This is a genomic window from Streptomyces sp. NPDC013455, assembly GCF_040632975.1.
Classification (GTDB): domain Bacteria; phylum Actinomycetota; class Actinomycetes; order Streptomycetales; family Streptomycetaceae; genus Streptomyces.
In genome coordinates this window covers 1-56,651 of the sequence record NZ_JBEYCX010000019.1, presented here as the reverse complement: position 1 = coordinate 56,651, position 56,651 = coordinate 1, and the positions used below count along the sequence as shown (strand labels likewise).

The window sequence follows — 56,651 nt, the reverse complement described above, 5'->3', positions numbered from 1 at the left end:
GGCCGTGGCCCAGGCAGGAGGTGCGGAACCTCCGCCCCCCGGGCCGTCGAGGCGAATCACTGCGTGGAAGTGGACGGCGCCCCGCTTCTGGTACTCGGCCACCTTCGCGAAGGAGATCCGAGCATGGTGCCGGAAGGCCCGCTGAGTGAGGCCGGCTCGCTTGGCGACCTCACGGCGGAGGTAGATCGAGAACCGCCGCCACAGCGCCCCCGCGTGGGCGTTCCACAGCACGGCCGCTTCGTAGTCGTAGGACTCCGGGTCGAGGGGTGTCCCCAGAACGGGGTCATCTTCCTCATGTCGGATGCCGCATCGGCGATTCCGACCGCCGGAGGGGCGGTTATGGACCGGGCCGAAGCTCGGGGCGGTAAAGGTGGCGAAGACGCGCGGGTGGGTGGCGACCCGTTCGGGCGTGCCCTTGCCGCCGCGGAGTCCGGCGGTGATCAGGTGGTAGGTGTCGCGACGGTAGGTCTCGGCGCAGGCCGCGCACCGGGTGGCGCGGCGGTTGTTGCAGCGGACGAGGAGCTGACCGGCAGGCAGGGTCGAGGAGTCCAGGTGGTGCAGGACGCGGCCGATCTCGCCGGTCGTCCGGTCCACGGCGCATTCGGTGCGGTGGCCGTCGAGGCGTACGGGGTGGGTGCAGCCGCCCAGGCCGGACAGTTGGTGGGCCAGCTCGGGCATGGTGCCGAGGGAGGCCAGCATGGAGAGTCCGCCAGCGGGGGCGGAGTCTGCCGGGTGATGATGGGAGTTCCTTTCGGCTGTTGCGACGGTCGGGAAGGACGGCCCCGGGGCGGCGGGATGCTTGGCGGCGTTTGCCGCCCCGGCGGCCGGTCAGCGCTTGTGCGCGCTGCTGAGGAGGGAGCGCAGGACCACGGCGGCGATGGCCACGGACACGGCTGAGACGGCGACCGCCGCCAGGAGCGCGGTGAGCACGATCCCGACGACGATCACGGCGGTGACCGCGCCGACACCGACGCCCACGTACGGGGCGACCGGGCGGCCGGCCGAGGAGGCCGGAGCCTGCGTGTGCTGAGGCGTGACGGTGGTCGTCGGCGGAGTCGGAATGTCGGGCAGTTTGGGGCGGAGCACGGTGGATCTCCTTGTCACTCGTGGGTGCCGTTGACGACGCCGACCCCGGAACGGGTGCCGGACTCGATGGCGGGGGCGAGGAAGGTGTGCGAGAGCCAGAAGCCGAACATCACTACGGCGACCCAGAGCCGGACGCCGAGGAACTTGATCGCGGCCCAGGCGATGACGCCCAGGACGAAGACGAGCGGCAGCGAAACGGTCACGGGATCCCCTCAGCGGACGGCGCAGCGGTGGGTACGGGCGGCCAGCTCGGCCGCGGCGCGGCTGTCGTAGTCCGTGGCGGAGCCGCAGCGCGGAGCCGTGCATGCGGCGGTGTGCTTCTCGCGGCCCCGGCCGTCGTAGTAGGTGGCGACCTGGACGGGGCCGATGCGGGCGACGTTGCGGAAGCGGCGGTTGGCGGTCATCAGCGGGGCTCCTTCGGGGCTTCGCCGGTGAAGTCGGTGACGTGGTCGGCCAGCCAGCGCAAGATCTCGTCGCCCTCGTACTCGTCGGCGGCGAGGATCACGGGCTCGGCGATGAGCACGGCTTCGGTGAGGCGGTTCTGTCGGGTCAGCTCGGCGGCGCGCTTCAGCGCGCGGAGCGTGGACGGGCGCACGGGGGAAAGTCCTCCGGGTCAGGTCAGGTGGGCGGAGATGGCTTCGGCCAGCGGCAGCGGGACGCCGAGCCGGGCGCGAAGGGTCGAGGTGTCGATGGGCGTTCCGGTGCGGGCGCGGTGTTCGTCGGCGACCTTGCGCGCGAGCGTGACGAGCGCCGGCGGGACCGGGGGCGTGGAGGGCGGAGCCAGTTCCGGCTCCGCAGCGGGCAACTCAGGTGCAGATGCGGGCGCTTCGGGCGCGCTGGGCTCCGGGGCCGACTCGCGTTCCCCCGTCGAGGCGTCCGCGGTTGCTCCGTGGGTGAGCAGCGTTCCGCCCAGGAAGGCGATTGCGGGCCATCCGGCGACGAGGATGCGCAGCCAGTCCGGCACGTCGTCGAGGTCGAGGAGTCCGGCCGTGGCGACGTTGGCGCCGAGCGATGCGGTCAGGGCGACGAGGAACCAGCACCACCCGGCCGTTTTCGCCTCACCGGAGCGCAGCCGCCGCCAGGCAGCGACCAACAGCAGGTCGACGGAGACCGGGTAGGCCCAGGCCTTCCAACCGTCCTGTCCAGCGGCCAGCGCCAGGTCGTGCAGGTGGGCGAAGGACAGCGCGGCAGCGATCAGCGCTTGGACGAGTACGGCGTCGATGCGGACGGACAGGGCACGCACGGCGCAGCTCCTTCCGGTTCCAGGCATGGAGGGGTAGGGACGTGGCACGGAACGGCCGTGCCGGCCATGGGTGGGTGCGCTTACTCGGTGACCGGGCGGGCCGTGGCTACGGGCCCGGACGCCTCCACCGGCATCGGCGGGACGTACGGCCGGAAGGGGTGGAGCGCCGGTACGTCGGGGGCGAGGTCCGCCGTGGCGCGGCAGGTGGCCGCGGCGTCGGCGAGGGAGAGGTAGGGGGTGCGGATGCGGGACCAGCCGCCGGAGGTGTCGCCGACGACGGCCAGGCCGGGCAGCTCGGGGGCGATGGCGCAGGCCGCGAAGACGGCCTCAGGGGCGATGTCGCCGAGTGCCATCTTGGCCGAGGCTTCGTCGTTCACGCGGTGGCAGACGCGGCCGGTGAGCTGAGCGCGGAGCATGGTCGCGCCCTTGCCCAGTTCGGAGCCGAAGCGCTGTCCGCAGACTTCGAGGTAGATACCGGCGGCCCGGCCGAGTTGGGCGAGCCGGATGAGCTGGGTGACCATCTCGTCCCGCCGCTCCTCCTCCTTCCGCGTGGCGACGAGGAAGAGTTCAGCCACCTCGTCGATGAACAGCACGATCGGGGCCGGGCGTTCGTCCTCCGGAAGTCCCCAGACGTCCGAGGTGATCAACTCTTCCGGAGTGCCGGGCGCGATGCCCTGCCGGGCCTTGATCAGGTCGTACCGGTCCTCCATTTCCTTCACGAGCGCGGGAAGCAGCTCGGCCGCCTGGTCCGGGTCGGTCGCCAGGGCGGAGAGCCGAGGTGCGAAAGGCGCCAGCTCGACCCCGCGCTTGCAGTCGATCCCGACCAGGGCCACCGGCTGAACAGCGAGCCCGGTCAGCAGGTTCCGCAGGTACATGGACTTACCCGAGAGCGTGGCGCCGAGCACCAGCTCATGCGGCACAGACTGGTAGTCCCGTACGAACGCGGTCGCGTCCTCCCGTAACGCCACCGGAACCCGAAGCGGACCTTCGTCCAGCCGCCGGGGCATCCGCACCTTCCGCAGCACGTCGAAGCCGACGAGCCGCAGCTCGACAACGCCCGGCTTGACGTCCCGCACGTGGACGGCATGGACGCCCCAGGCGTGCCGGAGGCGTTCGGCGGAGGCCGCCACGTCCGCCGGCTCCTGGCCCGGAGCCAGCCGCAGCCGCATGCGCAGGCCTGTCGTGGTCGGGCGGATGACGCCCCGGCGAGGAGGCACCGGCCGGACCTCACGGCGGGTGGTCGCCCGGACGGCCAGCACCCGCCATCGGGACGGCTCGACGGTCAGGCCGCAGGCGTCCATGGTCGAGGAGTACGAGGCCAACAGCCGGACCACCGAGAGCGGCAGCCCGACCGCGGACCAGTACGCCGCCGGGTGGGCGTGCCGGGCGTAGGCGGCGCCGCCTATCGCAGCGAGCGAACCGCCCAGCTCGGCCCACATCACCAGATCCGTCACGGCGGTCAGCCCGCCTGAGCCATCGAGAAGGCACCCGGAGCGACGGCGGTCGCCCGGTAGGCGATGCCGTGCCGCTCCCGGCCGTTGAAGACGCTCTGCCAAGGCCGTGCCACCAGTCCCGGAAGCGAGACCGGAGCACCGACCGTCAGGCCCTCGGTCACGCCGCTCTCCGGGACGGTGACCTGGATCAGCGACGACTCGCCCTCATCGATGTAGACGACGCCGACGGTCATCAGCGCCTCACCGGTCATCGCGTCCTTGGCGATCTCACCGGTCTGCCGGTCGCGCACCTTCGGCGCCGGAGCTTCGGTGAGCAGGATCGTGGCGGCCGAGGCGTCAACGCGGATTACACGCACAGGGATTGCTCCTTCTGAGAGTTGAACAACTCGTCGACCTGACAAGTTGACTTAGCAAGTTCGAAGCTAAAGATGCCAGGTTGACTTGTCAAGCTGCTATCGCGGGGTTTCACTCCCGGACGGGGCTCAGCTCAGGCGGTAGGTGTCTTCGAGTTCCTGCCGGTCAGCAGGCAGGAGCACGTCAGCGACCTGCAAGGACCGGCCGGAGGCGTCACAGGCGACGACCAGGACACTCAGCACGGGCATACCGTCCGGCAGATCCAGCAGTTCGGCTTCACTCGCTTCGGGCAGCCGGGCCGACACACGCTCGACCACGTGGTCGAAGCGGACCTTCTTCCGCGTTTCGAGGTGTTCGCGGACACTTCCGCTTAGAGGTTCGTCGGTCCCCAGCTCAGTGCCCTCGACCAGGCCGGCGGGGAAGTACGACGAGACCAGCTCGACAGCTTCACCGTCCTCCTCGACCAGGAAGCGACGCATGAGGACTTCGGTCTTCTTCGGCAGGCCGAGCGCCGAGGCGACCCGAGCCGGGACAGGTACCCGCCCGACTTCGATCAGCCGCCCCGCACCCTGCGTCTCATCGCGCTCCAGCGCCTCACGCCCCCGCCGGTCCTTCTGCTCGACGACTTCCGGTCGACCGCGGACGATCGTGCCGTACCCCTGCCGGGACTCGAGCCAGCCGTCCCGCTTCAGCAGCTCCAGCGCCCGGACGACGGTCGGGCGGGACATCCCGAATGCTTGCACCAGCTGGTTCTCACTCGGTACGCGGGTGCCGGGCGCGTACGTGCCGTCCTCGATGCGCTGCTGAAGCGTCTGCGCGAGGCGCACGTACTTCGGTGGCTCCACTTCATACGCCATGAACGCCGCCCGTCGGGATTGGCCAAGTCAACTGGTCAACCAGCCTAGCGACACTTTCACAGTGACAGTAGGAGAGGTGAGCTATCCCGTCACGCCGGCCAGGCATCAGCGACCACGAAGGAGACGACCGTTCCGCCGAGGTGGCTGGGCCCGGAGCGCCAGGAATCCGCGATGGAGTCGACCAGGAGCAGCCCCCGTCCGTGAGCGTCGTTCGCCTCCGGATGCCTCAGCCGCACGTTCGCCGGGAAACCCGGGTTGTGCACGTCGACGCGGAGCGAGGTTCCCTCGCGGTACCACTCGACCCGCACCAACCACGGGTCATCCGACTTCCCGTAGCAGATGGCGTTGGTCACCAGTTCCGAGATCATCAGCGTGCAGTCGTCGATCGAGCAGGCCGGGTTGTACGGGGCGATGAACTTCCGGAACCAGCGCCGGGCGCGAGGGACGGACTCGGGCTCCGGATGCAAGGTCATCGCTCCGAGCCGCGGCGAGTCCTCACAGGGGTGGCGGTCGATCGTGTAGGCCATGCGTGCTCACTCCTTGCCGCTGCCGTCGCAGTCGAGGCAGCGCCGCTTCGACGTGGCACGGTCGCGGTCGTTGGCCGTGGAGAGCGCCAGCGCCGTTCGGGAGCCGACGCGCTTCCATCCACGCCCCCGACACCCCCGGCAAGCTAACCGCGCGCCCTGTACCGGCCGCCGACTCGTCACGTCGTGCCCCCTTCTCCTCAAGTGGCCTTAGCCACTTCCTGGATAGTGGCATTAGCCACTTGAGAGGTGCAAGCGGTTCACCGGAACTGGCGAGTCGTCGTCAGGTGAGCGGGTAGCCCTGCTCGAACGCCCAGCGGTGCGGCGGGTAGGTGGCTTCGGCGAACTCCAGGGGACGGTCCTGGAGGTCAAAGACGACGTGATGGACGATGAGGACCGCGGACCCCGGCTCCAACCGCAGGTCGTCCGCCTCCTCATCCGTGGCAGCACGAGCGCACATCCGGTCTTCCGCGTAACTGCCTTGACGCCCCGTCATCCGCTCGACGTACATGAGCGTGCCTTCCTGGATCCGCTCGGGGTCCAGGAGCCTGGGTGCCCGCCGGCCGACATCCGCAGCGAACCACGAAGTGGACAGGTTGATCGGGCCGTCCTGGTTGTTCGTCACCCGCCGGCGGTGCACGGCTCGGCGATCCTTCACCAGCCCCAGCGCCTCGACGACGTAGTCCGGAGCCTCCAGCCACCCGGTCGAGGTGATCACCGCGTACTCTCCGGGCGTGTAGATCTTCCCGGTCTGCCGGGCGCGCCCGTACAACTCCCGTGCACGCCGGTTCACTTCGAGGCTGCGCACGTACGTCCCCGAGCCCTGACGCTTCTCGACCAGGCCCTGATGACTCAGCGCCTCCAACGACCGCGCGGCCGTGGGCCGGGACACCTTCCAGTCCGCGGCGAGCTGCCGTTCCGAGGGAACCTCGTCCCCCGGTCGCAGGTCACCCCGAAGGATCTGGTCACGGATGTAGTGGGCGATCTGGAGATACTTCGGCTGGGCCTCTTCGATCTGCGGCATCTCCCCTCCCTTCCTCGTCCAAGTGGCTATGGCCTTTGGCCACTATAGGGTGAGTGGCCAACCCGTGAACCCGTACTCTGAGCGCATGACGCGGTTGATCGTCGCAGCAGGAGGAGGGGGCGACGCAGTCGCCGCCGCCATGCTTCACGCCGCCCTCTACGGCGACGAGGACCGGGCGGTGATCCTCACGTACGCGTGGGACCGCCTCCTGATCGACCCCCTCCCGGGACCACGGGGAGCCGACAGCTTCACGGGACTCGAACCCGTCACTCAGTCCGTCTGGTCGGTGCCGGCCGAGGCCCAGCCGATCGCCCCGGCGGGCTCCACACTCCCCCGACTCGCGACGGAGCTCCCGCACACACTGGCTCTGCTCGACCCGCACCACGGCGCCGAGGGCATCACTCGCCAGCTCGAAGAGCTGGTGTCCCACCTGGCGCCGACATCGATCGATCTGCTCGATGTCGGCGGCGACATCCTCGCTCAGGGCGACGAACCCACCCTCAAGAGCCCACTCGCCGACGCCCTCACTCTCGCCGCCTGCTGCCAGGTCAACGCGCCGATCCGGCTCCTGGTCGCAGGCCCCGGACTGGACGGTGAGATCTCCCCCGACGACCTGCGCCCTCTGTTCGGCACTCCCGTCCACACCTTCACGGCCGAGGACGTGGAGACGATCGGCAGCATCCTGGAGTGGCACCCCTCAGAGGCCACCGCCATGCTGGCCGCAACAGCCCGAGGAGCCCGCGGCATCTGCGAGGTACGCGACGCCGGCCTTCCCGTCCCCCTCACCGACGAAGGACCCACGGTCCACGAAGTCGACCTGGACGACGCGGTCAGCCGCAACAGCCTGGCCCGCGCCATCATGACGACCGCCACCCTGGACGAGGCCGAGGCATACAGCCGCGAGATCTGCGGCTTCTCGGAGATCGACTACGAGCGCAACAAGGCAGCATGGCTCACTGAACGGCCACCGACGAAGCTGGACCCCGACGACGTACTGTCCCGACTCGACCAGTTCCAGAGTGAGACTCGAGCCCGCGGAGTCACCCACACGACGTTCCGCCACATCACCGAGGCCTTGAACCTCAGCGGCTCCCAGCGCGACGAGCTACGCCGGCTCCTCATCCACAGCCGACCGGGCCAGTACGACGCCCCACTGTGGAGTATCGGAGCATGAGCGCGTTCGCCAGCGACCTAGGCCTGGACGGCATCCGGGACGCAGCCGGCCACGACACAGAAGTCGACGTAGCCGTACACCTGCACGACGGCACCGTCAGGCTCTCGATCCTCTGGACACAGGAGATCCTGCTGAACGCCGACGACGCCGACCAGGTAGCCCAGGCACTTCAGCGCGCAGCAGGACAAGCACGCAGGATCACAGCAACCAGAGGACAGGACAGGTCAACCAGCACCTGAGTCCTACTGAGTTACAACCTTCTCCACGGGTTCAAGGCTCGCTTCGCTCGCTCGTCCGGCGACCGACAGCGCTCTTGGATCATCGCCAACCCGACCGCCGCATCCTCCGTCAAGCGCGTCAACGGCCGCTCCGGGCCCGCCTGCCACCGCCACCACGATCCGGCCTCAATAGGGGAAGGGCGCAACAGCAGCTCGACCCAACGCCCCGCGACGGGGCCACCGCGCACCCCTTTCCACCCGATTGCCTACTTCCGGTAGGTCGGATCAAGACCCGAGGGCCGCGCCAAGCGCGGCGGCGCCGGCCGGTCGCCGCCGCGCCGCCTCCATGTCTCCGCCACCGGCCGCACGTCGTCGCCCGTCCGTCGCCGCACGCAGCGGCCACATTCCAACACGGGCACGGGGACGAACGGTGATCCCCAACGGTGCAGGTCAAAGACGCTTTGTGTCACCGAAAGAGGCCGGATCGTGGTGGCAGCGGCATGCGGGCCGACGCTGCCAGATGCGCTGGCGTTCATACGGCCCGCTGATCCCGCACCAGGCCACCGGCCGGACGGCGGGCGCAGCCATGAGGGGGCGAAAACCTCTGTGGCTGGGGCGGTCGGCTCCGTGACTTGCCCAACCAAGTAGGAGCTGCCCGTGATCCCCAGCGTTGACATAGACGTCGACCCCTCGTTCCCCGCGGCTTTGGCCATGGGCTTGCCCGACGAGGAGAACGTAGACGAAGAGGGCTACGGCTACTTCCGCGGCGTCTGGACCATCGGGGAGGTGAGCCACGAGGAAGCGGTCAGCATGATCCAAGAAGAAAGGCGCCTGGTCACCCTGGTAGATCGGACAAGCCGGACTCAGGCCGAGTTCGAGGCTATGGCTAAGGCAGTGGAGGAGGGGGAACTCGACTACCTGCCAGCCGGCTACGCTGCACAGCACCCAGACAGCGAACTTGTTCGAGTCGTGGATGAGTATGCCGAGGACGGGTCACCCCTTGACGCTCTCGAACTCGGCGTGGCTGGGCTGTCGTACGCCCTGACATCGGTCGGCTGCTTCACCGCAGCGAGCTGCCGTAGCCACTACTCAGACCGCTCATGGTCAGACCGTCCGGTGATCTTCTTCGCTGCCGAGCGCCCTACCGTCCATTGGCTCACTCCCCTGCTACGCCAGAGCGGGTGCGGCTTCGCAGACGGCAGCGACCGAGCGGACAGACTGCTGATCGTTGAAGCGCCCTCGGTCACGAACTTCATGGACCTGGCCAGCCGCATTATTCAGCAGGCTGAGCGGCAGGGGCCTATCAAGCCGTCCGTTGCTGTCTGACATCGACGACTGACACCCCGAGGGACGCATGGAGCCGGACGGGGAGCGGCCCCCAGTGGGCATCGCAACATCGCGAGGCCGGGTCTTCGCCGACGACCAGGGATCTGTGATCGACCTGAGGAGGATGAGGCTGGGCCTCAAGGCCTTGCCCATCTGAGGGCGCCGGCCTCCGAGTCAGCCGGCGCTCCCACACACGACTCGGTCCTTGAGACACCACCCACGGTTGTCGCCAGCGCACCCCATCGAAGCTCGGGATGCGCCAACCCTGCCCATCCTTCGTCAACTTCCCTTAACCTCTCGAGTAGTACCGCGCCGAGGGGGGACCGGAACACCACATGCAGGGACGTGTACGTGCTGAAGAGCGTCTCGATCCGTACGCCGAAGATCTCATCGAGTCGCTGCGCGCCTTTGGCTACGACCTACCGACGGCATTGGCCGACCTGGTAGACAACAGCATCGCTGCGCGAGCCAAGAACGTACACATCTCATTCTGCTCAGACCCTGGGCAGACTTGGGTGGCCATCGTCGATGACGGCACCGGCATGAGCGAACCTGAGCTCCACGCGGCCATGAGGTTTGCACGCAACCCAAGGCACCAACGAGCCGACGGGGACCTTGGCCGGTTCGGCTTGGGGCTCAAGACAGCATCCCTTTCTCAAGCACGAATGCTCACCGTCCTGTCCCGAAACGCTGCCGGCTCACTTGCGGCGAGGACCTGGGACATTGACTACATAGCAGAGCGCAAGGAATGGCTCGTACTCACACAGCCTGATCCTGAAGTTCTCCGCATCGCTGATCAAATCAGCTTCACTGGGCAGGGTACGGCAATCATCTGGAGGAAGACGGACAAGCTCGGAGACGGCAGGACACTGTCCCGAAGGGTCTCGGAAGCTGGACGCGAACTCGCCCTCACTTTTCACCGCTTCCTAGCATCGGGGCGCCTCAATTTGCAAATAGGGCGCCAAGTGCTCGCCCCTTTGGATCCATACCTTAGACGCCACCCCGCTACACAGGATCGAGGGGTTGAAGAGCTTGCGACCTCCGGACACTCCATACGAGTTAACCCAGTTGTTTTGCCTCATCCGTCTAGGCTGACGAAGAAAGAGGCAACCCTGGTTTCTGGCCCCGGCGGCATGCTCGCACGCCAAGGATTCTACGTGTACAGAGGGGATCGGCTGGTCGTAGCCGGAAGCTGGTTGGGACTTGCTGGAATGCATAAGTCGGCGCCGACTCGACTCGCCCGCCTAGCCCTTGAAATTCCTCCAGGAGTCGACCTCGCCTGGGCAGTGGACGTGAGAAAGTCGACTGTACATCCTCCAGTTCAGCTTGAACCGAGGTTGATCGAGCTTGCCGAAGATGCACGAGCCAGATCCGAAAAGGTCTTCACCCACCGAGGTGCTCCCGCTCGTAATAACGGTAAGCGCAGTCGCGTCGAGCCCGTATGGCATCAGGTCCGCAGACTCGGTCAGTCCGAGTACTCCATCAATAGAGAACACCCACTCGTCGCGGCAGCATTTTCGAACCCCTCTGACAAAGCGATAGAAGGGGCACTTCGACTGATCGAAACCACGCTGCCTCGAGAGCTCATCGTCCAGGAAATAGCCAATCACGTTACTGAACAGACTCCGGAACGGGAACGGGTAGAACCTGACACGGAAGAAGTACTCGCCATGCTTCGATCGCTGCTGACAGGACTCCCCTCAGACCTAGCCGATAGAACCGCTCTGGCGGATGCCCTGCTGAAATCCGAACCGTTCTGCCGCCATCCCGGCCTTGTCAAAGACATCATCGAACAGGTTCCCTCCGAGGAGGCGTGAACAATGACGGATCTCACAGAATCCGCCCTGATCCTTGCACGGCAGAACGTCTTTAGCCTTGAGAAGCACGAACGCACACGCGAGCGTTTCAAAGAGCTCGCACAAGGGGCAGCTACCCTGCTCTCCGCGGCAGGGAGCGTTTCAGTAGACGAGGTTACTCGACGCCTGGAGGCAGAATTTGATGTCTGGGTCCCCCAGCCCATTATAGTGAGCGACCCCGGTGGCCACGTAGCATGGTTGAAGGATAAGCGCCAGGACATTGAGTTCGCGTATTGGAATCGGTACGCCGAATGGCTGAAGAAGGACTGGAAGCCGAGCACGGTGGAGGCTCTTGATGAGGCAACAGACCAGATCCTCGAACTTCTAGAGGATCCGGCACGCACCGGCGTTTGGAAGACCTATGGAATGGTATATGGGCAGGTTCAATCCGGCAAAACGGCTAGTTACACAGGCTTGATATGCAAGGCTGCGGATGCCGGGTACCAGGTCATTGTCGTCCTAACAAGCCAGCACGAGAGCCTCCGCCACCAAACCCAGGCGCGGCTCGACAAGGAATTCCTTGGCTTCAACAGCAAGCTGAGCCGAAACCCAGACGCCGACAGCTCTGTCATCATCGGAGTCGGAACCCTGGGGATGAAGAAGCCTACTATTTGCCAGCCTGTCACGACTCAGGTCAGCGACTTCACCGCAGCCCAGTTCCAAGGTACGCCGGTCAATATAAATGAGGTAAGCATCCTCGTAGTCGCCAAGAAGAACGCCCGCATCCTTGAGAACCTCAAGGATTGGCTCGGTAACTTCTGCACGGAAGGCGAGGATCCTCGAACCATCAAAAATATTCCACTCCTGCTTATCGATGACGAAGCCGACTATGCTTCCGTCGATACCAAGCGCCCGAAAAAAGGAAGCACCCAAAGCGATCCCGACCATGACCCGACCGCGATCAACAAGGCGATCCGCGGACTGCTGGATCTGTTCGACAAGCGAGCCTACGTAGCATACACGGCGACCCCCTTCGCTAATATATTCATCCCAGACAAGACCGATCATCCTACTCACGGCGAAGACCTGTTCCCGAAGAACTTCCTCGTGGCTCTGGAACCTCCCTCCAATTATTGCGGTCCGGAAGTTGTATTCGGTCTTGAGGATCCATCGGCCGCCGAGATCCGCGAACCCCTCCCGATAACGCGCCCGGTGGATGACCACGAATACTGGCTACCCGATAGCCACAAGAAGGGTTATCGCCCTGGTAAGCAGCTGCCGCCGTCACTCATCGAAGCGGTCGACGCTTTTGTGCTCGGGACTTCCGTGCGAAGGGTCCGAGCAAGGGACCATGACGTCGCCGGCGGGCACAACACCATGTTGGTCCACGTCACTCGTTGGACAGATGTGCAAGGAGAGGTTGCGCGTCAAATAGAAGATCACTTGCAGGGTATGTCTGCTGATTGGGGAGACTACGGAAAAGCAGGACGCGAACTACGCGAGCGGCTATTTAGGCTCTGGCAGCATGATTTCTCCCCCACCCATGAAGAGATCGTCGGCCGAGATGACGTGAGCGCACTCGCCGGACCTCCAACCACATGGGAAGACGTGGAAGAGTTCATCCCACTGGTCTTGGACGAGGCAGCTGCCAATGTGAAACGGATCAACGGCACGGCCACCGACGTGTTGGAATATCAGTCGACCACACCGGTTACCGTAGTGGCAGTGGGAGGAGACAAGCTTTCTCGCGGCCTAACATTGGAAGGGCTGACAGTCTCCTACTATTTGCGTGCCTCCAAAACCTACGACACTCTCCTGCAGATGGGGCGCTGGTTTGGATATAGGTCCGGATATCTCGATGTGACCCGCCTGTACACGACAACAGAGCTAGTCAATTACTACGTTCACATCACTCGGGCGAACCGTGAACTGATGGACCTCACTGCAGCCGTGTCGCGGGCACGTCAGACACCTAAGCATGTAGGACTTCGTGTACTCGATGGTCAGGGAAACCTTCAGGTCACCGCAGCTGCCAAAATGCGCTCATCGCAGGTGATGACTGTCAGTCTCTCCGCCAGCAGAGCTGAGACGCTGGTGATGCGAACAGACAAGGACGCGCAGGCCCAGAACTACGGACGTCTTGAACGACTAATCGAGGCGATTGAGCCAGCCAATCCCGTATCTCCGGACAAGCTGCAAGGGGCCGGTCGGGGCTTCTTCCGCCAAGACGTGCCGCCACAGGCGATCATAGACTTCCTCGAAGGTTTCCATGTGTCCCCGCGAGTGCTCACTGCCAACCCAGAAAATTTGGTCCCCTACATCAAGAACCAGATGGCCAAAGGCGAGCTTCTCCGCTGGACGGTAGCAATTACAGGCGGAGCCTCCACTATTCCCTTGAAAAAACTCGGCGTGCCGCTAGTAAAGCGGCGGACAATTACACACTCCAGGGTACTCGACGGCGAGTGCGAGGTCGGCGTGCTGGTTAGCCCCGCGCATGAAGCGATAGGCCTTACGCCAGACAAAGTGACCGAGGCATTCAACATGACGGTCCAGGATTTCCTTGAGAGCGGCAAAGGTCGAGAGCCGAAACGTGCGAGCGGGGAGTCACTGCGCAAGCTTCGCGACCCCGGCGAGGGTCTCCTGTTGATTTATCCCATCGATCCCGTCTCATCCGATATAGAAGTCTCGGATTCGAATGTTCCTATCGTAGGATACGCGGTCGTCTTCCCTCATTCCGATAAAGCGAAGAAGGTTCGATACCGCGTAAACCAGGTCTTCCTTGACGGCCTTCGGAAGGCTATCGAAGAGGATGCCGAGGGCGACGAGTGATGGCAGTCAGCACACCGGAGCAGCTTGAAGCGAGCTTCACAGCAATTGAGGTCGAGGGCAGCAACCTCCCGGGCGCAATCCGCCGGCGTCTCATGCCGGAATCCTCGATCGACGTCTTCACCGAAGTTCGGTTCCCGAGCCGCGAGTGGGCCTTGTTGGTCCGCAGTACCGAAGGCACCGAGGATCGAGACTTGATGCTTGCGTCCGGCCTGGTTTGCCGCATCAGGGGCGGGTCCGTCGAAGTTGTCGCCGACCCAGGAACCGACCGATTGCTGTTCTGCACACTCCTCGCTGATCTAGTCCGACAGCTTCAGATGCATGCAACCCATCCCACCCTCGCTCTGGTGCGTCGCCTGAATGCATGGCGCAAGATGCTGGATAGAGGCCTATCTACCGGTCTCACACCGGAAGCACGAATGGGGCTGTTCGGCGAACTCCTTATTCTGCGGGAGATCCTGCTCCCAGCTATTGGCACCGCGGCAATCGCTGCATGGGGAGGCCCATCGGGTGCTCCGAAGGATTTCACCCACTTCTCAACAGCGATCGAGGTTAAAACTGTGGGTCGAAAAAGTGCCAACCATTGTCAGATCAGTAGTGAAGGCCAACTGGACACTGAAGCGGCGACGAATCTCTTCCTCATACATCAAGTCCTCTCAGTTTCACAGAATGGTGTCTCGCTAGTGGACATCGTCGATGACCTTCGCATGGATCCTCTCGTACAGCCAGAACTGTCCCGCTTCGAAAACTGCTTGCTTGAAGCGGGATGGTTGGACAGCCATAGCCAGCAGTATGGGAACGACAGGTACGCGCTTAGTCGTCGCCAATGTTTTCATGTCGTAGACGAGTTCCCACGACTCACTTCCTCGAAATTGCCCTCAGGAGTATCCCGGGTAACGTACAACGTCGACTTGTCTGCGTGCGACGCATATAAAGTAGATGAGACTACCGTGGGAGCTTCAGTCGCACTAGCCGGAAAGACCAAGGAGTAGTCGATGGAGGAAATGCAAGAATTCTCCATCGCCCTGGAGCAGACGATTGAAGACTATCTTGGGCGGGAACCTGGGTGGCTAAGGCGAGACGCATTTGTCCGAGCAGCCGGCGACTACCTTGTAGAAGACGGAACACTCGAAGACTTGGAAGTTTGCTATTTCGCTCAACCCGCTGGACGCAGTCGCATGGAGGTCGCCGGCTACTCCGTCAGCGATGACGGGCGCGTATTGGACCTCATATCAGTGTATTACGGGGAACATGGTCAGACCATCTCACGCGACCAGGTTAGGCGACGTCTTAACTGGACGAAGCTGTTTGCCACCGCTTGCCGCGACGGACACCATCTAAATATGGAGGAGTCGAGCCCTCAATTCGACATGGTGCAGGATATCCATTCGAGATGGCACGATTTCGGCAAGATCAGAATCTTTCTTCTAACTGACGGGCGAAGCACCCTTCAGGACTTGCCTGCAGAGGAACTCAACGGCCTACCTATCGTCCACAACCTGTGGGACATTGAGCGTCTCAGGCGACTCGCCAGCTCGGGCCGACAAGAGGAGCCGATCTCAATCGACTTCGAAGAGTTCGGCGAACCCCTGCCATGCCTGCCAGCCCCTAGCTCGGAAGGGGCCTACCAATGTGTACTCACCTTGATGCCAGGCAAGTTGCTTGCAGACCTATACGAGCTCCACGGGTCCAAGCTGCTCCAGCGAAACGTCAGGGCGTTTCTGCAAGCACGAGGCAAGGTGAATAAGGGAATAAACGAAACCATCCGAGAAAGTCCCGACCGATTCCTTGCCTACAACAACGGCATATCGGCTACGGCCACAGGGGCAACTTTTGAACAGAGAGGGAGCGAGACCTACCTTCTTCACCTCAGCGACCTGCAGATCGTCAATGGCGGACAGACAACAGCCTCGCTCCACCATGCCGCTATCCGTGATGATGCCGACCTTAGTCAAATCCAGGTACCAACGAAAATAACTGTAGTGCAGCCTGAATTGCTAGATCAGCTGGTCCCGAATATCTCGCGCTACGCCAACTCTCAGAACTCGATCAACGAAGCGGATTTTGAGGCAAATAGCCCGTTCCATGTCGAGCTCGAACGCGTGTCCCGAAGTGTTTGGGCACCCGCTGTCGCGGGCTCCACCCGCCAAAGCCGGTGGTACTACGAGCGCGTGCGAGGGCAGTACAACGTAGATAGGGCCCGACGGCACACTGCTGCAAAACAGAGGTCGTTCGATGAAGAGTTCCCTCGCGGTCAGCGATTCTCTAAGACCGACGCGGCCAAATACGACCTTACCTTTCGGCAGCTACCTCATGTCGTGAGTTTGGGGGCTCAGAAGTGCTTTCAATGGTGGACGCTGAACATAATTGCAGAATCCACCACTGTTCCTGATGAAAAATACTTCCAAGCACTCGTGGCAAAGAGGATTCTGTTCGAGCATGGGCGTTCAGAAATCAGGAAGCTGAACCCCGGTGCCGGATACTTGGCCAACGTCACGACCTATACGCTGGCTCGGCTTGCCGCGGAAGTCGATTTGGACGATGTCCTAGCGACAGTGTGGAGGAGGCAAGGGCTTCCAGACAGCATCCGGCGAGCCGTGACTGAGCTGAGCAGGCCTGTCCGGCAAGTCCTCCTTGCGGCCCCCGGCTCAGGGAACGTCACCGAATGGTGTAAAAAGGAAGACTGCTGGAAGAGTGTGCTGGACATCTCTTGGGCCAGTCCGCTGGCCAAGGTTGCCACGCAGGCTGGGAAGTAGCCGATGTCCAGGCTCGCAGCTCACGTGTCCCGTGGCAGGGGCAGTGCTCAACGTCAGAGGCTGCATCGTCCAGCTAGGCACGCACCTCTTGAGAGGTGTCCGCTCCAACGAACAGCTGTGCACTTGGTGTTGAGCTGCGGCATCCTTCTGCTGTGTCACCTGCATGAAGGGCTTGTCTGGAGCAGCCGACTGTGTTGTCCTGGTGGTCGTCGTTGGAGCAATAATAGGAGGTCTGGGTGTCGTTCTACGGGGTGAAGCTGCATCGCAGCGACGTACTCCAGCTCGACGAGCATCCTGACGCTTGTACCGAGGAGACGTTCGCCACTTGGTGCAAAGATCGGGCCAGCTCCGGAGCCCGTCTGGCCGTTGACCTCTTCTCCGGTGCCGGCGGCCTGAGTCTTGGGCTCGAACATGCGGGATGGACTGTCGCTGCCTCAGTCGACTCGGACCGGCGAGCCCGGGAGACGCACCGGGCGAACTTCCCCGGGCTCGCTCTGGGAACGGACTTGGGTGACGCCGAACAGCGGAGCCGGCTCATCTCCTTGTTGCAACAGGCGCCTATCGATCTGATTGCAGGTGGCCCTCCTTGTCAGCCGTTCAGTCGCGCCGGCCGAAGCAAGATCAAGAGTCTGGTCGAGGCGGGCAAGCGTGACGAAAACGATCTACGCAAGGAGCTCTGGCGCGCCTACCTAGACGTCGTGCTCCAAGTTGGGCCTCGCGCGGTTCTCATGGAGAACGTCCCGGACATGGCACTCGGCGACGACTTCCAGGTTGTTCGAACCATCGTTGAGGCTTTGGAGGAAGACGGCTACTTCACCGAAGTCCGCTTGGTCGACGCCTGGCAGTATGGGGTCCCGCAGCATCGCAAGCGGTTGATCGTCCTGGCTCGTAACGACAGCGCTAACTTCACTTGGCCAGCTTCAACAGACCCGGTCCATCTCAGGCAAGCCATTGGTGATCTCCCCGCACTTGACGAAGAGAAGCCCATGGGCGATCGCGTGCTGCCATATCAGATTCCGTCTGATCCGTCTGACTTCCTGATGCTCATGAGGAAGGAGGTGGATAATCCGGGGATTATTTATGATCACATGACTCGGCCGGTGCGCGCCGACGACCTAGAGGTTTTCAAGCGCATGGACCACAAGACGCTGTACTCGGATATTCCCGAGCACCTTCGACGCTACAAGGCCGATACTTTCGACGATAAGTACAAGCGTCTTCACTGGGACGATTACAGTCGCTCCATCACTGCCCATATCGCGAAAGACGGATACTGGTACATCCACCCCGAAGAGCACCGGACTCTCACCGTACGTGAAGCTGCACGGATTCAGACCTTCCCGGACGACTTTCGATTTTCGGGAACACGGAGCGATGCCTTCCGGCAGATTGGAAACGCTGTGCCACCCCGCTTGGGGGAGGCGGCGGCCACTGCCTTGAAACCAGCTGATACCGAACGGCCCGGCGCGAATCAGTGGTTGGCGCTGCACCAGGCACTTGCGGCGTGGGGGCGCCGGCAGCGTAAGGGCAGGTCTTGGTTCCTCTATCCGGGGCCGCACGTCCGGCAAGCCGTCGCACTCGTCGTTTCTATGCTAGGTGCTGAGCGCATAGGTGCACGTAACCTCGAGTGGGCTGTCCAGCGTCTCAAGGACCGCCCCAAGCTGACTTCCAAAGAGCTTCAGCAGCTCTATGTAGCCATCGAAGACCCCAAAATGCTTCAGCGCATGGAGCGGATTGAGGAGTTGACTTCGAAGCGCAACATTTGGCAAGACACTGACGAGCTAGCTGTCCAGCTCAAATTGAAGCCCGCAGAAACAGCTATGTTCAGGCTACTTATGGGCGAGGATGTCATGCTGCCTCAGCAGGGCCCATTGCGTGTCGCTGCAAGGGTATTCGCGAGCAACTCGGACCGCACTAACAGGCTGACTGATGGTCGCATTGAATTGGCCCGGCTTATTGGTGGTGGGATCGATGCGCCGGTCCGTATGGCTGCCTTGAGGCAGTTGGCGAACACGAACTGCCTTCCCAACGAACCATATTGCGCCAGCTGCCCCCTGCAAGAGTGGTGCCGATCGGCTGAGGACCGCGGTGCCGACGATCGGCTCTGCTGAGGCTTTTCGATCTCCGGGGGCGGGCTGGCTGAAGCCAGCTCGTCAGACCGGAGCTAGCTCGTCGGGTGCTGCGGACTATTCGTGGACGGAACCTAGGCACGCGGTGCGCAGGGCTTCTCTGACCAGCAGAGATACTGCGCCTGCAAGCCCCCTCCGGAGCCGTGTGCGCAGGTTCGAATCCTGCCGGGGGCACTCGCATTGAAGAAGCGTGAGTGCCTGACAGACCCCGTCACCAGCGGAAACGACTGGTACGGGGTCTTCGCGTTTGTGTCGCGTGTGCGCCACCAGATGCAGCCCTCCGCAGCCGGATGACAGTGATCACGTTGTGCTGGCGTGATGATCTTGGGTGACTCTTCGCAGGTCAGTGACTGTCTTCCGGTGTTCGCCAGACGCCACGAAGTAGCAACGCGAAACGTTCGACGCTTGTCCCCCAGCATCACCCCGCCTCACGCGACGGCCCCGAGGGGCTGTGCTTGGGGATTGTCAAACGTTTCGCGCCTGTCTCCCGGAGTCAGTACACCCCGCACGACAGCCCCGAGCAGTCGCTCGGGGCTGCGCGAAACGTTTGACGCTCCTGCCTAGCCCTCCGCGAGCCCTCGCGTGATCCGGTCGTTCATCTCCTGCTCTTGGCCGTCGATGCACTTGGCGTAGATCTTCAGCAACACGTCCACCGAGTGACCGGCTCGGGCCGCGACCTCCGGGGCCGGCACTCCCGAGTTGAGCCACTGGGAGACGCCGGCGTGCCGGAGGTCGTACGGGCGGAAGGCCAGGACCGAGGTCACCTGATCGGGCACGAGCGCCAGTTCCCGAGCCTGCTTCCACGCTCGCGAGTACGACGAGGCCGCGATCACGTTGCCCCGCTCGCTGGATGACAGCCGGCCGTCCTCCGCCGTGCCGAACTCATCCAGGTGCTCGCGGAGCAGCCGCACCAGCGGAGGCGGAATCGGCACGATGCGCACCTCGCCCTGTACCCGCTGCTTCAGGCCGCGCCGGTCGTGCGCTTCCCCGGAGTCGGTCCACGTCTTGCCTGGCGTAGGGCGGGTCTCAGCCAGCCCGATACGGCCCCAACCGACGCCGGAAGCGTGCAGTCGGAACGGCGAAGACCGAGGGCCTCTCCCGGTCGCATGGCCGCGTAGTACAGACACCCGAAGAACGCCCGCAGCCGCCGGCCGCTCGCCCGGTCATAGCCGCCCACATACGTGAGCGCAGTCAGCAGTTCCCGCGCCTGCCGAGGGTTGACCACCACCCGGCGGTCAACCTCCTGTAGCGCCCACTTGCCCCGCTTACGCCGGACCCGACTCAACGGGTTGGACGGCAGGTACTCCACCTCCACGGCGTACTCAAGGCGGCTCGCTCCGCTCCCCGCGCGCGGCCCGGCCCCGGCCGGGCCTGCGCTCCTGTCTCCGCCCCGCTCCAGCCCGGCCGGCGCCCGTGCCGCGCGAGAGCAATCAGCCGCCCGATGCCCGAGAAGGGGGGCGTCAACCGGCCCCCTGTCAGAGCCCCACGGCGGTCGAGTGGATCGGATGCCGTCGGCTGCGTCTGCCCCGCCGGTGAGCGGGGGCCGTGGTCGGTGGGCCGGTTACCGGACTCGTTCGGTGGCGGTCTGGCCGGCGAGCAGTGTGTCCACCGTCATCGTTCCCGCCTTCGTGCCGATCAGCCACTGGGCGAGGGTGGTCCCCTGGGACCGGAGCTTCCCCTGGTGGTTGCACCACGTGGGGCCCGCGGGGTCGCGGAAGTCGGCCAGCGACCGGAGGGTGCAGCCCCAGTCGTAGATCAGCACCAGGCCGGCGGGGATGTGGCCGGAGGGGTCCGGGCCGTCCTGGTACAACTCGGCGATGTCCAGGAAGTGGCCTTGTGCGTGGCCCCCGCGCACGCCCAGGATGCCTTCGTCCGGGCCGAATTCTCCGTTGGCCACTTCCGTGTACAGACGCCGCAGGAGCGGAGGCGTCGGGAAGCCGATGGTCTGTTCCGCTTCGGTGATCGCTTCCGGCTCTGCGGGCGGGGGCAGAGTCCGGGTCCGGGCTTCGGCACGCACTGTCTCCACGACGTCTTCACCAGTCACCGGCCCACCCTGCCAGCCCTGGGAGCCGGCGGTCAGCGCCCCGTGGGCCGCACGTCCCCCCGAGCGTTTCCGCCGGCATTCAGTGCGGGTTTCTGGCCCTGGCGCCTAAGGGCTGTCCCGCTCTTCGCCCGCGCTACGGCAGTGGACGGGCGGCGGCTGGCCACACCGGGGTTCCAAATCCGCTTGGGCCTACCTGCGGGCGACCCGTAGCCTCTTGGCCGTGTGCTACCACGCGTTCAACGGCGCCTTCCGGCACTATGTGTGCGTCGCGTGCCGGCTCTCCTTCAAGGGCAGCACGTGGCCGATCCGGAAGCGCATCTGTCCTGGCTGTCGCCAGGAACTCGTCTTCGCAGGCTACGACTTCGCCGCGCCCCGGCGACGCGACGCGAAGGCGTGGTCCGTCGTTGGTACCGTGCTCGCGGAAGGGCTGACCTACGACCACCGCCCCGGCTGCGGCTGCTCGCGGCTCCCCTCGTTCCGTCCCCGGACCCAATCACAGGTGCGTGTCCGCAGACGCGCGGCCAAGCGGCTGGGCCTGCCTCTGTCGGTGACCCTCGCCCGCCGCGACGCCTTCACCCCGGAGATCCGCGACGAGAATCCACCCTCCCCGTCGGCCACCGAGCCCGACACGACCTGAGCGTCCCGCCGGACGGTCTCAGACGGGGAAGATCAAGGTGAAGCACCACGAGTGAGCGCGTGGGGGCGATGCGATGATCTTGATGTGACAGGTGTGATCACAGCGTCGGAGCAGTCCTGGATAGCCCCATTCACCGGGCTGAGCCCTCGCGCGTTCGGCAAGCTGATCACGATGCTGCGGCGCGAAGGTACCGGCGCGGTCCGCCCAGGGCACCCCTGGTCACTGTCGCTTGAGGACCGCACCCTCCTCGTCGCACCCTGCTGGCGCACGAACCTGACACTACGACGGCTCGCGCCCCTCTTCGGAATCTCGAAGTCGGCGGCCGGCCGCGTCATCGACCACCTCGGCCCCCTGCTCGCGCTCAAGCAACGGCAGCGGTTCCGGAAGGACACGGTGCCCATCGTGGACGGCACGCTGGTCCCCACCCGCGATCACAGCATCGCCGAGAATTCAAAGAACTGCCCCTACTCCACCAACCACCAGGTCGTCATCGCCGCAGACGCCCGACTGGTCGTTGCCGTCGGGCACCCCGTGCCCGGGAACCGCAACGACTGCAAGGCATGGGTCGAGTCTGGAGCAGAGGCCGCCGTTGGCAGGACCACGACGATCGCCGACGGCGGCCACCCGGGCACCGGCCTCGTGATCCCGCACCGCCGGCCAGCCGGCGGCGACCTATGCGAGTGGAAGAGGGAGCACAACCGCTCCCACAAGCAGGTCCGTGCACGCGCCGAGCACGTCTTCGCCCGTATGAAGGCCTGGAAGACCCTCCGCGACTGCCGGCTCAAGGGCAACGGCGTCCACCACGTCGTGCTCGGCATCGCCCGCCTGCACAACCTCAGCCAGACCGCGTAGCTGCGCGGTCACCTCGGCACGCCCTTCGCTCTCAAGGCGCCGGAGATCAATTACGGGACATCCCTTAGGCGGTGTTCGACCATACCCGCAGCAAATCGGCGGCGCGGGCGTCGAGTTCAGCGCATGCCACAGCCTCAGGTCTTCCTCAGAGCATCGACGGAACCTGCGCTTCCAGCATGCCCCTGCCATACGGTCATCGTGTCCGGCCGCCGGCTGAGCGGTTTCCACCGGATAGGCGGCTCTCGGGGGGGTCTTGTGGTGAAGCTGCGTTCGTCGTCTTCGGCTGTGGTGGTGGCTGCCGTGGGCGTGCTCAGCGTCAGCTGCGCCGACCGTGACGGCGATACCCCGGATACCGGCCGGGCATCTTCGCCGCACGCCTCTTCGTCCTCTTCGGCACGGACACCGCCTTCCGAACGTGCCGAGCTCGTTCCTGACGAGTCCGTGACGGGCTCCGTGCTGGACGCGCCGGTGCTGCCCGACGGCAAAGTCGTCGCCCGTGCCATGGGTGTCGGTGGTGGCCGGGAGATGCACCTCGCGGGTGGATCCGGGAGAGGGCCGTTGTCCGTTCTCGTCAGCTGTCAGGGCGAGGGGAAGCTGACCGTGCGCGTCGAACCGGCTGGGCTCGGCTTTCCGCTCGATTGCCTCGCCGGAGAAGTCAGCAGCACCTATGACCAGGTGGATCTCCAGCGCGTCCGTGGTCAGGGAGCGGTGAGTGTGGTGGCGACCTCCGCTGTCCGGTGGGCCGTCACCGTCGGACGTGAGCCCGCCCTCTGAGGTGTCTCCCGCTCTCCTGACCGGTCCGGGGCGGGGTCAGAACCAGTGGAGGCAGTGGGGAGTGCGGTTCGTGTGGAAGAGGGCGTCGGCCCGGGTGGCCGCGGTCGGGTGGTGGGCCCGGATGTGGCCGGCGCGTACCAGCGTGCTCGGGGTCGTGCCGCCGAGGTAGACCGAGCCCAGGTCGCTCACGTCCAGGGAGAGGTCGGGGTGCCGGTCCGTCGGGACGCAGTCCGCCTTGCCGTCCCGGACGGTCAGCAGGTAGCGGCCGTGCTCGCCGAGGAAGGGGTCGTCGACGTCCAGGACGAGCTCGCCGTCCGTGAACCACGCGCGCGCGGTCAGCGCACGCGGGACGTCCAGCAGCCGTACCCAGAGCCAGTCGGTGTCACCGCTCACCTCTCCGGCGCGGAAGTCGGCCAGCTGCCAGCGCAGGGGGTGGCCGGGCGGGACGTGCTTGAACACCACCTTGGTGATCAGATCGTGTCCGAGCACGAACTTGGCCAGGGCCGTGAAGGCGGCGTCGTCCGTTGCTACGGTCTCGTCGACCGTCAGGGTGTCCGGCTCGGTGAGCGAGTAGCTGGCGTACCCGTCCGGCACGCCGTCGGCGTCGCGGTGGACGGCGACGTAGCGTGGCGCCGGTGAGACTGGGGGGTGCCCCGCGCCCGAGGCCCACCAGCGGTGCGGGCGGGACAGCGCGCCGGGCTGCGCGCGGCGGTAGCGGTCGTAGACCTCTTCGATGATCCCGCCGCACTCGGCACGCCGCAGCAGCTCCACCCAGCCGGTGTCCGAGCCGGCGTCCGAGCCGGTGCCAGAGCTCGGGTACGAGCTCGGGTCCGGGCCCGTAACCGGAAGGCTCGCCGTGTCCGAGCCGGTGCCAGAGATCGCGTACGAGCTCGGGTCCGGGCCCGTCGCCGGAGGGTTCGCCGTGTCGCGTGCCCGGGGTGGGGCGAAAGCCGCCTTGTGGCGCTGCACCGTCAGCCGCTGGGTGTAGGTCGCCGGTCCGTAGCCGAACCTGCGGTAGATCAACGCCTCCGAGGCCAGCAGTACGGAGAGGAACTCCTCTCCTTCCCGCAGTGCGGTGAGCTGGTGCCGCATCATCGCGCTGAGCACGCCCCGGCGCCGGTGCGAGGGCAGGACGCCGACCGCGGTGACCCCGGCGGCCGGCACGATGATCTCGCCGGGCAGGGTGAGCTCGAAGGAGTAGGCGCCCGCGGTGCCGACCGGCCGGCCGTCCGCCGTGACCGCCAGCAGGCCGCGGTCCATCTCGTACGCCGACCACCACGGTCCGCCGCCCTCGCCCGGGGGGTCCGGGAAGCGCCCGAACGCGGCATGGACGGTGTCGACGAAGACGTCGAGATCCTGGTCGGTCGTGGGACGGATCTCCATTGCTGCCGCTGCCTCCCGGGTACCGGACACCACGCTCGTGATCTCCGGCCACAGTGCAGCCTGACCTCATGTCCAGGTCAAGTGAATTACCGCCATTCCTCGCAGCAACTCGGCGTGATCACAAGGGTGGTTCAGCACCTCCGCTGGTGATACGGCCCAGACAGGCAACCGTGCAGCAGGCCCCGGGCAACCCGGCGCGGACCGGTCTCGGTTCGGCACGCTCCTGGGTGGTCCGGTCCCACCCCAGCCCGCCGTCGCCCGCCCCCCGGCCACTTCCCTCCCGACAGCCTGCACGCCGCTGCTCGCCGTCCTACTCTGGGCTCGGGGAGCGAGGAGAGTTCGGTGCCGTGGTGTGACCGGCGTTGCCTGCAAGGGGGTTGGGGATGGTGGGTTCGGAGATCGTCCAGTGGGTGGAGCGGGCCGGGCCGGCCGTGTCGACCGCCGTGGACGCCCATGGGGCGGAAGTGCTGACGCGGGCGGAGGACGCCGGGGACGATGCCACCGTCCGTGCGGGCCGCCGTATTCTCCAGGCGGTGTGGCGGCGCGGGGACGAGGCAGGCAGGACCGAGCTGGAGCGGGCGGTGTCCGAGGCGGCCGGTGCGCCGGAGGATCCCGACACCCACGCGGTGGTGCGTCAGGTACTCAAGCGCGCCATGCGGGACGATCCGCGGCTGCGGGAGGAGCTGGCGAGCCTGTTGCCCGCTCCGGCGCCCGGCGTCGTCAACATCACCGCGTCGGGCACCCGGTCGATCGCCGCTCACCACATCGGCACCGCCGTCACCGGTGACGGGCCGGCCGCTCACCACATCGGCACCGCCATCACCGGTGACGGGCCGGCCGCACGCCCGTGACAGCGCGCGACTCCGAGCCGGACCTGCGCATCGAGGCACCCGGCGACCGTTCCATCGCCGCCCAGCGGATCGGCGCGGCCATCAGTGGTGACGTGCTGCCCGCCGAGGCCCTGTACGCACCCCAGCGGGTCGCGGCTGCCCCGGGTACGTCCAACCTCCCCGCGCACGGGCTGTGTGTGGGGCGGGAGAGCGAACTGGCGTGGCTGCGCCGCACCCTGACCGGGCAGCGGGAGAGCGCCATCACCCAGAGCGGTACGGTGCACGGGCTGGGCGGGGTCGGCAAGAGCACCCTGGCCCTGCACTACGCGTTCCGGCACCGCGGCGACCACAGCCTCATCTGGTGGATCAACGCCGCCTCCCCGGACGCCATCGAGCAGTCCCTGACCGAACTCACCCACCGGCTGGTCCCCGAGTGGGCCGCGCGAGCGCCGCGCGAGGCGCAGGTGGCCTGGGCCATGCAGTGGCTCAGCTGGCACCCGGGCTGGCTGCTGGTGTACGACAACGTCGAGGATCCGGCCGACCTGGCCCCCTACACCGGTTCCCTGAACAACGGGCACCATTTGGCCACCAGCCGGCGCACCCGGGGCTGGCCGGACAGCGCGCCCACCTTGTCGCTGGGGAACCTGGACCCCGACCACGCCACCGATCTGCTGTGCACGCTCGTCTTCAAGGACACCGCCCCCAGTGCGCGGCAGGTGGCCGACGCCCGCGCGCTGGCCGCGGACCTGGGGTACCTTCCCCTGGCTCTGAAGCAGGCCGGCGCGTACCTGGCGCAGAACCGGGGGGTCACCTTCGACGCCTACCGCCGCAGCCTGGGCACCAAGCTCCACAAGAACGCCGACGGCGTCGCCGCCGAGCAGACCATCGCCCGCGTCTGGCAGGTCGGTTTCCGCACGCTGGCCCTCCGGGACCCGCTGGCCGTGGACGTGCTGTACACCGCGGCCTGGCTCGCCCCCGACGACATCCCCCACACGCTGCTCGCCCTGCCCGGCACCGATCCGGCCACCCTCGCCGAGGCGGTCGGGACCCTGGCCGCCTACAGCATGGCCACCGACACCGGCACCACCATCAGCGTCCACCGGCTGGTCCAGGCCGTCCTGCGCGCGCCCCACGAGGAGGGCGACCGCCGCCCGGAGCAGGGACGCGAGCGCGCCGAACAAGCCCTCCTGCGGGCCTTCGCACGCGCCCCCGGTCAGGGGCCCGTCGGCGAGGCCCGGTGGGAAGCCCTGACTCCTCATCTGATCGCCCTCGCCGCCACCACCCCGGCCGGGCGGCACAACGCCTCCCTCACCGACGCGTACAACATCACCGCTCGCCGCCTGTACGAACGCGGTCACGCCGCGCGCGCGATCCCCCTGCTGGAGGCCAGCCTGGCGCAGCTGCGGCACACGTTGGGTGACACCCATCCCGAGACACTGACCAGCCGCAACAACCTCGGGTACGCCTACCGGGACGCCGGGGACGTGAAGCGGGCGATCCCGCTGCTGGAGACCACGCTCGCCCAGCGGAGGGAGGTGCTGAGCGAGGTCCATCCCAGCACGCTGATCAGTTGCAACAACCTCGGGTACGCCTACCGGTTGGCGGGGCTCCTGCGGCAGGCGATCCCTCTGCTGGAGGCATGCCTGGAGCGCAGCGAGCAGGTGCTGGGCGAGCTCGATCCCACCACCCTGAACTGCCGGAACAATCTCGCCGGTGCCTACCGGGACGCGGGAGACCTGAAACGGGCGATCCCGCTGCTGGAGACCACCCTCGCCCAGCGGGAGGAGGTGCTGGGCGACACCCACCGGGACACGTTGACCAGCCGCAACGAGCTCGCCGGTGCCTACCGCGACGCGGGAGACCTGAAACGGGCGATCCCGCTGCTGGAGACCACCCTCACCCAGTGCGAGCAGGTCCTGGGCGACACCCACCCCAGCACGCTGACCGCCCGCAACAACCTGGCCAGCACCTACCGGCAGGCGGGGCAGCTGGAGCGCGCCATCACCCTGTTGGAAGCCACCCTCGCCCAACGGGAACAGGTCCTGGGCGACACTCACCCCAGCACCCTCACCAGCCGCAACAACCTCGCCAGCGCCTACCGGCGGGCGGGGCAGCTGGAGCGCGCCATCGCCCTGTTCGAAGCCACCCTCGCCCAGCGGGAACAAATCCTGGGCGACACCCACCCGAGCACGCTCATCAGCCGCAACAACCTCGCCAGCGCCTTGCGGGAGGCGGGCGACCTCCCCCGGGCGACGGCGCTGTACGAGACCGCGCTCGGACAGTTGGAGCAGGTGCTGGGTGACAGCCACCACCACACGGTGGTCACCCGCAACAACCTCGCCGCCGCACGCCGGGCCCTGCGAGACGTACAGCGGGCGAGTACGGCGGCTCCGGCCGCCGAGACCAGGCGCCTACGCCCCTGACGCTTCCGGTGCGCTGCCGAGCCGGGCTGCGGGGTCGCCCGGGAGGGCGGGGCCGCCGAGCCCGGACCGTTCCGGGCGCGTCCGAGGCGGGACCGCTCCGGGCGCGTCCAGGGTGGGACCGCTTCGGGCGCGTCCAGGGTGGGACCGCTTCGGGCGCGTCCAGGGTGGGACCGCTTCGGGCGCGTCCAGGGTGGGACCGCTGCGGACCCGTCTTCGGAGCGGGGCCGTTCAGCCGGCTTCCGGCTCGGTCCATGCGGCCACCAGGTCCAGCAGGCCGGGGAAGCGGGTGTTCAGGTCGGTCACCCGGACGTGGCTGCGGCGCTCCAGGCCGTACTGGCGCTGCCGGGTGATCCCGGCCTCGCGCAGGGCCCGGAAGTGATGCGTCAGCGAGGACTTGGGGCGGTCCAGGCCGAACCAGCCGCAGGTGTGGTCGAACTCCTCGGACTCCAGCAGCAGTTTGCGGACGATCCGCAGTCGCAGCGGGTCGCTGAGCGCGCCCAGCACGGTCTCCAGCCGCAGCTCGGAGACGGCCGGCTCGGGCAGCGGGGCCGGCAGGCCGGACGGCTCCGGCAGCACCTTGATCCGCCCGTCCAGCCCGACCGGCTGGTCCAGGGTGTCCGACCCGACCGGCTGGTCCAGGGTGTCCGACCCGACCGGCCGGTCCGGCGTGTCCGACCCAGCCGACCGGTCCGGCGTGTCCGACTCGACCGGCCGGTCCGGCCCACTCGGCTCACCGAGCCCGTCCGGCCCGTTTCGCCGGTTCCGCCCGTCCCGCTCCTCGCGCCCGGCCTCTGCGATCCCCTGCCCGCTCAACTGCGGCTCCCTCTCCCCGGCTCCCCTGCTCCCTGTACGAGTCCGATCGTACTACGTGCTAGGTTCGACTCCGCTCGTACAAGTACGACTTGACTCGTACTGAGGGCCGGGGAGGACTGTGCCATGACGGAGACGACGACGGGTGTACGCGTCCCGGAGGTGGTGGACGGCGGTGAGGTGCCCCTTCGGTGTCGCGGTCGGGGCCGCGGTCTCGGCGGGCATGGCCGCGGTGACGGACGTGGCGGGACCGGCCAGGCGGCCGCTCGCGGCGCTGCTCGCCTCCTGCGCGATGGTCTTCGGTGCGGGTTGGGGGCCACTGCCGGCGGGCGTGCTGTCGCAGACGCTGCCCGCGCCCACGGTCACCGTGTTCGCCGTGGAGGCGGTCCTGCTGGTCACGGCCGCCGCGGTGGTGCTCCGGATGCCGCTACGGCGCCCCACGCGCGCCGACGCCGACGCCGACGCCGACGCCGACGCCGGCACCGGCAGCGGCAGCGGCAGCGGCAGCGGCAGCGGCGCCTGGATCCGCGTACCCGGCGTGCCCCGTGGGGCCGGTCGGCCGCTCGCCCTGGGCATCGCCGTCTTCGCACCCGGCATCACCGCCACGTCCTTCGTCCTGTCGCTCGGGCCCTCGCTGCTGTCGGGGCTGCTGGGCACCGGCAACCGGGTCGTCTCCGGGGCGCTGGCCTTCGCGATGTTCCTCTGCGCGACCTGCGCGCAGTTCGCGGTACGACGGCTGCGGCGGCGTACGGTCCTGGTCGCCGGGACCGCCGCCACCGCCACCGCCGCCACCGCCGCCACCGCCGCCGGCATGCTCGCGCTGGTCGCCGCCGTGCACACGGCTTCCGTGCCGGGACTGGCCGCTGCCGCGCTGCTGTCCGGGGCCGGCCAGGGCATGGGCCAGCTGGGCGGCCTGTCCCTGCTGAACTCCACCGTGCCGACGGGACGGCTGGCCGAGGCCAACGCGGCGCTCAACGTGGGGGGTTACCTTCCCCGGGCGAGCCTCCCGAGCGACGGAGCGGTGAGCACCCCGGAGGGGGCGGCGAGGCCGCCGAGCGGCGCAGCGCGTACGCGTACGGGCCGGTGCGTGCGGGGATCCCGTCCGCACGTCACGCCGACCGCTTCCGCGACGCGGTCTTCTTCGCCGCCGCCTTCTTCGCCGCCGTGCTCTTCGCCGTACCCTTCGCCTCCGCGTTCTTCGCCGTCGCGCGCTTCGCCGCCGTGCTCTTCGCCGTCGTCTTCGAGGCGGCGGCCCCCTCCCCCGTCTTCGCCGTCGACTTGCGCGCGGGTGCGGCCTTCTTCGCCGCTGTCGTCTTCTTCGCCGTGGACGTCGACTTCTTGCCACCCGTCTCCTTCGGCGCCGCCCGCTCCCGCCGCAGCTGTCTGACCTCGGCCTCCTCGTCGGCGGTGCCGCGCGACTCCCGGGCCGCGCGCACGCTGTTCTCCAGCGCGGCCATCAGGTCCAGGACCTTGCCGCCGGCCGCGGGGGCCGGGGCCTCGGGCGGGGCCTCGCCGGAGGCCTTCGCCGCGATGACCTCCTCCAGCGCCTCCCGGTACTCGTCGTGCAGGTCCTCCAGGTCGACCTCGCCGAGGGTGTCCATCAGGGCGTCCGCGAGGTCCAGCTCCTTGTCGCGGATGGTGACGGCGGTGTCCGGGGCGACGCCCTCGGGGGCGCGGACCTCGTCCGGCCAGAGCAGGCCGTGCATGGCGATGGCCTCGCCGACCACGCGCAGCATGCCGAGGCGCTCCCGGCCGCGCAGCGCGTACTTGGCGATGGCGACCTTGTTGCTGCGCTTGAGGGCCTCGCGCAGGAGGGTGTACGGCTTGGCGGCGGGGGCTCCGCCGGCCGCCAGGTAGTAGGCCGCGCCCATCTGGAGCGGGTCGATCCGGTCGGCCGGCACGAAGGCGACGATCTCGATGGTGCGGGCGGTGGGGATGGGCAGGTGGGAGAGGTCCTCGTCGGTGATCGGGATCATCGTGCCGTCGGCGTCCTCGTACGCCTTGCCGATCTCGGACTGGGTGACCTCGCGTTCCTCCAGCTCGCACACCTTTCGGTAGCGGATGCGGCCGTTGTCCTCGGTGTGGATCTGGCGGAAGGCGATCGAGTGGCTCTCGGTCGCGTTGACCAGCTTGATCGGGATGCTGACGAGACCGAAGGAGATGGCGCCGTTCCATATCGACCGCACGTGCCGCACCCTTCCTTGGAAGATTTTTCCGCTTTGTCTGGGATTGTCATCCTATGACGCCTATCACAGAGGTGGAGGGGCGCCGGGTCGCGCTCAGCAACCTGGAGAAGGTGCTGTATCCGGAGAGCGGCTTCACCAAAGCGGAGCTGCTGCACTACTACGCGACCACCGCCGGGGCCCTGCTGCCGCACTTGCGCGACCGCGCGGTGTCCTTCCTGCGCTATCCGGACGGGCCCGACGGGCAGCTGTTCTTCACCAAGAACGTGCCGCCGGGTACGCCCGAGTGGGTCACCACCGCCGAGGTGCCGCGGTCGTCGGCCGACAGTCCGGCCCGGATGGTCGTCGTGCAGGACCTGCCGAGCCTGGTCTGGGCGGCGAACCTGGTCGCCGAGTTCCACACGCACCAGTGGCTGGTGCAGAGCCCCGAGGAGGCGGACCGGCTGGTCTTCGACCTGGATCCGGGGCCGCCGGCGACCGTCGTGCACTGCTGCGAGGTCGCCCTGTGGCTGCGCGAGCGGCTCGCGGCGGACGGGATCGAGGCGTACCCGAAGACCGCCGGGTCGAAAGGGCTGCACCTGCTGTCGGCGGTGCGCGGCAGCTCCTCCGAGCGGACGTCCGAGTACGCGAAGGCCCTCGCGGTCGAGGCCGAGCGGGCGATGCCCCGGCTGGTGGTGCACCGGATGACCAAGAGCCTGAGGCCCGGGAAGGTGTTCGTCGACTGGAGCCAGAACGCGGCCCGCAAGACCACGGCCACCCCCTACACCCTGCGTGCCCGCCGCAGTCCGCTGGTGTCCGCACCGGTGACCTGGGAGGAGGTCGCCGACTGCCGCAGCCCGGGGCAGCTGGAGTTCCGGCCCGAGGACATCGCCCCGCGACTGGAGGACCTCGGCGACCTGATGGCCCCCCTGACGGATCCGGAGGAGGCCGTGCCGCTGCCCTGACCGATGCGGGGGGCGCGCCGCTGCCCTGACCGATGCGGGGGGGGGCGTGCCGCTGCCCTGACCGATGCGGGGGGGGCGTGCCGCTGCCCCGACCGATGCGGGGGGCGTGCCGCTGCCCCGATTACACCCTCAGCCAGGTGTTCCGGTCCCGTGCCATCCCGTGCAGCGCCTCCACGTCGGCCGGCTTGAGCACCCCGCCCAGCCGGGCCAGGCCCGCCAGCTCGTCGTCCCGCAGGACGCGCACCCCGCGCGGCCCCGCCGTCACGCTCACCTCGGCCGGGCCGACCAGGACCAGCAGCGGGCGGACCTCGGCGGTCAGGGCGTAGGAGGCGCGGTCGGCGGCGGCGCGCAGCCGGCGCAGCAGCGGCTCGGCCTCGCGGCGGCCCAGGGTGACCATCGGGTCGGCGACCAGCACCCGGCACCTGCGGGCGTACAGGGCGTGGACGGCGAACAGGCCGCCGGGGCCGATCGCCAGGTGGTGGATGCGGTCGCCGCCGGGCAGCGCGACGGAGTGCAGGGTGTGCCAGCCGGCGCCCTCCAGCCCGTCCAGCGCGAGGCCGGCGGTCTCCTCCGCGAGCAGGGCGCGGCGGCGCGGGTCGGGGCGCAGCCGGTGGGCGGGGCCGGGGTCGCGGTCGAGGGCGACGAGCAGGGCCTCGCCGGGGCGGTTGGGGGCCAGGTCGTCGTCCGGGTGGAGGGCCAGCCGGGCGAGTTCCGCGGGGGTCGGCACCGGGGGCGGGCCCACGGTCACCGGGCCGGTCAGGAAGGGTTTCAGGGCGCGCAGCACGTCGTCCCTGCCGTCCTCGGCGAGCAGGTTGACCCTGCCGGTCTCACGGTCGTACCAGGCGACGTTGCCGCCGTCCTCACGGCAGACGTACAGCCGCTCCCGGCCGTGCCGGTAGGCCGGCACCACGCGCAGTCCGCTCATGCGCCATCACCCCTCGACCATGGGAACAGGCGGGGTGCTCCGGGGGCAAGACCGGTTACCTTTGATGGCGGCCCTGCGAGGCGGAGTTGGGGAGGCGCCGTTGCGGATCCGCGGACAGCAGCCCGACGTGCCGGCTCCGGAGAGCCCGTGGAACGAGATCGTGCCCGGCCTGTGGATGGGCGGGCACGAGTTCCGGGGGCGTTCCGGGGGCCGGGAGTTCGCCGTCGTGCGCGACGAGTTCGATGTGGTGCAGTCGCTGCTGCGGCTGCCGGGGTACGGGCCCGATCCGGGCGTGGAGCACCACGTGTGGCCGATCCCGGACGGTCCGCTGGACGGGACGCAGCTCGCCGGGGTGATCCGGCTGGCGCGTGCGGTGAACGAGGCGCTGGAGGCCGGCCGGCGGGTGCTCGTGCGCTGCTACCACGGGTACAACCGCTCGGGCCTGGTCGTCGCGCACGCCCTGGTGCAGCGGGGCGACTCGGCCGATCAGGCGATCCAGCTGATCCGGGCCCGGCGCTCGGCGTGGGCGCTGCACAACGAGCTGTTCGTGGAGTACCTGCGGGCCGGGCTGTCGACCGTGCGGCTGCTGGAGGAGCTGGCCGAGTAGCCTCTCCCCCAGCACCACACCCGATACGCAAAACGGACTTTTCCCAGAATCGGTTGGCGCTTCGCCACGAACCCTCGAATTAAGGTGGACGGGCCGACCGCCCCCGTCACCCAGGAGCACCGTGCCAGCCCGTCGTCGCGCCCGTACCGCCCTCGCCGTGGCCGCCGTCGCCCTGCTCTCGGCGACGACGGCGGCCTGCGGGGACAGCGGCGGACTGCGCGGCGCCGGGGCGACCCCGACCGCCGTCAGCCCCGTCCGGCTCTGGCCCGGCCTGCGGCCGGCGTCCAGCCCGGCCTACCCGTACGACGCGGCGGTCAGGAAGACCGTCAAGGGCGTCACCGTGCCCGGCGACGACATCCGCGCGGTGGATCCGGTGGACGTCGTCGAGGCCGAGTTCAGGGCACGCCCGGACGACTACGGGTCCAAGGGGCCGTACCACGCGACCGTGGGCCGGACGGAGCAGTGCCGGCCGGGCGGCGAGCGGGCCCGCTGCCCGCTGCTGAAGCCGTACTACCGGGACCTCACCGGGGACGGCCGGCCCGATCTGACGCTCGGCTTCCGGCTGTACCCGACCAACCAGACGGCGGTGCGGGTCTACACCGTCGAGCGGCACGACCTGGTGCAGGTGCTGGCCGACAATGACGCGATCATCGGGGTGGAGCTGGCCGGCCGGGCCCTGATCGAGCGCTCGCCGGCCGACATCTCCGGCTACGAGTACCGCACCACCTGGGTGTGGGACCCGGACCAGCGCGCGATGACGTTCTCCAGCGACGAGTACCTGCACGTCGGCGACGGCCGCAAGAGCAGGTCCCCCTCTCCGTCGGCCAGTCCGTCACCGTCGGCCGGCCCGTCCCGGTCGGCCGGCCCGTCCGCCGGCGCCATGGCGAGCCCGTGATGAGGCCCGGGCTGCCCCAGTGGGCCGGGACGCTCGCCGTGAAGGCCGCCGCGTTCATCACGGTGATGTGCTGTGCGCTGGCCGCGCTGCTCGGCGCCCTCGTCCACGTCTCGGTGACCGACCAGACCGTCGGCCAGGCCCGTGACCTGGCGCTGTCCCGGCTCGCGGACGCCACCCGGGCGTACGAGGCCGGGGACACGCTGCTGCCGGGTGCCGGGGTGGACCCCGAGGGGCTGCCCGCGCCGCTGCGGGCGCTGGCGGTGGACGGGCAGCGCGGCACGATGGTCGCCACGCACCGGGGGCGGCCTGCCATGTGGGCGGCGGGGCCGGTGGCCGGGCACCGGGCGCTGGCCGTGGAGGTCGACTACTCGCAGCAGTCCCGCACCATCGCCGGGCTGGACCAGTCGATCCTGTGGTCGTCGGTGCTGGCGATCGGGGCGACGCTGCTGGTCGGCGCGTTCGCGGTGACCCGGGTGACCCGGCGGCTGCACGGCACCGCGCGGGTGGCGCGGCGGATCAGCGCCGGGGACCTGGACGCGCGGGTGGACGACCCCCGCACGAAGGATCCGACCCGGCCGCAGGACGAGGTGGCGGCGGTGGCCGCCGCGCTGGACTCGATGGCCTCTTCGCTGCAGAGCAAGCTGCAGAGCGAGCAGCGGTTCACCGCCGATGTGGCGCACGAGCTGCGCACCCCGCTCACCGGGCTGCACGCGGCGGCCGAACTGCTGCCGCCGGGCCGGCCGACGGAGCTGGTGCGGGACCGGGTGGCCGCGCTGCGCACGCTCACCGAGGACCTGCTGGAGATCTCCCGGCTGGACACCGGGCGGGAGCGGCTGGAGGTCGACACGGAGGAGCTGGGCGCTCTGGCCGAGCGGGTGGTGCGGGCCTCGGGCACCGAGACGGAGGTGCGGATCGTCGAGGACGCGCGGGTGGAGACGGACCGGCGGCGGCTGGAGCGGGTGCTGGGGAACCTGGTGGCCAACGCGCACAAGCACGGGGCTCCTCCGGTGGTGCTGGCCGTGGACGGGCACGTGGTGACCGTGCGGGACCACGGGGACGGCTATCCGGAGTACCTCCTCGCGCACGGGCCGCAGCGGTTCCGTACGGAAGGCGGGGCCAAGGGGCACGGACTGGGGCTGACCATCGCGCTGGGGCAGGCGGAGGTACTGGGCGCCGTGCTGACCTTCGCCAACGCGCCGGACGGCGGCGCGGTCGCCACACTGAGGCTGCCCGGGGCCGAGTAGGGGGCGGGGCGGGCCGACGTGGGCCGCCGGCGGTGGCCGGGAGGCGTGGTGTGCCCGGGGCGCCTGCCCGGTCAGACTTCCCTATTTCGGTAGGTTCCGGGCATGACGAAGGCCGGAACCACTGTGACCGCGGCCCCCGCTCCCGCACGCGCCGTACGCCTCCCCCGGCGCCGCGGTATCGAACTCTCCCTGCTCGTGCTGGCCGTCCTGCTGTCGGTGTACGGCTACTGCGCGGTGGGGCTGGCACGGACCGGCACCGTGCCGCCCGGTGCCGTCGGCTACGGCGCCGGGCTCGCCGTGCTCGCCCTCTTCGCGCACCTCGCGGTCCGGATCCGGGCGCCGTACGCCGATCCGCTGCCGCTGCCCATCGGCGTGCTGCTCAACGGCCTCGGGCTGGTGCTGATCTACCGGCTCGACCTGGAGACACCGGGCGACCGGGCGGCCCCCACCCAGCTGGTGTGGTCCACGCTCGGCGTCGGTCTGTTCATCGGCGTCGTGCTGGTGCTGCGCGACCACCGGGTGCTCCAGCGGTACGCGTACGTGTGCGTGGTGGCCGCCCTGGTGCTGCTGGTGCTGCCGATCCTGTTCCCGGCGGTCAACGGCGCCCGGATCTGGATCCGGATCGCCGGGTTCTCCATCCAGCCGGGCGAGTTCGCCAAGGTGCTGCTCGCGGTGTTCTTCGCCGCCTACCTGGCCGCCAACCGCAGTGCGCTCGCGTACACCGGCCGCCGGCTGTGGCGGCTGCAGTTCCCGACCGGGCGGGTGCTCGGGCCGATCCTGACGATCTGGCTGGTCAGCGTGGGCGTGCTCGTGCTGGAGCGGGACCTCGGGACCTCGCTGCTGTTCTTCGGGCTGTTCGTGGTGCTGCTCTACGTCGCCACCGGGCGGACCGGGTGGATCGCGGTCGGGCTGCTGCTGGCCCTGCTCGGCGCCTTCGCCGTCGGGCGCCTGGAGCCGCACGTGGGCGGGCGGATCGAGGACTGGCTGCACCCGTTCGCCACGATCGAGGCCGGACTCGGCCCCAACCAGCTCTCGCAGTCCCTGTTCGCGTTCGCCGCCGGCGGCGTCCTCGGCACCGGACTCGGGCTCGGCCACTCGATCCTGATCGGCTTCGCCGTCAAGTCGGACTTCATCCTGGCGACGGCCGGCGAGGAGCTGGGCCTCGCGGGTCTGGCGGCGATCGTGCTGCTGTACGCGCTGCTGGTGGAGCGCGGCTACCGGGCCGGCCTCGCGCTGCGCGAGCCGTTCGGCCGGCTCCTCGCCGTCGGCCTCGCCTCGATCGTGGCGCTGCAGGTGTTCGTGATCGCCGGCGGCGTGACCGGGCTGATCCCGCTGACCGGCATGGCGATGCCGTTCCTCGCCCAGGGGGGCTCCTCGGTGGTCACCAACTGGGCGATGGTGGCGCTGCTGATCCGGGTCAGCGACTCGGCGCGCAGCCAGTACGACGGCCGGGAGGCACCGTGAGGGAGTACGGCGCCTTCTCCGAGGGCGGGCGGCCGATGGCCCGGTACATCCGGCACGCCTGCGGGTTCTGCGCCCTGCTGCTGGCCGCCCTGCTGGTCAACGCCACCCGGGTGCAGGTCGTCCAGTCCGGCGAGTACGACGGCAACCCGGCCAACCGCCGGGCCACCATCGCCCGTTACCAGCAGCCGCGCGGCGACATCCTGGTGGGCGGCCGGCCGGTCACCGGGTCCGTGGACACCGGCGAGCAGCTGCGCTACGAACGCACCTACACCGACGGCCCGCTGTACGCGCCGGTCACCGGTTTCGCCTCGCAGACGTACGGCACCGCCTTCCTGGAGCACGCCGAGGACGGGGTGCTCGCCGGCACCGATCCGATGCTGGCGCCGCTGCCGCTGTGGAACGACGTGACGCGCGGGCGCACGCCCGGCGGGGACGTCGTCACGACCCTGCACCGGCGCGCGCAGGAGGCCGCGTACCGGGGGCTCGCCGGGCGCAAGGGCGCGGTGGCCGCCGTGGAGCCGGCCACGGGCCGGATCCTGGCCCTGGTGACCAGCCCGTCGTACGACCCCTCCGAGCTGTCCGGCAACAACGAGGCGGTGGCGTCGGCGTGGGCCCGGCTCAACGACGACCCGGAGAAGCCGATGCTCAACCGGGCGGTGCGGCAGACCTATCCGCCGGGGTCGACGTTCAAGGTGGTCACCGCGGCGGCGGCACTGGACGCGGGTGTGGTCACCGATCTGGACGCGCGCACCGACTCGCCCGATCCCTACCGGCTGCCCGGCACCACCACCCGGCTGACCAACGAGGCCGACGGCTGCACGGACGCCTCGGTGCGGGACGCCTTCGAGTGGTCCTGCAACACGGTCTTCGCCAAGCTGGGCGTGGAGGTGGGGGTGCGGGACATGGCCGCGACGGCGCAGGCGTTCGGGTTCAACGACGACGGCCTGCGCATTCCGTTCTCCGTGTCGCCGAGCACCTTCGACACGCACGTGGACCGGGCGCAGCTCGCGCTGTCCTCGATCGGGCAGTACAACACGCGGGCCACGCCGCTGCAGATGGCGATGGTCGCGGCGGCGGTCGCCGACGGCGGCCGGCTGCGGCCGCCGTACCTGGTGGAGCGGACCACCCGGCGCGGCGGCGAGACGATCGCCGGCAGCGGGGCGCGGCCGGGGCGGCAGGTGATGCGGCCGGCCACCGCGGCCCGGCTGAAGGAGCTCATGGCCGGGGTGGTGCGGGAGGGCACCGGGACCCGGGCGGCCATCCCCGGCCTGCTGGTCGGCGGCAAGACCGGTACCGCCCAGCACGGGGTCGGCAACTCGGGGGTGCCCTACGCCTGGTTCGTCTCCTGGGCGCAGGCCGAGGACGCGCCGGAGCCGCAGGTGGCGGTCGCGGTGGTGGTGGAGGACGCCTCGGCGGACCGGGGCGAGATCAGCGGCGGCGGGGACGCCGCCCCCATCGCGAAGGAGGTGATGCGGGCGGTCCTCGGCGTCTGACGCGGCTGCCGGCGGCGGTCAGCCGATGGGCTTGCGCGTCTCGGCGCGGATCGTGAGGGTCTTGCGTGCGAACGCCTCCAGGTCCACCTTCTCGGGGTCCTGGTTCATGGCCGCCGTGGTCACCTCGGCGACCGTGGCGCCCGTGTTGCCGTCGGCCCAGGCGCAGACGGGCACGGTGATCTTCGTGCCGAGGTGCTCCTCGGCCAGCACCTCGCAGGACAGGGTGACGCCGTCCAGCTCGAACTCCTTCGCCGGTACGGCGACCGTGGCGCCGTCGCCCTCGCCGGCGCCCTTCATCATGTTCTCGCGGGCCTCGTCGGTGTTCTTGAACCGGCCGTACATGCCGGACACCACCAGGGTGCCCTTGGCCTCGTCACCGCCGGGGCTGTAGGTGCCGACCACGCCGTGGGTGTCCTTGGCGTCCCAGGCGCCGTCGGCCTCCTCGCTGATCTTGCTGCCCTCGGAGGCGGAGAGGTCGTCGACGAGTTCGTACTTCCCGTCGAGCAGCTTCCGGGGCAGGGTCAGCTTGTGCTCGGCCGCGGGGAACCCGCTCTCGGCCACCGCGCCGATCACGATGAGTGCCGCGATCACGGTCGCGACGACGCCGCCCACGATGCCGAGCACGAGACCGACCCGCCGCTTCTTCGGCGGCGGTGCCATGGGCGGGACGCCCCAGCCGGGGTACGGCTGCTGGGGCGGATAGGGCTGCTGGGGCGGGTGGGGCTGCTGGGGCGGGTAGGGCGCTTGCGGATACGGGGAGCCGTACGGCCCCGGGGCCTGCGGGGGCTGCTGCCCGTGGGGGCCCGGGTTCTGCGGCGGCGGAGGCATGGACACGCCAGCACGCTACTGCACCCGGGTGAACGGACCGGCAGCGCACCCCGCGAGGGGTCAGTCCTCCGCCGCCCCGGTCTCGATGGCCGCCTCCACCTCGGCCACCCGGTCCCGCTCCTCGGCGGCGAAGCGCTCGGCGTCCAGCTTCTCGGCCAGCTCCTCGTCCTGGGCCATGAGCAGATCCAGGTTGGCGTCCCCCAGCTCGAAGACGCCCAGGTCGGCGTAGGCCCGCTGGAGCCGTTCGCCCCACAGGCCGATGTCCTTGACGCACGGCACGATGCGGCTGAACAGCAGCTTGCGGAAGAGCCGGAGGAACTCGGAGCGCTCGCTCAGCGCCTGCGCCTCGGCCTTGGGGATGCCGAAGTTCTCCAGCACCTCCACCCCGCGCAGCCGGTCGCGCATGAGGTAGCAGCCCTCGATGACGAACTCCTCGCGTTCGCGCAGTTCGGCGTCGGTGAGCTGCTTGTAGTAGTCGCGCAGCGCCATCCGCCCGAAGGCCACGTGCCGGGCCTCGTCCTGCATGACGTAGGTGAGGATCTGCTTGGGCAGCGGCTTGTCCGTGGTGTCCCGGATCATGCCGAACGCGGCCAGCGCCAGGCCCTCGATCAGTACCTGCATGCCGAGGTAGGGCATGTCCCAGCGGCTGTCGCGCAGGGTGTCGCCGAGCAGTGACTGGAGGTTGTCGTTGATCGGGTAGACGAGCCCTATCTTCTCGTGCAGGAACCGGCTGTATATCTCGGCGTGCCGGGCCTCGTCCATGGTCTGGGTCGCCGAGTAGAACTTGGCGTCCATGTCGGGCACCGACTCCACGATCCGGGCCGCGCAGATCATCGCGCCCTGCTCGCCGTGCAGGAACTGGCTGAACTGCCAGGAGGCGTAGTGCCGGCGCAGCTCGCCCTTGTCCTTGTCGGAGAGCTTGGCCCAGTACGGGGTGCCGTACAGGGACATCGCCTCCTCGGGCGTGCCGAGGGCGTCGTGCGGGTCGACCTCCAGGTCCCAGTCGATCCGGGTCCGCCCGTCCCACTGCTTGTCCTTGCCCTTCTGGTACAGGGCGAGCAGGCGGTCCCGGCCGTCGTCGTACTCCCAGCTGAACCGGGCGTGGCCGGCGGCGGGCACCTGCCAGAGGGGGTCCGTGGGGTCGTTGGCGTAGAGGTCGTGCGTCGGCATACCCGGCAGGCTCACACGCGGACGCCGGACCAACAAGTGCTGCGCGAGGGATTGACGTGCTTGCTGACAAGCAGTCTCATAAGACGCACGACGACTACCCCGGGTAACGAGGTGAGGGAGCCATGACGACCCTGACGGAAGCGGACGCGCTGGACGGGCTGCGCGACGCGCTCGGCCTGCTCAAGGACCGGGAACAGGTGGCCGAACGGCTGCTCGTCTCTTCCGCCAAGCACTCCTTCGACCCGGACGAGGAGCTGGACTGGGACGCGCCCTTCGAGGAGGGCAAGTGGTTCTGGCCGCCGGAGCTGGTGTCGCTGTACGACACGCCGATGTGGAAGCGGATGGGCGAGGAGCAGCGCATCCTGCTCTCCCAGCACGAGGCCGCCGCGCTGGCCTCGCTCGGCATCTGGTTCGAGATCATCCTGATGCAGCTGCTCGTCCGGCACATCTACGACAAGGCGGCGACGAGCGCGCACGTGCGGTACGCGCTCACCGAGATCGAGGACGAGTGCCGGCACTCGAAGATGTTCGCGCGGCTGATCCAGCGGGGCGGCACGCCCTGGTACCCGGTCAGCCGCGCCCACCAGCACCTGGGCCGCCTCTTCAAGACCATCTCCACGACCCCCGGCTCCTTCACCGCCACGCTCCTCGGCGAGGAGGTGCTGGACTGGATGCAGCGGCTGACCTTCCCGGACGAGCGGGTGCAGCCGCTGGTCCGGGGCGTCACGCGCATCCACGTCGTGGAGGAGGCGCGCCATGTGCGGTACGCCCGTGAGGAGCTGCGGCGCCAGATGGTGACCGCGCCGAAGTGGTCCCAGGAGTTCACCCGCGTCACCTCCGGGGAGTTCGCCCGGGTCTTCTCCGTCGCCTTCGTCAACCCCGAGGTGTACACCAGCGTCGGCCTCGACAAGCGGGAGGCGATGGCGCAGGTGAAGGCGAGCGGGCACCGCAGGGAGGTCATGCAGACCGGCGCCAAGCGCCTGACCGACTTCCTGGACGACATCGGGGTGCTGCGGGGCGTGGGCCGGCGCCTGTGGAGGTCGTCAGGCCTGCTGGCCTGAGACCGTCGGGCCTGGCCGGCCCGAGGCCGTCCGGCCTGCCGCCTGACGCCGTCGGGCCTGCCGGCCCTGAGGCCGTCGGGCCTGCCGGCCTGATCAGGGCGGCGGGCGGTCGCCGCGGACCCGTGGCCGCCCGCGCCCGGGCACGCCCACGGCGATTAGGCTGGCCCGCATGACCCCGTCGGCCACCCCCGCCTACCGCCGGCTCAGTGTCGAGGAGCGGCGCAGCCAGCTCCTCGACGCCGCGCTCTCCCTCTTCGCGCACCGGGCGCCCGAGGACGTCTCCCTGGACGACGTGGCGGAGGCGGCCGGGGTCTCGCGGCCGTTGGTGTACCGGTACTTCCCGGGCGGCAAGCAGCAGTTGTACGAAGCCGCGCTGCGGTCGGCCGCCGAGGAGCTGCGCAACTGCTTCGGGGAGCCCCTGGAGGGCCCGCTGCTGCCCCGGCTGGCCCGCGCCCTGGACCGCTACCTGGCCTTCGTCGACGAGCACGACACGGGTTTCAGCGCCCTGCTCCAGGGCGGCAGCGTGGTCGAGACGTCCCGGACCACCGCGATCGTGGACGGGGTCCGCCGGTCCGCCGCCGAGCACATCTACCGGCACCTCGGCATCGCCGCCCCCGGACCCCGGCTGCGCATGACCGTCCGGATGTGGATCACGGCCGTCGAGGCGGCCTCCCTGATCTGGCTGGACGAGGAGAAGCAGCCGCCCGCCGGGGAGCTGCGCGACTGGCTGGTGGACCAGTTCGTGGCCGTCCTCACCGTCACCGCGGGCCGGGACCCGCAGACCGCCGCGCTGGTCGGCGCGCTCGCCGGGGATGACCGAGACTGAAGCCGTGAAGAGCCAGGACACCCCCTTCGAGGGCGGCCCCATGGACGGGCGTGTGCTGCCCGTCCTCGTCGGCCCCACCGGGCACCCCCCGAAGACGTACCGCATCCCCGTCCCGGACCCGGACGGCGGCCCGCCCACCGTGCTGGTCTACCACCGCGTGCCGCGGGGGCACAGCAGGCGGCTGGGACTGATCCAGGGGTGGAAGTACCGGTACGACCCGGACGACAGGTCCGGGGGGAAGCTCAGGTGGCCCTGGTCCAAGCCGTCGGACCCGCCGCGCGGCACGCCCGGCGACACCCACGGGTGACAGGTCTACGCCGAACCGCGCAGCCCGGCGTGCGCCACATGCGCATCATCTGATTATCGCGGTGCGATGGGAAGTGGAACGCCCACCCTCCCCGCAACGGAGATGATGACGTGTCAGGAAGCCTTCTGCGTCTGGCCTGTACGGCGGCGGTGGCGGCCCAGGCCGTCCTCGCGCCCGTACCCGCCGCGGCCGCACCGGAGCCGCGGCGGTCCGTGGCCGAGCTGCTGACGGACCTCCAGCGGCTGTACCGGCAGACCGAACAGGCCGCCGAGAAGTACAACGCCACCACGGAGCAGCTGGAGCGGCAGCGCGCCGAGGTGCACCGGCTCGACGGCGAGCTGGCCCACGCCCGGCTCGCCCTCCAGGGCAGCCGCACCGACGTCGGCCGCCTGGCCCGGCAGCAGTACCAGAACAGCGGCGGCCTCGGTCCCTACGTCCGCCTCCTGCTCGCGCCCGACCCGCAAGCCGCGCTGGACGAGGGCCATGTCATCGGCGAGCTGGCCCGCGCCCGGGCCCGGACGGTGGCCCGGCTCGCCGACACCGAGAAGCGCAAGGACACGCTGGCCCGGGCGGCCCGCAAGGCCCTCGACACCCAGCTCGTGCTGGCCGGCCGGCAGAAGAAGCAGCGTGACGACGTCCGCACCGAACTGGCCGGCGTGGAGCGGCTGCTGGCCACCCTCACCCCGGAGCAGCTCACGGCCGTGGCCCGGCTGGAGCGGCAGGGAGTCGCCGAGGCCCAGCAGCGCCTCACCACCGCCGGCTCGCTGCCGGCCGACCGCCCGGCCTCGCCCGTGGGCGCCCGCGCGGTCCGCTACGCCATGGAGCAGGTCGGCAAACCGTACGAGTGGGGCGCGGCGGGCCCCGACGCCTACGACTGCTCCGGCCTCACCTCGCAGGCGTGGTCCCAGGCGGGCACCCCCATCCCGCGCACCAGCCAGGAGCAGTGGGACCGGCTGAAGCGGGTCCCACTGCCGCAGCTCAGGCCGGGCGACCTGGTCGTCTACTTCCCCGACGCGACCCACGTGGCGCTGTACGTCGGCAACGGCCGGGTCGTCCAGGCGCCGCGCCCCGGGGAGCGGGTCACGGTCTCCCCCCTGGCGTCCTATCCGGTGCTCGGCGCCGTACGCCCCGACGATCAGGCCCCGGCGACCGAGGCCAGGTAGGCGGCCGTCTTGTCGGGGTCGTAGAAGAAGTCCTCGAAGTCGGCCGGGTCGTTGAAGGCGTTGGCGAATCGATCCGCCACCGGCTGGAGGCCGCCCGCCGCGCCCAGCAGGTTCAGCACGTGCTCCGGCGGCGGCGCCAGCATCGCGTTCGTCCACTTCGTGACGTGCTGGGCGGTGGCCCAGTACCGGTCGAACGTCCGCCGCATCCACTCCTCGTCGAACGGCTCCTCGCCCCGCTCCAGGATGGACGCCAGGTACGCCGCCGCGCACTTGGCCGCCGAGTTGGAGCCCTGTCCGGTGATCGGGTCGTTGGCGACGACGACGTCGGCCACGCCCAGCACCAGCCCGCCGCCGGGCAGCCGGCCGACGGGGTTGCGGACGGTGGGGGCGTAGCGGCCGGCCAGGGTGCCGCCGGCGTCCGTGAGCTCCACCCGCGTGGCCCGCGCGTACTCCCAGGGCGTGAACCGCTCCATGAGTTCCAGGGTCAGGGAGAGGTGCTCCGCCGGGTCCTTGACGCCGTTGAAGACGTCGAGCGGGCCACCGGGTATGCCCTCCCAGAACAGGATGTCGGCGCGGCCCGAGGTGGTGAGCGTCGGCATGACGAAGAGCTCGCCGACGCCGGGGACCACGTTGCAGCGGACCGCGTCGAACTCCGGGTGCTCCGGGCGCGGGCCGAGACCGTGGACGTAGGCCACCGCCAGCGCCCGCTGCGGCTCGCTGTACGGGGAGCGCTCGGGGTCGCGGGCGAACATCGACACCAGCTCGCCCTTGCCGGCCGCGACCAGGACGAGGTCGTAGGCGCGGGAAAAGTAGTCGAGGTCGCCGACCGCCGCGCCGTGGATGACCAGCTGGCCGCCGCGCTGCGCGAAGGTCTCCATCCAGCCGGCCATCTTCACCCGCTGGTCGACCGACTGCGCGTACCCGTCCAGCCTGCCCACCCAGTCGATCGCCCGCTGGGTGGGGCCCGGGTCGTGCGAGCCGGGTGCCGCCACCGAGACGCCGAGCCCCTCGATCTTCGGGGCCTGGGACTCCCAGAAGTTCAGCTGGAGATCGCGCTCGTGCTGGAGGGCGGTGTCGAACATGCACTGCGTCGACATGACCCGTCCGGAGCGGATCTCGTCGGCGGTCCGGTTCGACATCAGGGTGACCTCGTAGCCGTGCGACTGGAGGCCGAGGGCGAGCTGGAGGCCGGACTGGCCGGCTCCGACGACGAGTATCTTGCGCATGGGGGTGGTGCCTCCTACGGGGCCCGGGTACGACTCGGGTACTACTCGGGGGTTTCGTCCAGCGCGTGGCCGACGAGAGCCAGCAGGGTCTCGATGACCGAGATCCGGCGCCGCGCGTCCATGATCATGACAGGGACGTGCGCGGGTATGGTCAGCGCCTCCCGTACGTCCTCCGGCTCGAACAGCTCGCTGCCGTCGAAGTGGTTGACCGCGACGACGTACGGCAGCCCGCAGCTCTCGAAGTAGTCCAGTGCGGGGAAACAGTCCTTCAGGCGGCGGGTGTCGGCCATGACGACGGCGCCGATAGCGCCGCGCACCAGGTCGTCCCACATGAACCAGAACCGCTGCTGGCCCGGCGTTCCGAAGAGGTAGAGCACCAGGTCGTCGTCGAGCGTGATGCGGCCGAAGTCCATGGCCACGGTCGTGGTGAGCTTGCCCGGCGTGGCGGAGAGGTCGTCGGTCCCCTCGCTGGCCTCGGTCATCAGCGCCTCCGTCTGGAGCGGCGTGATCTCCGAGACGGAGGTGACCAGCGTGGTCTTGCCGACGCCGAAGCCGCCCGCCACCACGATCTTCGTCGCGATGGGTGCGCGCGTCCGGTCCGTCTGCCAGGATTTCAGGTCCTCGTCGGGCTCGGCGAACCCGGCGACGAGGGAGGCGCCCCCGTAGGAGGCGGTGGCGTCAGAGACGGCGGAGTCCACTCAGCACCCTTTCCAGCAGCGCGCGTTCCGGGCGGCCGGTGCCGTGACCGGTTCCGGTGCCGTACACACGGATCTTTCCCTGGTCCGCGAGATCGCTCAGGAGCACGCGCACCACGCCGAGCGGCATCTTCAGCAGCGCGGCGATCTCGGCCACCGTGCGCATACGGCGGCACAGCTCGACGATGGCCCGCATCTCCGGCATGACCCGGGTGGTGAGCGCACCGTTCGTCAGTTCCTTGCGCTCCTCCGGGGCCTCCAGGGCGGCCACGAACGTCTCCACGAGGAGGACGTGGCCGAAGCGGGTGCGGCCCCCGGTGAGCGAGTAGGGGCGGACGCGCGCGGGTTTGCGGTCGCCGCCGCGCACGGGGAGTTTCGGTGTGCCGCTCATCGGGCGCTCCCCGTCGACTCGGCCTCCAGGTTTTTGCGCAGCTCGCTGCGGAGCTCGGGCGTCAGGACGTGTCCGGCGCGGCCCACGAAGAGCGCCATGTGGTACGCCACCACGCTCATGTCGCACTCGGCGGAGCCGTGCACGCCGAGCAGCGAGCCGTCGCTGATCGACATGACGAACAGGCTGCCCTCGTCCATCGCGACCATCGTGTGCTTCACACCGCCGAAATCCAGCAGCTTGGCGGCGCCGACGGTGAGGCTGCCGATGCCGGAGACGATGGTGGCGAGGTCGGCTGAGGACCCGCGGGGGCCTTTGGCCGGGCGGGCCGTGCGGGACCGCTCGGCGGGGGTGTCCCCGCGCGAGCCGGTGCGGGCGTGCGGGAGGTCGGGGTCCGACGAGAGCAGGAGCAGCCCGTCGGAGGAGACCACGGCGACGGACTGGATGCCGGGTACTTCCTCGACCAGGTTGGTCAGCAGCCAGTGCAGGTTGCGGGCTTCACTGCTCAGTCCGTAGGTAGTGGGCGCGGTCAACTGCTTGCCTCCTCGGCTGTGCCCCCCGTGGCTTCTTCGGCGTGTGCGTAGCTGGTCGGCCGCTGGTTGTTGGCCGTGTGCTCGGCGATCTCCGCCTCCACGTCGCGGTAGCCGGCCTCGGCGCCGCGGCGGAAGCCGCCGAGCCTGCGGCGCAGGGCCTCGGCGTCGACGCTCTGGCCTCGGCGGCGAGACGGGGCGGTGGGTGCGGTGATCTTGGGTGTGCGTTTGGGCAGGCCCTTGCTGGTGAGCCGTTCCTCCGGCTCGTCTTCGGTGTCGGGCTGCTGTGCGGGTGCCTGCGGCGGCTGCGCCGGTACGTGCGCCTCGGCTTCGTCCTCGGCGTCCCTGTTCCCCTCCGCACCACCGGTGCGGCTCTCGTCGCCGGCCGCGGGTGGCCCCTGTGGGGCGTCCCCGCCGTCGGCGGCCGCCGGGTCGTGGGGCCGGCCCCCGGCCGGCCCCGCGGGCCCGGCCGGCTCGGCCCGCTCGGGCCGGCCCGACGTCCGCGCCGGGCCGGTGGGCTCCGGGCGGGCGGCCGACTCCGGGTGTTCGGACGGCTCCGGGCGGTCCGCGGGGTCCGTCCCGTCCGCCGGGCGGGTGTGCTCCGACTCCGGCTGGGTGGGCGGGAGGAGGAGTTCCATCGTGGTTTCGGCGGGGGTCTCCGCCGGGGCCTTCGGGCGGGCCTCCGTGGCCTGGGCGGGTACCTGCCGGTGCGGCGCGTGGGCCGACGGGGCATCGCCGAAGATGTCCCGCACGGCCTGCTCCGCCGAGTCGGCCTGCTCCGCCGAGTCGGCTCGGTCCGCCGTGCCGGCCTCGTCCGCCGCGTCGGCCTGGTCCGCCGCAGCGGTCCCGTCCACCGGGGCGGCGCCGTCCACCGCAGCGGTCCGCGCCACCGTCCCGGCGTCGTCCACCGCGGCGGTCCCGTCCACCGCGTCCGTCCGGGTCGCCGAACCGGTCGGGGTCTCCGAGGCCGCCGGGGCCTGCGGGTCCGTCGTCGGTGTGTCGTGCGGGGGCTGGGTGGTGGCCTGTCGTGTCGCCTGCTCGGCGAGGCTGATCAGGGGGTCCGCGTCCTTGGTCCGGGCGTGGAGGACGTTGGAGTTGGCTTCGGCGTCGGCGCCGGGCAGGGTGAAGGTGCCGGTGGCGCCGGGGGCCGTGGTCCGCGGCGGGAGCGCGGTCGACGGGGCCTCGGCGAGCAGCGCGGCCGGCAGGACCACCACCGCGGCGATGCCGCCCTGCTTCTGCTCGCGCAGCTGGACCCGTACCCCGTGCCGGTGGGCGAGGCGTGCGACGACGTACAGACCGAGGCCGAGCCCCTCGTCGCCCTCCTGGTCGTACGGGGACTCGGGGGTGAAGTCGGCGAGCCGGGCGTTGAGGGCGGTGAGCCGCTCCTCCGTCATGCCGATGCCCTCGTCCTGGACCGACAGCATGACCTCGCCGGACTCCAGGAGCCAGCCGGAGACCTCGACGGGCACGTCCGGCGGGGAGAACGAGGTGGCGTTCTCCATGAGCTCGGCGAGCAGGTGGGAGAGGTCGTCCGCGGCGAAGCCGGCCACGTGCGCGTGGGGCGGGAGCGCGGCGATGCGCACGCGTTCGTAGCGCTCGATCTCGCTGACCGCCGCCCGCACCACGTCGACCAGCGGCACCGGGCCGGGGTGCTGCTGGACGTGCTCGGTACCGGCGAGGACCAGGAGGTTCTCGCTGTGCCGGCGCATCACCGTGGCGAAGTGGTCCAGTTTGAAGAGGGTGGACAGGCGGTCGGGGTCCTGTTCCCGCTCCTCCATGCCCTCGATGACCGCGAGCTGGCGCTCGACCAGGCCCAGGGTGCGCAGGGCCAGGTTGACGAAGGTGGAGCCGATGCTGGTGCGCAGCCGCTCCAGCTGGGCGGCGGACTCGGCGAGTTCGGTGCGCAGCTCCTCGCGGGCGTCGGCCATCTTCTGGCGCTGGCCCACCAGGTGCCTGCGGTCCGTCTCCAGGGTGGCCACGCGTTCGTGCAGCGTGACCGCGTGGGCGTGCAGGGCGTTGACCGAGCGGACCACCTGGGCGAACTCGTCGTTGCGGCCCGTGAAGGCGATCGGTTCCTGAGTCGTCGGGTCCTCGGCCTCGGCGAGGCGGGACGAGCCGCGGCGCAGGACCGACAGCGGGCGGGTGAGGGTGCGGGCCATGGCGGTGGCGATGCCGATGGCGACCAGCATCAGCGCGCCGAGGACGGCGACGCGGATCTCCAGGGCGGTGACGTCGTCGTCCCGGAGCGCTTCGAGGTCCTTGGTGCGGCGGTCGTAGAGCGCGGACTCGGCGCCGCGCATCAGGTCGACGCGGGCGGACAGGGCCGCGTCCAGCTTCTTGGTGCTGGTGGTCAGCTCGCTGTCGGCGAGGGTGGGCTGGTCGGTCAGCGCGGCCAGGTACTTCTCGGCCGAGTTGACCTCCGGTCCGGTGACCGTGGAGTCGTAGGAGTCCACGCTCGCCTTGGGGGCGGTCTCGCGGAAGTCGGCGAGGGTCGCGTCGGCGCGCAGCCGGGCCTGCTGCGCGGCGACGGTGAGCGCGTCGCGCTGCTTGCGTTCCGCCTCGGTGCCGGTGGCGGACGTGGTGGGCAGGCCGGTGACGGGGTCGACCACCGTCCGGGTGCCGGAGGGGACGTTCAGCGCGGCCAGCAGCAGGCCGCGGGCGGCGGCGGACTGCTGGACGGCGGAGTCCAGCTCGGCGAGGGCGTGGGTGCCGGAGCCGGCGCGCGGGGGCAGCTGCTCCGCCAGCCGCTCGGCGAGCCGGTGCAGTTCGGTGATCGTCGCCGAGTACGACTGGTGCGCCTGGAGGGCCGTGACCTTGCCGGTGAGGGCGGTCCGGCGGACGGTGTCGATGCCGTCGAGGGCGGTGCGCAGGCCCGCCGGGGTGTCGGTGTCGGCGCGCAGCTCCTCGACCTGCCGGTCCACGCGGGCGCTGCGGTCCTCGGAAGGCGCCTTGGCCTCGGGCCGGCCGGCCGCGATGTAGGAGGTCACCTCGTCGCGTTCGTCGGCGAGCGAGTGGGCGAGGGTGAGCGCGTCCTGGGTGCGGGCGGCGAGCGTCACCAGGTCCTGGGAGTCGCTGACGTCCTGGGAGGCGGTGAGCAGGGCGGGCGCCCCGGCCCCGGCCACGGCCGCGGCCACCACGGCGACGGCGACGATCAGCCGGGTGCGCACATGGGTGGGGCGGCCGGTGCCCACGGGGGTCTGGGTGACGGTCCCCTCGGGGGCCGTCTGCCTGCCTGTGCGCCGAGGCCGCTTCTTCTGCACCGGTGCTCGCATTCCTGAACTCGTCTACGCAAGGGCCCGGGTGGCGCCCCGTCATTTCGGTGCCAAGTGGTGCGGTACACCCGGTTCGTACGGTTCCCGACCCTCCCAGCGCCGGTGGGCAGTGGTCGCGCATCACCTGACCCGCCACCCGAAGGAGTGAACATCGGAGGGGAGTTGGCGGGCAAGTTCCCCTGGCGCGTGCGGGCCCCCTGCGCGGCAGGCCGGTTGGACGCGCGCCCCAGGCTTTGGCAGTATTCGCCACCACGTCTTCCCGGAGTGGATCATTCTCCCCCAAATCAGGCACCTGACCTGCACGGTCGTGAGAATTCGCCGGACGGTTGCCAGCCTTTGGCGCAACGCGTGAAGGGCTCGTGCAGACTGGCCGAATGCGCACTGATCTCGTTTCGGAACCCGGCGACGCGGCGCGGCCCAACGAGGACTTCGCCGGTGTCGGACTTCCCGCCTCCGGACAGGGTGGTTGCGTGATCGTCCTGGACGGAGTGACACCACCCGGCGGCCCGACGGGCTGTCTGCATTCCGTTCCCTGGTACACGGCCCGGCTGGGCGGTGCGCTGACCGAACTGACCCTTTGCGGCCGAGATCTGACGCTCCCGGAGATTCTCGCGCGGGCGATCCGCCGTACCGCCGACGCCCACGCGGACACCTGTGACCTTTCTCACCCGCGAACCCCCCAGGCAACCGTCGTCCTGGCCCGCTGGTCCGCCGGCACGGTCGAGTACCTGGTGCTGTCCGACTCCGCGCTGCTGCTGCGGGGCCCCGACGGCACGGTCACGCCGGTGCTGGACGACCGGCTCGCGCGGCTGCCCCGGTCCGCGCTGGCCACCGACGCGATGGTCGACGCGAACCTGCGCAACAAGGAGGGCGGCTTCTTCACCGCCGCCGCCGATCCGGACGTGGCCGCGCGGGCGGTCACCGGCACCGTGCCCCGGCGCGAGGTGCGGGCCCTGGCCGCGCTGACGGACGGCGCGACCCGCTGGACGGAGACGTTCCGGGAGGGTGACTGGACGGCCCTGTTCGACGTGGTCGCCAAGGAGGGCGCCCGTGGTCTGGTCGACCGGGTACGGGAGCTGGAGGCGGCGGACCGGGAGGAGCGGGCGTTCCTGCGGCGGAGCAAGACGCACGACGACGCGACGGTGGTCTACGTGGAGCTGTGACCGGAGCGGGTGGTCGCGTCGTCGCGTCAGGCGGGCGGTCACCTCACGCGGCCGTGCGCGGAAGGGCACCCCGCATGGGCGGTCACCTCGCGCCGGCGGTCACCTCGCGTGGGTGGTCACTTCGCGTGGGTGGTCACTTCGCGTGGGTGGTCACTTCGCCATGACGTCGTTGAGCTGGTGGAGCAGCCGGGCCAGCTCGGCGACCTCGTTGCGGTTCCAGTGGGCGAGCTGGCGGACGTAGCGGGCGCGGCGGGCCTCGCGGACCGTGCCGACGCGGCGGCGGCCCTCGTCGGTCAGGGTGACGAGCCAGGCGCGGCCGTCGGCGGGGTCGGGTTCGCGGGCGATCAGGCCGAGGTCCTCCAGGGCGCGCAGCTGGCGGGACATGGTGGCCTTGCCGACGCCGATGTAGGCGGCGAGTTCCGTGGCGCGCTGGCCGCCCAGTTCGTCGAGCCGAATGAGCAGGCCGTACGCGGAGGACTCCAGGTCGGGGTGGACCTCCCTGGCCATCTCGCCCTGGTTGGCCCGTGCGCGCCGGAGCAGCACGGTCAACTCGCGCTCCAATGCCAGGAATTCCTGGTCTGCACCACTGGGCGTCACCTGGCCGGCGGCGCATGATGCGCAGCCGTTTGCGTCCTCGTGCACGTCAGTACCCCTGATCGGTTTCGCGGTCGTGAAAGTTTCTGCCGACCGTCGTCATTGCCGCAGCTCTGTAAGTATTTCGCAGGCGTAGACCAACGGCGTCGTCCGGACCCCCTTCCCACGCTGTCATCTACGTGCGTAGCTTCTTTACCAGACCATTAATGGCATGCCCACGCCAGTGGGTCGGCGGTCAGTGCCATGGTCCCCCACCCCCACTCCCCCCACTCGACTCCCCGGAGGCACGCATGCCCGTGCTCAGACCCGGCTTCGTCCGCTCGTACCGGCCGCGTCCCCTCGCCGTCCTCGCCACGGCCCTGCTCGCGGCGCTCTCCCTCACGCTCCCCCTCACCTCCGCCCGGGCCGCGGCCACGCCCACCCGCGGCTCGGCCTACATGGGCATGGGCGTCCTCGCCCACGACGGCCAGAACGGCACCCCGAGCACCGGCGACGCCACCCAGACCGAGGGCGTGGACGTCTCCGGCCACCAGGGCAACGTCGCCTGGTCCACCCTGTGGGGCAGCGGAGTGCGCTGGGCCTACACCAAGGCCACGGAAGGCACGTACTACACGAACCCGTACTTCGCCCAGCAGTACAACGGCTCCTACAACGTGGGCATGATCCGCGGCGCCTACCACTTCGCCACGCCCGACACGACCAGCGGTGCCACCCAGGCCAACTACTTCGTCGACCACGGCGGCGGCTGGTCCCGGGACGGCAAGACCCTGCCCGGCGCGCTCGACATCGAGTGGAACCCGTACGGCGCCGCCTGCTACGGCAAGACCGCGAGCCAGATGGTCAGCTGGATCGCCGACTTCCTCAACACCTACAAGGCGCGCACCGGCCGGTACGCCGTCATCTACACGGCCACCACCTGGTGGACCCAGTGCACCGGCAACTACGGCGGCTTCGCCGTGAACAACCCGCTGTGGATCGCGCGGTACGCCTCCGATCCGGGGACGCTGCCGGCCGGGTGGTCGTACTACACCATGTGGCAGTACACCTCCTCGGGCCCGACCGTCGGCGACCACGACAAGTACAACGGGGCGCTCGACCGGGTGCAGGCCCTCGCCCTCGGCTGAGGCCCCCGGCCCGAGGACGCCGGCGGGCCCCGTCCCGGGGCGACCGCCGGCCGCCTCGGCCCGGCCGCGCCCGGGGGGCCGGGACCGCCCCGGCGGTGTGCGGGACCCCGCCCCGGCCCGGCCGCGGTGCTTTCCCCGCCGCGGCCCCGCGGCCTTGCGTTGGTGCTCGGCGCCGCCCGGGATCATGCTGGTCAGGAGAGCCTGCCGAGCAAGGGCGAGATGAGCGGCGATGGAGCGACAGTCGACGTACACGGCCACGGCCACCATCGATGAGCGGGGCATCCTCACCGGCTGGAGCGAGGGTGCGCGGCGGCTGCTCGGCTACGACCCCTCGGCGGTCCTCGGCCGGCCCGCCACCGCGCTGCTCGCCGCCGACGGCGCGGCCGTCCGGCGGGCGGTGGCCGGCCGGACCCGCTGGAACGGCACCGTCCCGCTGCACCACCAGGACGGCCGGCGCCTGGAGCTGGGCGTGCTCGCGCACCGCCGCGTCTCACGCGGCGGGGCCACCGACTGGCTCGTGGTGAGCGCCGTGACGCCCCGGGTCCAGCCTCCCCGCGGGGAGCCGCTGGAGGAGTGGACGTTCCTCCAGTCGCCCTTTCCGCTGGCCGTCTTCGACACGGAGCTGCGCCTGGTGCGCGCCAACCGCCGGCTGGAGCACGCCCTCACCCTGCCGGAGGCGGCGATGCGCGGGCTGGGCCTCGCCCACATCGTGCCGGGTACGGCCGGCGAGGAGGCCGAACGGTCGATGCGGCTGGTGCTGGAGTCCGGCCGGCCGCGGGAGGTGCCGGGCCGCCTCGGCCCGGACCTCGGCCCGGCCACCGTCCTCACCCCGCTGAAGGACGCCGACGGCCGGGTACGCGCGGTCTGCCTGTCCGCGCCGCCGGACCAGGACGCGGCCGGCCGGCAGCACCCCTCGGAGGAGACCGGCAAGCCCGCCGGGACGGCGGCCGAGCAGGCCCGCGCCGCCCAGGAACTGGGCGAGGTCACGGTCCCCCGCCTGGCCGACGTCATCGCCGTCGACCTGCTGGACTCCCCCGGCGGCCGGCCGGCCGAGACCGGCGGCCCGGACACGGACGTGGACGCGGGCGTGGGCATGGGCACGGGCACGGATGCGGGCATGGGCGCGGGGGCGGGCACGAGCGCGGGCACTGGCACGGGCGCGAGCGCGGGTGCGGGTGCGGTGGTGCTGCGCCGGGCCGCCCTGCGTGCGGTCCCGGACGGATACGGGTCCGCGCACGGCTCCGGTGCCGGCATCGGGGAGGCGGTCGTCTGCCCGGCCGGCTCGCCGCCCGCCCAGTGCCTGGCGGCGGCCCGGCCGCTGCTGTACGACACCGCGGACCCGGCCGTCGCCGAGTGGACCGCGCTGGACCCGGGGGCCGCCTGGCTGCGGGCGACCGGAGCGCGTTCCCTGCTGGCGGTGCCACTGCTGGCGCAGGGCAGCGCGCTCGGTGTGGCGCTGTTCGGCCGGCGCCCGGAACGGGGTCCGTTCGGGCCGGAGGAACTGCGGCTCGCCGAGGAGTTCACCACCAAGGCGGCTGCCGGCATCCAGCAGGCCCGCGCCTACTCCCGGGCCCGCACCACCACCATGGCGCTCCAGCACAGCCTGCTCCCGCACCACCTGCCCGACCAGGCGGCCCTGGAGATCGCCACCCGCTACCTGCCGGCCGCCACCCGGGCCGGGGTGGGCGGCGACTGGTTCGACGTGATCCCGCTGTCCGGGGCCCGGGTGGCGCTCGTCGTCGGTGACGTCGTGGGCCACGGGATCCGCGCCTCCGCCACCATGGGCCGGCTGCGCACGGCGGTGCGCACGCTGGCCGACGTCGACCTGCCCGCCGACGAGCTACTCACCCACCTGGACGATCTGGTGCTGCGGCTGGCCGCCGACGAGGGCAGCACGGACCCGGCGGCCGAGACCGCCGGCGGCATCGGCACCACCTGCCTGTACGCGGTCTACGACCCGGTCTCGCGCCGGTGCACCCTGGCCCGGGCCGGCCATCCGCCGCCCGCCGTGGTCACCCCGGACGGCACCGTCCGCTTCCTCGACGTGCCCGCCGGGCCGCCGCTGGGGCTCGGCGGGCTGCCCTTCGAGGCGGTGGAGACGGAACTGCCCGAGGGCAGCCTGCTGGCCCTGTACACCGACGGGCTGTTCGAGGCCCGGGACCACGACATCGACGAGGCGCTGGACAAGATGTTCTCGGCGCTCAGCCGCCCCACGAAGTCGCTGGACGCGGTGTGCGACCGGGTCCTCACCGAGCTGCTCAGCCACCGCCCCGACGACGACATCGCCCTGCTGGTGGCCCGTACCCGGGTGCTGCACGAGGACCGGGTCGCCTCCTGGGAGCTGCGGAGCGACCCGACCGTGGTCTCCCTGGCCCGCCGGTACGCCACCGAGCAGCTGTCCGCCTGGGGCCTGGACGAGGTGGCGTTCGCCACCGAGCTGATGGTCAGCGAGCTGGTCACCAACGCCATCCGCTACGGCCGCCCGCCCATCCAGTTCCGGCTGATCCACCAGGACAGCACCCTGATCTGCGAGGTCTACGACTCCAGCGGCACCACACCGCACATGCGCCGGGCCCGGATCTTCGACGAGGGCGGCCGGGGGCTGCTGCTGGTCGCCCAGCTCGCCGACCGCTGGGGCACCCGGCACGACCGGATCGGCAAGACGGTGTGGGCGGAGCAGTCGCTGACCGTCTCCGCCCCGTGAGTCAGCCGTTGCCACCGTTGCCCCCGCGGCCGCCCTGACCGCTGGTCTCGCAGCCGACGCCGGCACAGGTCCCGCCGTTTCCGCCCTGACCGCCGGCCCCGCCGTCGCCGGTGCCGGCCGCGTCGCCGCCGTTCCCGCCGGCTCCGCCGTTGACACTGCCCGCGCAGACTCCGGCGCAGATGCCGCCGTTGCCGCCCTTGGTGCCGTCGCGGCCCGGTCCGCCGTCGGTGCCGGCGCCGCCGTTGGCGCTGCCGCTGCACATCCCGGCGCAGATACCGCCGTCGGATCCGTTGGTGCCGTTGACGGTGCCGTCGCAGTTGCCGGCGCAGATTTGGTCGCCGATGCGGACGCCGCCCTCGTCGATGCGGATGTCGCCCAGCTGGAGGCCGCTCACGGCGGGCGGGCTGCTGCCCGATCCGCCGCCGGCCGGTCCGGTGTCGGCCATCGCCGCCGGTGCCATCGCGCCCCCGACGACCACCATGGCCGACACGGCGAGGCCGAGACCGAACTTCCGATGATTCCTGCGCATGGTTCTGCCTTTCTTCTCTTCCGCCGAGGCGTCGACTTTTCGGGTTCGCTGGTTTCCGAGTTCTCAGGTTCTGGAGTTCTCGGGTTTTCGAGTTCTTGGCTTGTCGGCTTTTCGGGCGTGGAAACGCCCCGGCCCTGGGGTGTCGGGCCGGGACGCCCGTCCCGGTTCCGTTCTCGGTTCCGTTCTCTGCTCCGTCCGCGGTCGCGGGTCACGCGAGGAACGGGGAGGTGTCCTGCACCAGCGAGAGCCAGTCACCGTTCAGGAGCCGGCGCTCCCAGGTGTCGATCTCCTTCTCCGAGACCTTGTACTTCTTGGCCACCTCGGCCTTGGTCGCGTGGCCGGACAGCACCGTCAGCACGATCCGTGCCCTGTCCAGCCGGGTGAGTTCCGACTTCGGCTTGTCGGGCAGGTCGCGGAACGCGAGGCAGCCCGGCTTGCCCGGCTTGCCCGGCTCACCCGGTTGCCCGGGGGCGCCGCCCTTGCCGCCTTCGCCCCCTTCTCCGCAGTTCTCGGCCCGCTGGAGCAGGGCCGTGTGGCCGCTGGGGGCGGATGCCGCGGGGGTGGCCGCCTGGGCGGCGCAACCGGCGCCGGTGACGAGGGTGACGGAAGCCGCCAGGAGGATGAGGGGACGCCGCCAGGAGATGGTGCACATCGTGTTCTCCGTTTCCGATCGGGATGTCAGGTGGGGATCGAGAGGTCGGCACTCCCCGGCGGCTCGACCACGTCCTGCGGGCCAAAGCCGATGCCGCACTCCACCTGCACGACCTCACCCGCGGCCTGCCGCTCGCCTCCTTCG

The 56,651-nt window shown here is 69.8% G+C and carries 52 protein-coding genes and 2 pseudogenes (1 of these 54 running past the window's edge); 27 read left to right on the top strand and 27 right to left on the bottom strand.

Translation table 11 applies throughout. The features are described from left to right. The 11 genes from ABZ576_RS26645 to ABZ576_RS26595 form a co-directional block, all read right to left on the bottom strand. Positions 1-699 carry the 5' portion of a replication initiator gene (locus tag ABZ576_RS26645; protein WP_360745808.1) on the bottom strand. 621 nt of this gene lie to the left of the window's left edge, so only the first 699 of its 1,320 coding nucleotides appear in the window; its start codon is at positions 697-699; the stop codon falls past the left edge of the window. Positions 700-828: 129 nt separating this feature from the next. Beyond that, a complete protein-coding gene (locus tag ABZ576_RS26640) occupies positions 829-1,086 on the bottom strand; it encodes a SpdD protein (protein ID WP_360745805.1) in 258 nt (85 codons plus the stop codon). Positions 1,087-1,100: 14 nt separating this feature from the next. Beyond that, positions 1,101-1,289, bottom strand: a complete 189-nt coding sequence (locus ABZ576_RS26635; protein WP_360745802.1) for a hypothetical protein — start codon at positions 1,287-1,289, stop codon at positions 1,101-1,103. Between the two features lie 9 nt (positions 1,290-1,298). Further along, a complete protein-coding gene (locus ABZ576_RS26630; protein WP_360745799.1) occupies positions 1,299-1,490 on the bottom strand; it encodes a mobile element transfer protein in 192 nt (63 codons plus the stop codon). Then, entirely contained in the window at positions 1,490-1,681 is a 192-nt protein-coding gene (locus ABZ576_RS26625) for a hypothetical protein (protein WP_360745796.1), read from the bottom strand. The genes ABZ576_RS26630 and ABZ576_RS26625 overlap by 1 nt, the downstream gene beginning before the upstream one ends. 18 nt (positions 1,682-1,699) lie before the next feature. Further along, positions 1,700-2,329, bottom strand: a complete 630-nt coding sequence (locus ABZ576_RS26620) for a DUF2637 domain-containing protein (RefSeq protein WP_360745792.1) — start codon at positions 2,327-2,329, stop codon at positions 1,700-1,702. An 80-nt stretch (positions 2,330-2,409) separates the two neighbouring features. After that, positions 2,410-3,783 (bottom strand): FtsK/SpoIIIE domain-containing protein, encoded by a 1,374-nt coding sequence (locus tag ABZ576_RS26615; protein WP_360745789.1) that lies wholly within the window; start codon positions 3,781-3,783, stop codon positions 2,410-2,412. 5 nt (positions 3,784-3,788) lie between these two features. Continuing rightward, positions 3,789-4,139, bottom strand: coding sequence for a hypothetical protein (locus ABZ576_RS26610; protein WP_024884492.1), 351 nt, complete (start codon positions 4,137-4,139; stop codon positions 3,789-3,791). A 126-nt stretch (positions 4,140-4,265) separates the two neighbouring features. Continuing rightward, positions 4,266-4,994 (bottom strand): GntR family transcriptional regulator, encoded by a 729-nt coding sequence (locus ABZ576_RS26605; protein ID WP_048459197.1) that lies wholly within the window; start codon positions 4,992-4,994, stop codon positions 4,266-4,268. Positions 4,995-5,083: 89 nt separating this feature from the next. Further along, positions 5,084-5,521: an ATP-binding protein gene (locus tag ABZ576_RS26600; RefSeq protein WP_360745786.1), complete on the bottom strand. Its 438-nt coding sequence runs from the start codon at positions 5,519-5,521 to the stop codon at positions 5,084-5,086. 280 nt (positions 5,522-5,801) lie between these two features. Further along, positions 5,802-6,542, bottom strand: a complete 741-nt coding sequence (locus ABZ576_RS26595; protein ID WP_360745783.1) for a GntR family transcriptional regulator — start codon at positions 6,540-6,542, stop codon at positions 5,802-5,804. 85 nt (positions 6,543-6,627) lie between these two features. Here ABZ576_RS26595 and ABZ576_RS26590 point away from each other — a divergent pair, with 85 nt between their 5' ends. From ABZ576_RS26590 to ABZ576_RS26555, 8 genes are all read left to right on the top strand, one after another. After that, on the top strand, positions 6,628-7,716 hold the full coding sequence (locus tag ABZ576_RS26590; protein ID WP_360745781.1) for a DUF1152 domain-containing protein: 1,089 nt from the start codon (positions 6,628-6,630) through the stop codon (positions 7,714-7,716). Further along, complete coding sequence (locus ABZ576_RS26585) at positions 7,713-7,955, top strand: hypothetical protein (RefSeq protein WP_360745778.1); 243 nt, start codon at positions 7,713-7,715, stop codon at positions 7,953-7,955. Before ABZ576_RS26590 ends, ABZ576_RS26585 begins: the two co-directional genes overlap by 4 nt. A 636-nt stretch (positions 7,956-8,591) precedes the next feature. Then, on the top strand, positions 8,592-9,260 hold the full coding sequence (locus tag ABZ576_RS26580) for a hypothetical protein (protein ID WP_360745775.1): 669 nt from the start codon (positions 8,592-8,594) through the stop codon (positions 9,258-9,260). Positions 9,261-9,595: 335 nt separating this feature from the next. Next, complete coding sequence (locus ABZ576_RS26575) at positions 9,596-11,077, top strand: ATP-binding protein (RefSeq protein WP_360745772.1); 1,482 nt, start codon at positions 9,596-9,598, stop codon at positions 11,075-11,077. Between the two features lie 3 nt (positions 11,078-11,080). Further along, a complete protein-coding gene (locus ABZ576_RS26570) occupies positions 11,081-13,885 on the top strand; it encodes a Z1 domain-containing protein (protein ID WP_360745770.1) in 2,805 nt (934 codons plus the stop codon). Beyond that, positions 13,885-14,874 (top strand): PD-(D/E)XK motif protein, encoded by a 990-nt coding sequence (locus tag ABZ576_RS26565; protein ID WP_360745767.1) that lies wholly within the window; start codon positions 13,885-13,887, stop codon positions 14,872-14,874. The genes ABZ576_RS26570 and ABZ576_RS26565 overlap by 1 nt, the downstream gene beginning before the upstream one ends. A 3-nt stretch (positions 14,875-14,877) precedes the next feature. Next, positions 14,878-16,638 (top strand): AIPR family protein, encoded by a 1,761-nt coding sequence (locus tag ABZ576_RS26560; protein WP_360745765.1) that lies wholly within the window; start codon positions 14,878-14,880, stop codon positions 16,636-16,638. 236 nt (positions 16,639-16,874) lie between these two features. Next, positions 16,875-18,749: a DNA cytosine methyltransferase gene (locus ABZ576_RS26555; RefSeq protein ID WP_360745762.1), complete on the top strand. Its 1,875-nt coding sequence runs from the start codon at positions 16,875-16,877 to the stop codon at positions 18,747-18,749. 578 nt (positions 18,750-19,327) lie between these two features. Here ABZ576_RS26555 and ABZ576_RS26550 read toward each other — a convergent pair. Further along, positions 19,328-20,094 (bottom strand): annotated as a pseudogene (locus ABZ576_RS26550) (site-specific integrase); the annotation flags it as partial. A gap of 234 nt (positions 20,095-20,328) precedes the next feature. Next, positions 20,329-20,793 carry an SMI1/KNR4 family protein gene (locus ABZ576_RS26545; RefSeq protein ID WP_360745759.1) on the bottom strand — a complete coding sequence of 155 codons (465 nt, stop codon included), beginning with the start codon at positions 20,791-20,793 and terminating at the stop codon, positions 20,329-20,331. A gap of 238 nt (positions 20,794-21,031) precedes the next feature. Between ABZ576_RS26545 and ABZ576_RS26540 the strand changes: the two genes are divergently transcribed. From ABZ576_RS26540 to ABZ576_RS26530, 3 genes are all read left to right on the top strand, one after another. Continuing rightward, a complete protein-coding gene (locus tag ABZ576_RS26540; protein WP_360745756.1) occupies positions 21,032-21,448 on the top strand; it encodes a hypothetical protein in 417 nt (138 codons plus the stop codon). A gap of 84 nt (positions 21,449-21,532) precedes the next feature. Further along, a complete protein-coding gene (locus ABZ576_RS26535) occupies positions 21,533-22,300 on the top strand; it encodes a transposase (protein WP_360745753.1) in 768 nt (255 codons plus the stop codon). Positions 22,301-22,555: 255 nt separating this feature from the next. Continuing rightward, on the top strand, positions 22,556-23,074 hold the full coding sequence (locus ABZ576_RS26530; RefSeq protein WP_360745750.1) for a hypothetical protein: 519 nt from the start codon (positions 22,556-22,558) through the stop codon (positions 23,072-23,074). A 36-nt stretch (positions 23,075-23,110) separates the two neighbouring features. Here ABZ576_RS26530 and ABZ576_RS26525 read toward each other — a convergent pair whose 3' ends face one another. Beyond that, entirely contained in the window at positions 23,111-24,457 is a 1,347-nt protein-coding gene (locus ABZ576_RS26525) for a GNAT family N-acetyltransferase (protein WP_360745747.1), read from the bottom strand. 383 nt (positions 24,458-24,840) lie between these two features. Here ABZ576_RS26525 and ABZ576_RS26520 point away from each other — a divergent pair, with 383 nt between their 5' ends. Next, on the top strand, positions 24,841-25,308 hold the full coding sequence (locus tag ABZ576_RS26520; RefSeq protein WP_360745744.1) for a hypothetical protein: 468 nt from the start codon (positions 24,841-24,843) through the stop codon (positions 25,306-25,308). Further along, on the top strand, positions 25,305-27,710 hold the full coding sequence (fxsT, locus tag ABZ576_RS26515) for an FxSxx-COOH system tetratricopeptide repeat protein (RefSeq protein ID WP_360745742.1): 2,406 nt from the start codon (positions 25,305-25,307) through the stop codon (positions 27,708-27,710). The genes ABZ576_RS26520 and fxsT overlap by 4 nt, the downstream gene beginning before the upstream one ends. A 228-nt stretch (positions 27,711-27,938) precedes the next feature. Here fxsT and ABZ576_RS26510 read toward each other — a convergent pair whose 3' ends face one another. Then, positions 27,939-28,322, bottom strand: coding sequence for an ArsR family transcriptional regulator (locus ABZ576_RS26510; RefSeq protein WP_360746065.1), 384 nt, complete (start codon positions 28,320-28,322; stop codon positions 27,939-27,941). A 388-nt stretch (positions 28,323-28,710) separates the two neighbouring features. Between ABZ576_RS26510 and ABZ576_RS26505 the strand changes: the two are divergent. Beyond that, a pseudogene (locus ABZ576_RS26505) lies at positions 28,711-29,529 on the top strand (MFS transporter); the annotation flags it as partial. Between the two features lie 100 nt (positions 29,530-29,629). Here the strand turns inward: ABZ576_RS26505 and ABZ576_RS26500 are convergent. After that, positions 29,630-30,706, bottom strand: coding sequence for a Ku protein (locus ABZ576_RS26500; RefSeq protein WP_360745739.1), 1,077 nt, complete (start codon positions 30,704-30,706; stop codon positions 29,630-29,632). A 53-nt stretch (positions 30,707-30,759) separates the two neighbouring features. Here ABZ576_RS26500 and ligD point away from each other — a divergent pair, with 53 nt between their 5' ends. Then, positions 30,760-31,647, top strand: a complete 888-nt coding sequence (ligD, locus tag ABZ576_RS26495) for a non-homologous end-joining DNA ligase (protein ID WP_360745736.1) — start codon at positions 30,760-30,762, stop codon at positions 31,645-31,647. Between the two features lie 121 nt (positions 31,648-31,768). On the opposite strand, the gene ABZ576_RS26490 is transcribed toward ligD, so the two are convergent. After that, positions 31,769-32,572, bottom strand: coding sequence for an NERD domain-containing protein (locus ABZ576_RS26490; RefSeq protein WP_360745733.1), 804 nt, complete (start codon positions 32,570-32,572; stop codon positions 31,769-31,771). Positions 32,573-32,672: 100 nt separating this feature from the next. Here ABZ576_RS26490 and ABZ576_RS26485 point away from each other — a divergent pair, with 100 nt between their 5' ends. The 5 genes from ABZ576_RS26485 to ABZ576_RS26465 all read left to right on the top strand — a co-directional run bounded on the left by ABZ576_RS26485 (position 32,673) and on the right by ABZ576_RS26465 (position 38,275). Next, entirely contained in the window at positions 32,673-33,179 is a 507-nt protein-coding gene (locus ABZ576_RS26485) for a dual specificity protein phosphatase family protein (RefSeq protein WP_360745730.1), read from the top strand. Between the two features lie 121 nt (positions 33,180-33,300). Continuing rightward, positions 33,301-34,074 (top strand): hypothetical protein, encoded by a 774-nt coding sequence (locus ABZ576_RS26480; protein ID WP_360745727.1) that lies wholly within the window; start codon positions 33,301-33,303, stop codon positions 34,072-34,074. Further along, a complete protein-coding gene (locus ABZ576_RS26475) occupies positions 34,074-35,318 on the top strand; it encodes a HAMP domain-containing sensor histidine kinase (protein ID WP_360745724.1) in 1,245 nt (414 codons plus the stop codon). The genes ABZ576_RS26480 and ABZ576_RS26475 overlap by 1 nt, the downstream gene beginning before the upstream one ends. A 102-nt stretch (positions 35,319-35,420) precedes the next feature. After that, positions 35,421-36,782, top strand: a complete 1,362-nt coding sequence (locus tag ABZ576_RS26470) for an FtsW/RodA/SpoVE family cell cycle protein (protein WP_360745721.1) — start codon at positions 35,421-35,423, stop codon at positions 36,780-36,782. Positions 36,783-36,817: 35 nt separating this feature from the next. Next, complete coding sequence (locus ABZ576_RS26465; RefSeq protein ID WP_360746062.1) at positions 36,818-38,275, top strand: penicillin-binding transpeptidase domain-containing protein; 1,458 nt, start codon at positions 36,818-36,820, stop codon at positions 38,273-38,275. A gap of 18 nt (positions 38,276-38,293) precedes the next feature. Here the strand turns inward: ABZ576_RS26465 and ABZ576_RS26460 are convergent, their stop codons facing one another. Continuing rightward, positions 38,294-39,109, bottom strand: a complete 816-nt coding sequence (locus ABZ576_RS26460; RefSeq protein ID WP_360745718.1) for a hypothetical protein — start codon at positions 39,107-39,109, stop codon at positions 38,294-38,296. A gap of 54 nt (positions 39,110-39,163) precedes the next feature. Beyond that, on the bottom strand, positions 39,164-40,273 hold the full coding sequence (locus ABZ576_RS26455; protein WP_360745715.1) for a ferritin-like domain-containing protein: 1,110 nt from the start codon (positions 40,271-40,273) through the stop codon (positions 39,164-39,166). Positions 40,274-40,395: 122 nt separating this feature from the next. Between ABZ576_RS26455 and ABZ576_RS26450 the strand changes: the two genes are divergently transcribed. The 4 genes from ABZ576_RS26450 (at position 40,396) to ABZ576_RS26435 (ending at position 43,630) form a co-directional block, all read left to right on the top strand. Further along, a complete protein-coding gene (locus ABZ576_RS26450) occupies positions 40,396-41,334 on the top strand; it encodes a diiron oxygenase (protein ID WP_360745712.1) in 939 nt (312 codons plus the stop codon). Positions 41,335-41,503: 169 nt separating this feature from the next. Then, positions 41,504-42,160: a helix-turn-helix domain-containing protein gene (locus ABZ576_RS26445; RefSeq protein WP_360745709.1), complete on the top strand. Its 657-nt coding sequence runs from the start codon at positions 41,504-41,506 to the stop codon at positions 42,158-42,160. Continuing rightward, positions 42,147-42,467 carry a hypothetical protein gene (locus ABZ576_RS26440; protein WP_360745706.1) on the top strand — a complete coding sequence of 107 codons (321 nt, stop codon included), beginning with the start codon at positions 42,147-42,149 and terminating at the stop codon, positions 42,465-42,467. The genes ABZ576_RS26445 and ABZ576_RS26440 overlap by 14 nt, the downstream gene beginning before the upstream one ends. Before the next feature lie 110 nt (positions 42,468-42,577). Continuing rightward, complete coding sequence (locus ABZ576_RS26435; RefSeq protein ID WP_360745703.1) at positions 42,578-43,630, top strand: C40 family peptidase; 1,053 nt, start codon at positions 42,578-42,580, stop codon at positions 43,628-43,630. Here the strand turns inward: ABZ576_RS26435 and ABZ576_RS26430 are convergent. The 5 genes from ABZ576_RS26430 to ABZ576_RS26410 are packed head-to-tail and all read right to left on the bottom strand — an operon-like array spanning position 43,603 to position 49,729. Next, positions 43,603-44,856: a styrene monooxygenase/indole monooxygenase family protein gene (locus tag ABZ576_RS26430; RefSeq protein ID WP_360745700.1), complete on the bottom strand. Its 1,254-nt coding sequence runs from the start codon at positions 44,854-44,856 to the stop codon at positions 43,603-43,605. The two genes, ABZ576_RS26435 and ABZ576_RS26430, sit on opposite strands and share 28 nt — an antisense overlap. A 41-nt stretch (positions 44,857-44,897) precedes the next feature. Next, entirely contained in the window at positions 44,898-45,554 is a 657-nt protein-coding gene (locus ABZ576_RS26425; protein WP_360745697.1) for an ATP/GTP-binding protein, read from the bottom strand. Next, the gene (locus ABZ576_RS26420; RefSeq protein ID WP_360745694.1) at positions 45,535-45,942 is read right to left on the bottom strand and encodes a DUF742 domain-containing protein; all 408 of its coding nucleotides are present in this window, start codon (positions 45,940-45,942) and stop codon (positions 45,535-45,537) included. The genes ABZ576_RS26425 and ABZ576_RS26420 overlap by 20 nt, the downstream gene beginning before the upstream one ends. After that, entirely contained in the window at positions 45,939-46,472 is a 534-nt protein-coding gene (locus tag ABZ576_RS26415) for a roadblock/LC7 domain-containing protein (protein WP_360745691.1), read from the bottom strand. Before ABZ576_RS26415 ends, ABZ576_RS26420 begins: the two co-directional genes overlap by 4 nt. Beyond that, complete coding sequence (locus ABZ576_RS26410; RefSeq protein ID WP_360745688.1) at positions 46,469-49,729, bottom strand: nitrate- and nitrite sensing domain-containing protein; 3,261 nt, start codon at positions 49,727-49,729, stop codon at positions 46,469-46,471. The genes ABZ576_RS26415 and ABZ576_RS26410 overlap by 4 nt, the downstream gene beginning before the upstream one ends. A gap of 386 nt (positions 49,730-50,115) precedes the next feature. On the opposite strand from ABZ576_RS26410, the gene ABZ576_RS26405 reads away from it, so the two are divergent. Next, entirely contained in the window at positions 50,116-50,904 is a 789-nt protein-coding gene (locus ABZ576_RS26405) for a protein phosphatase 2C domain-containing protein (RefSeq protein ID WP_360745685.1), read from the top strand. Positions 50,905-51,054: 150 nt separating this feature from the next. On the opposite strand, the gene ABZ576_RS26400 is transcribed toward ABZ576_RS26405, so the two are convergent. Continuing rightward, positions 51,055-51,546: a MarR family transcriptional regulator gene (locus ABZ576_RS26400; RefSeq protein ID WP_360745682.1), complete on the bottom strand. Its 492-nt coding sequence runs from the start codon at positions 51,544-51,546 to the stop codon at positions 51,055-51,057. Between the two features lie 242 nt (positions 51,547-51,788). Between ABZ576_RS26400 and ABZ576_RS26395 the strand changes: the two genes are divergently transcribed. Together ABZ576_RS26395 and ABZ576_RS26390 are read left to right on the top strand one after the other, a co-directional pair. Then, on the top strand, positions 51,789-52,622 hold the full coding sequence (locus ABZ576_RS26395) for a lysozyme (RefSeq protein WP_360745679.1): 834 nt from the start codon (positions 51,789-51,791) through the stop codon (positions 52,620-52,622). 229 nt (positions 52,623-52,851) lie between these two features. Continuing rightward, a complete protein-coding gene (locus ABZ576_RS26390; RefSeq protein WP_360745676.1) occupies positions 52,852-55,326 on the top strand; it encodes a SpoIIE family protein phosphatase in 2,475 nt (824 codons plus the stop codon). Position 55,327: 1 nt separating this feature from the next. Here the strand turns inward: ABZ576_RS26390 and ABZ576_RS26385 are convergent, their stop codons facing one another. Beyond that, positions 55,328-55,855 (bottom strand): hypothetical protein, encoded by a 528-nt coding sequence (locus ABZ576_RS26385; RefSeq protein WP_360745673.1) that lies wholly within the window; start codon positions 55,853-55,855, stop codon positions 55,328-55,330. 208 nt (positions 55,856-56,063) lie between these two features. Continuing rightward, on the bottom strand, positions 56,064-56,507 hold the full coding sequence (locus ABZ576_RS26380) for a hypothetical protein (protein ID WP_360745670.1): 444 nt from the start codon (positions 56,505-56,507) through the stop codon (positions 56,064-56,066). Between the last annotated feature and the right edge of the window lie 144 nt (positions 56,508-56,651).

Excerpts from the sequence above, each read along its gene's own strand:
- ABZ576_RS26630 (WP_360745799.1), bottom strand. The coding sequence starts at position 1,490 with ATGACCGCCAACCGCCGCTTCCGCAACGTCGCCCGCATCGGCCCCGTC.
- ABZ576_RS26605 (WP_048459197.1), bottom strand. The coding sequence starts at position 4,994 with ATGGCGTATGAAGTGGAGCCACCGAAGTACGTGCGCCTCGCGCAGACG.
- ABZ576_RS26600 (WP_360745786.1), bottom strand. The coding sequence starts at position 5,521 with ATGGCCTACACGATCGACCGCCACCCCTGTGAGGACTCGCCGCGGCTC.
- ABZ576_RS26595 (WP_360745783.1), bottom strand. The coding sequence starts at position 6,542 with ATGCCGCAGATCGAAGAGGCCCAGCCGAAGTATCTCCAGATCGCCCAC.
- ABZ576_RS26590 (WP_360745781.1), top strand. The coding sequence starts at position 6,628 with ATGACGCGGTTGATCGTCGCAGCAGGAGGAGGGGGCGACGCAGTCGCC.
- ABZ576_RS26585 (WP_360745778.1), top strand. The coding sequence starts at position 7,713 with ATGAGCGCGTTCGCCAGCGACCTAGGCCTGGACGGCATCCGGGACGCA.
- ABZ576_RS26575 (WP_360745772.1), top strand. The coding sequence starts at position 9,596 with ATGCAGGGACGTGTACGTGCTGAAGAGCGTCTCGATCCGTACGCCGAA.
- ABZ576_RS26570 (WP_360745770.1), top strand. The coding sequence starts at position 11,081 with ATGACGGATCTCACAGAATCCGCCCTGATCCTTGCACGGCAGAACGTC.
- ABZ576_RS26565 (WP_360745767.1), top strand. The coding sequence starts at position 13,885 with ATGGCAGTCAGCACACCGGAGCAGCTTGAAGCGAGCTTCACAGCAATT.
- ABZ576_RS26560 (WP_360745765.1), top strand. The coding sequence starts at position 14,878 with ATGGAGGAAATGCAAGAATTCTCCATCGCCCTGGAGCAGACGATTGAA.
- ABZ576_RS26525 (WP_360745747.1), bottom strand. The coding sequence starts at position 24,457 with ATGGAGATCCGTCCCACGACCGACCAGGATCTCGACGTCTTCGTCGAC.
- ABZ576_RS26520 (WP_360745744.1), top strand. The coding sequence starts at position 24,841 with ATGGTGGGTTCGGAGATCGTCCAGTGGGTGGAGCGGGCCGGGCCGGCC.
- ligD (WP_360745736.1), top strand. The coding sequence starts at position 30,760 with ATGACGCCTATCACAGAGGTGGAGGGGCGCCGGGTCGCGCTCAGCAAC.
- ABZ576_RS26490 (WP_360745733.1), bottom strand. The coding sequence starts at position 32,572 with ATGAGCGGACTGCGCGTGGTGCCGGCCTACCGGCACGGCCGGGAGCGG.
- ABZ576_RS26475 (WP_360745724.1), top strand. The coding sequence starts at position 34,074 with ATGAGGCCCGGGCTGCCCCAGTGGGCCGGGACGCTCGCCGTGAAGGCC.
- ABZ576_RS26470 (WP_360745721.1), top strand. The coding sequence starts at position 35,421 with ATGACGAAGGCCGGAACCACTGTGACCGCGGCCCCCGCTCCCGCACGC.
- ABZ576_RS26465 (WP_360746062.1), top strand. The coding sequence starts at position 36,818 with ATGGCCCGGTACATCCGGCACGCCTGCGGGTTCTGCGCCCTGCTGCTG.
- ABZ576_RS26455 (WP_360745715.1), bottom strand. The coding sequence starts at position 40,273 with ATGCCGACGCACGACCTCTACGCCAACGACCCCACGGACCCCCTCTGG.
- ABZ576_RS26450 (WP_360745712.1), top strand. The coding sequence starts at position 40,396 with ATGACGACCCTGACGGAAGCGGACGCGCTGGACGGGCTGCGCGACGCG.
- ABZ576_RS26445 (WP_360745709.1), top strand. The coding sequence starts at position 41,504 with ATGACCCCGTCGGCCACCCCCGCCTACCGCCGGCTCAGTGTCGAGGAG.
- ABZ576_RS26440 (WP_360745706.1), top strand. The coding sequence starts at position 42,147 with ATGACCGAGACTGAAGCCGTGAAGAGCCAGGACACCCCCTTCGAGGGC.
- ABZ576_RS26430 (WP_360745700.1), bottom strand. The coding sequence starts at position 44,856 with ATGCGCAAGATACTCGTCGTCGGAGCCGGCCAGTCCGGCCTCCAGCTC.
- ABZ576_RS26420 (WP_360745694.1), bottom strand. The coding sequence starts at position 45,942 with ATGAGCGGCACACCGAAACTCCCCGTGCGCGGCGGCGACCGCAAACCC.
- ABZ576_RS26405 (WP_360745685.1), top strand. The coding sequence starts at position 50,116 with ATGCGCACTGATCTCGTTTCGGAACCCGGCGACGCGGCGCGGCCCAAC.
- ABZ576_RS26395 (WP_360745679.1), top strand. The coding sequence starts at position 51,789 with ATGCCCGTGCTCAGACCCGGCTTCGTCCGCTCGTACCGGCCGCGTCCC.
- ABZ576_RS26390 (WP_360745676.1), top strand. The coding sequence starts at position 52,852 with ATGGAGCGACAGTCGACGTACACGGCCACGGCCACCATCGATGAGCGG.
- ABZ576_RS26385 (WP_360745673.1), bottom strand. The coding sequence starts at position 55,855 with ATGCGCAGGAATCATCGGAAGTTCGGTCTCGGCCTCGCCGTGTCGGCC.
- ABZ576_RS26380 (WP_360745670.1), bottom strand. The coding sequence starts at position 56,507 with ATGTGCACCATCTCCTGGCGGCGTCCCCTCATCCTCCTGGCGGCTTCC.